Origin of the sequence: Staphylococcus sp. EG-SA-17 (genome assembly GCF_017151845.1) — a bacterium.
In the GTDB taxonomy this organism is placed as follows: Bacteria; Bacillota; Bacilli; order Staphylococcales; family Staphylococcaceae; genus Staphylococcus; species Staphylococcus aureus.
The window spans coordinates 1-50856 of sequence record NZ_JACVZO010000018.1 but is presented as its reverse complement, the minus strand read 5'-3'; the positions used below and the strand labels follow the sequence as shown (position 1 = coordinate 50856).

At 34.0% G+C, this 50856-nt stretch carries 41 protein-coding genes, 2 tRNA genes, 3 pseudogenes, 1 riboswitch and 1 other annotated feature; of the genes and pseudogenes, 13 read left to right on the top strand and 33 right to left on the bottom strand.

Translation table 11 applies throughout. From position 1 onward, the window contains the following. Window positions 1-184: pseudogene (locus IDG65_RS09330) on the top strand (IS5/IS1182 family transposase); the annotation flags it as partial. Here IDG65_RS09330 and IDG65_RS09325 read toward each other — a convergent pair. After that, window positions 175-417 (bottom strand): annotated as a pseudogene (locus tag IDG65_RS09325) (type I restriction enzyme endonuclease domain-containing protein); the annotation flags it as partial. The pseudogenes IDG65_RS09330 and IDG65_RS09325 sit on opposite strands and share 10 nt — an antisense overlap. Then, window positions 407-1393 carry a beta-lactam sensor/signal transducer MecR1 gene (locus tag IDG65_RS09320; protein ID WP_001549960.1) on the bottom strand — a complete coding sequence of 329 codons (987 nt, stop codon included), beginning with the start codon at window positions 1391-1393 and terminating at the stop codon, window positions 407-409. The pseudogene IDG65_RS09325 and the gene IDG65_RS09320, both read right to left, overlap by 11 nt. Window positions 1394-1489: 96 nt before the next feature. Here IDG65_RS09320 and mecA point away from each other — a divergent pair, with 96 nt between their 5' ends. Continuing rightward, a complete protein-coding gene (gene mecA, locus IDG65_RS09315) occupies window positions 1490-3499 on the top strand; it encodes a PBP2a family beta-lactam-resistant peptidoglycan transpeptidase MecA (RefSeq protein ID WP_063852655.1) in 2010 nt (669 codons plus the stop codon). A gap of 45 nt (window positions 3500-3544) precedes the next feature. Here mecA and IDG65_RS09310 read toward each other — a convergent pair whose 3' ends face one another. The 3 genes from IDG65_RS09310 to IDG65_RS09300 all read right to left on the bottom strand — a co-directional run bounded on the left by IDG65_RS09310 (window position 3545) and on the right by IDG65_RS09300 (window position 6079). Beyond that, window positions 3545-3973, bottom strand: coding sequence for a MaoC family dehydratase (locus IDG65_RS09310; protein WP_000872606.1), 429 nt, complete (start codon window positions 3971-3973; stop codon window positions 3545-3547). Between the two features lie 96 nt (window positions 3974-4069). After that, window positions 4070-4813 (bottom strand): glycerophosphoryl diester phosphodiesterase, encoded by a 744-nt coding sequence (locus IDG65_RS09305; RefSeq protein WP_000958858.1) that lies wholly within the window; start codon window positions 4811-4813, stop codon window positions 4070-4072. A gap of 876 nt (window positions 4814-5689) precedes the next feature. Then, the gene (locus tag IDG65_RS09300) at window positions 5690-6079 is read right to left on the bottom strand and encodes a hydroxymethylglutaryl-CoA synthase (protein WP_020444595.1); all 390 of its coding nucleotides are present in this window, start codon (window positions 6077-6079) and stop codon (window positions 5690-5692) included. 35 nt (window positions 6080-6114) lie between these two features. On the opposite strand from IDG65_RS09300, the gene IDG65_RS09295 reads away from it, so the two are divergent. Then, complete coding sequence (locus IDG65_RS09295; protein ID WP_001106057.1) at window positions 6115-6789, top strand: IS6-like element IS257 family transposase; 675 nt, start codon at window positions 6115-6117, stop codon at window positions 6787-6789. 55 nt (window positions 6790-6844) lie between these two features. Here IDG65_RS09295 and IDG65_RS09290 read toward each other — a convergent pair. From IDG65_RS09290 to IDG65_RS09280, 3 genes and pseudogenes are all read right to left on the bottom strand, one after another. After that, window positions 6845-7243, bottom strand: a pseudogene (locus IDG65_RS09290) (DegV family protein); the annotation flags it as partial. Window positions 7244-7252: 9 nt separating this feature from the next. Beyond that, the gene (locus tag IDG65_RS09285; protein ID WP_000175735.1) at window positions 7253-7738 is read right to left on the bottom strand and encodes a trimethoprim-resistant dihydrofolate reductase DfrS1; all 486 of its coding nucleotides are present in this window, start codon (window positions 7736-7738) and stop codon (window positions 7253-7255) included. Window positions 7739-7779: 41 nt separating this feature from the next. Next, window positions 7780-8736, bottom strand: coding sequence for a thymidylate synthase (locus tag IDG65_RS09280; RefSeq protein ID WP_000282655.1), 957 nt, complete (start codon window positions 8734-8736; stop codon window positions 7780-7782). Window positions 8737-8849: 113 nt separating this feature from the next. Between IDG65_RS09280 and IDG65_RS09275 the strand changes: the two genes are divergently transcribed. The 3 genes from IDG65_RS09275 to IDG65_RS15145 all read left to right on the top strand — a co-directional run bounded on the left by IDG65_RS09275 (window position 8850) and on the right by IDG65_RS15145 (window position 10259). Continuing rightward, window positions 8850-9524, top strand: coding sequence for an IS6-like element IS257 family transposase (locus tag IDG65_RS09275; RefSeq protein ID WP_001106019.1), 675 nt, complete (start codon window positions 8850-8852; stop codon window positions 9522-9524). A 131-nt stretch (window positions 9525-9655) separates the two neighbouring features. Then, the gene (locus tag IDG65_RS09270) at window positions 9656-9898 is read left to right on the top strand and encodes a LytTR family DNA-binding domain-containing protein (RefSeq protein WP_001803415.1); all 243 of its coding nucleotides are present in this window, start codon (window positions 9656-9658) and stop codon (window positions 9896-9898) included. Window positions 9899-9926: 28 nt separating this feature from the next. Further along, window positions 9927-10259, top strand: coding sequence for a DUF3021 domain-containing protein (locus IDG65_RS15145; RefSeq protein ID WP_001803416.1), 333 nt, complete (start codon window positions 9927-9929; stop codon window positions 10257-10259). Window positions 10260-10580: 321 nt separating this feature from the next. Here IDG65_RS15145 and rlmH read toward each other — a convergent pair whose 3' ends face one another. The 19 genes from rlmH to hutH form a co-directional block, all read right to left on the bottom strand. Further along, window positions 10581-11060, bottom strand: a complete 480-nt coding sequence (rlmH, locus tag IDG65_RS09260) for a 23S rRNA (pseudouridine(1915)-N(3))-methyltransferase RlmH (RefSeq protein ID WP_000704775.1) — start codon at window positions 11058-11060, stop codon at window positions 10581-10583. Between the two features lie 367 nt (window positions 11061-11427). Continuing rightward, window positions 11428-13746: an LPXTG-anchored adenosine synthase AdsA gene (gene adsA / locus IDG65_RS09255; protein ID WP_000645763.1), complete on the bottom strand. Its 2319-nt coding sequence runs from the start codon at window positions 13744-13746 to the stop codon at window positions 11428-11430. Window positions 13747-13971: 225 nt separating this feature from the next. Beyond that, window positions 13972-14772 carry an MBL fold metallo-hydrolase gene (locus IDG65_RS09250; RefSeq protein WP_000088649.1) on the bottom strand — a complete coding sequence of 267 codons (801 nt, stop codon included), beginning with the start codon at window positions 14770-14772 and terminating at the stop codon, window positions 13972-13974. Between the two features lie 395 nt (window positions 14773-15167). Continuing rightward, window positions 15168-15956: a two-component system regulatory protein YycI gene (locus tag IDG65_RS09245; RefSeq protein ID WP_001104176.1), complete on the bottom strand. Its 789-nt coding sequence runs from the start codon at window positions 15954-15956 to the stop codon at window positions 15168-15170. After that, complete coding sequence (gene yycH, locus IDG65_RS09240) at window positions 15957-17291, bottom strand: two-component system activity regulator YycH (protein ID WP_001060140.1); 1335 nt, start codon at window positions 17289-17291, stop codon at window positions 15957-15959. Then, window positions 17284-19110 carry a cell wall metabolism sensor histidine kinase WalK gene (walK, locus tag IDG65_RS09235; RefSeq protein WP_000871607.1) on the bottom strand — a complete coding sequence of 609 codons (1827 nt, stop codon included), beginning with the start codon at window positions 19108-19110 and terminating at the stop codon, window positions 17284-17286. The genes yycH and walK overlap by 8 nt, the downstream gene beginning before the upstream one ends. A gap of 12 nt (window positions 19111-19122) precedes the next feature. Continuing rightward, the gene (gene yycF / locus IDG65_RS09230; RefSeq protein WP_000101976.1) at window positions 19123-19824 is read right to left on the bottom strand and encodes a response regulator YycF; all 702 of its coding nucleotides are present in this window, start codon (window positions 19822-19824) and stop codon (window positions 19123-19125) included. Window positions 19825-20443: 619 nt separating this feature from the next. Further along, window positions 20444-20516 (bottom strand) — tRNA-Asp (locus IDG65_RS09225). A gap of 7 nt (window positions 20517-20523) precedes the next feature. Next, window positions 20524-20598 (bottom strand) — tRNA-Glu (locus IDG65_RS09220). 428 nt (window positions 20599-21026) lie between these two features. Next, on the bottom strand, window positions 21027-22310 hold the full coding sequence (locus IDG65_RS09215) for an adenylosuccinate synthase (RefSeq protein WP_000095328.1): 1284 nt from the start codon (window positions 22308-22310) through the stop codon (window positions 21027-21029). 277 nt (window positions 22311-22587) lie between these two features. After that, window positions 22588-23988 (bottom strand): replicative DNA helicase, encoded by a 1401-nt coding sequence (gene dnaB / locus IDG65_RS09210; protein ID WP_000375644.1) that lies wholly within the window; start codon window positions 23986-23988, stop codon window positions 22588-22590. Between the two features lie 31 nt (window positions 23989-24019). Next, window positions 24020-24466 carry a 50S ribosomal protein L9 gene (gene rplI / locus IDG65_RS09205; protein ID WP_000864307.1) on the bottom strand — a complete coding sequence of 149 codons (447 nt, stop codon included), beginning with the start codon at window positions 24464-24466 and terminating at the stop codon, window positions 24020-24022. Next, entirely contained in the window at window positions 24463-26430 is a 1968-nt protein-coding gene (gdpP, locus tag IDG65_RS09200; RefSeq protein ID WP_001081643.1) for a cyclic-di-AMP phosphodiesterase GdpP, read from the bottom strand. Before gdpP ends, rplI begins: the two co-directional genes overlap by 4 nt. Before the next feature lie 14 nt (window positions 26431-26444). Then, window positions 26445-27383, bottom strand: a complete 939-nt coding sequence (locus IDG65_RS09195) for a YybS family protein (RefSeq protein ID WP_206174077.1) — start codon at window positions 27381-27383, stop codon at window positions 26445-26447. Between the two features lie 294 nt (window positions 27384-27677). Next, complete coding sequence (gene metX / locus IDG65_RS09190; protein WP_000186492.1) at window positions 27678-28646, bottom strand: homoserine O-acetyltransferase MetX; 969 nt, start codon at window positions 28644-28646, stop codon at window positions 27678-27680. Window positions 28647-28707: 61 nt separating this feature from the next. Next, a riboswitch (SAM riboswitch) is annotated at window positions 28708-28806 on the bottom strand. Between the two features lie 204 nt (window positions 28807-29010). Continuing rightward, on the bottom strand, window positions 29011-29340 hold the full coding sequence (locus IDG65_RS09185; protein WP_000628050.1) for an AzlD domain-containing protein: 330 nt from the start codon (window positions 29338-29340) through the stop codon (window positions 29011-29013). After that, entirely contained in the window at window positions 29337-30032 is a 696-nt protein-coding gene (locus tag IDG65_RS09180; RefSeq protein WP_000190726.1) for an AzlC family ABC transporter permease, read from the bottom strand. Before IDG65_RS09180 ends, IDG65_RS09185 begins: the two co-directional genes overlap by 4 nt. A gap of 650 nt (window positions 30033-30682) precedes the next feature. Next, on the bottom strand, window positions 30683-31969 hold the full coding sequence (serS, locus tag IDG65_RS09175; RefSeq protein ID WP_000884334.1) for a serine--tRNA ligase: 1287 nt from the start codon (window positions 31967-31969) through the stop codon (window positions 30683-30685). Window positions 31970-32058: 89 nt separating this feature from the next. After that, window positions 32059-32268 (bottom strand) — a binding site (T-box leader). 79 nt (window positions 32269-32347) lie between these two features. After that, window positions 32348-33862, bottom strand: coding sequence for a histidine ammonia-lyase (gene hutH / locus IDG65_RS09170; RefSeq protein ID WP_206174075.1), 1515 nt, complete (start codon window positions 33860-33862; stop codon window positions 32348-32350). 325 nt (window positions 33863-34187) lie between these two features. On the opposite strand from hutH, the gene IDG65_RS09165 reads away from it, so the two are divergent. Next, window positions 34188-35000 (top strand): NAD(P)H-hydrate dehydratase, encoded by an 813-nt coding sequence (locus IDG65_RS09165; RefSeq protein WP_000449219.1) that lies wholly within the window; start codon window positions 34188-34190, stop codon window positions 34998-35000. An 87-nt stretch (window positions 35001-35087) separates the two neighbouring features. Here the strand turns inward: IDG65_RS09165 and gyrA are convergent, their stop codons facing one another. The 6 genes from gyrA to dnaA all read right to left on the bottom strand — a co-directional run bounded on the left by gyrA (window position 35088) and on the right by dnaA (window position 44245). Further along, window positions 35088-37757 (bottom strand): DNA gyrase subunit A, encoded by a 2670-nt coding sequence (gyrA, locus tag IDG65_RS09160; protein WP_000819083.1) that lies wholly within the window; start codon window positions 37755-37757, stop codon window positions 35088-35090. A gap of 36 nt (window positions 37758-37793) precedes the next feature. Beyond that, window positions 37794-39728, bottom strand: a complete 1935-nt coding sequence (gene gyrB, locus IDG65_RS09155; RefSeq protein ID WP_000255586.1) for a DNA topoisomerase (ATP-hydrolyzing) subunit B — start codon at window positions 39726-39728, stop codon at window positions 37794-37796. Window positions 39729-39737: 9 nt separating this feature from the next. Next, window positions 39738-40850, bottom strand: a complete 1113-nt coding sequence (gene recF, locus IDG65_RS09150) for a DNA replication/repair protein RecF (RefSeq protein ID WP_000775113.1) — start codon at window positions 40848-40850, stop codon at window positions 39738-39740. Beyond that, window positions 40847-41092 (bottom strand): S4 domain-containing protein YaaA, encoded by a 246-nt coding sequence (yaaA, locus tag IDG65_RS09145; RefSeq protein WP_001789359.1) that lies wholly within the window; start codon window positions 41090-41092, stop codon window positions 40847-40849. The genes recF and yaaA overlap by 4 nt, the downstream gene beginning before the upstream one ends. A gap of 380 nt (window positions 41093-41472) precedes the next feature. After that, window positions 41473-42606 carry a DNA polymerase III subunit beta gene (dnaN, locus tag IDG65_RS09140; RefSeq protein WP_000969810.1) on the bottom strand — a complete coding sequence of 378 codons (1134 nt, stop codon included), beginning with the start codon at window positions 42604-42606 and terminating at the stop codon, window positions 41473-41475. A gap of 277 nt (window positions 42607-42883) precedes the next feature. Further along, complete coding sequence (gene dnaA / locus IDG65_RS09135) at window positions 42884-44245, bottom strand: chromosomal replication initiator protein DnaA (protein ID WP_001290433.1); 1362 nt, start codon at window positions 44243-44245, stop codon at window positions 42884-42886. A gap of 730 nt (window positions 44246-44975) precedes the next feature. On the opposite strand from dnaA, the gene rpmH reads away from it, so the two are divergent. From rpmH to noc, 6 genes are all read left to right on the top strand, one after another. Continuing rightward, window positions 44976-45113, top strand: a complete 138-nt coding sequence (gene rpmH / locus IDG65_RS09130; protein ID WP_000240855.1) for a 50S ribosomal protein L34 — start codon at window positions 44976-44978, stop codon at window positions 45111-45113. A 120-nt stretch (window positions 45114-45233) separates the two neighbouring features. Then, a complete protein-coding gene (gene rnpA / locus IDG65_RS09125) occupies window positions 45234-45587 on the top strand; it encodes a ribonuclease P protein component (RefSeq protein WP_001789343.1) in 354 nt (117 codons plus the stop codon). Between the two features lie 138 nt (window positions 45588-45725). Further along, the gene (gene mnmE / locus IDG65_RS09120; RefSeq protein WP_000362500.1) at window positions 45726-47105 is read left to right on the top strand and encodes a tRNA uridine-5-carboxymethylaminomethyl(34) synthesis GTPase MnmE; all 1380 of its coding nucleotides are present in this window, start codon (window positions 45726-45728) and stop codon (window positions 47103-47105) included. A 66-nt stretch (window positions 47106-47171) separates the two neighbouring features. Next, window positions 47172-49049, top strand: a complete 1878-nt coding sequence (mnmG, locus tag IDG65_RS09115; RefSeq protein ID WP_000249657.1) for a tRNA uridine-5-carboxymethylaminomethyl(34) synthesis enzyme MnmG — start codon at window positions 47172-47174, stop codon at window positions 49047-49049. Beyond that, a complete protein-coding gene (gene rsmG / locus IDG65_RS09110; protein ID WP_000215591.1) occupies window positions 49049-49768 on the top strand; it encodes a 16S rRNA (guanine(527)-N(7))-methyltransferase RsmG in 720 nt (239 codons plus the stop codon). The genes mnmG and rsmG overlap by 1 nt, the downstream gene beginning before the upstream one ends. A 42-nt stretch (window positions 49769-49810) precedes the next feature. Then, on the top strand, window positions 49811-50650 hold the full coding sequence (noc, locus tag IDG65_RS09105) for a nucleoid occlusion protein (protein WP_000742837.1): 840 nt from the start codon (window positions 49811-49813) through the stop codon (window positions 50648-50650). Window positions 50651-50856 lie beyond the last annotated feature (206 nt).

Here is a 50856-nt window from a genome sequence, read left to right as displayed (position 1 = left end):
AAGAGAACTTGGTTTTGTATTAATGGCACTTAATATAAGAAAAGTAGTAGCTCAACGAGCTGAAAATAATCAAAAAATTTATAAAAAAGACAATTTCTATATTATTTCAATAGAAATTGTCTTTTTTCACTTATCCAAGAACTTTATGTCCCGGACTCATTATGATTTATTTTTTTATTGCTGACTTGCCATTAATTCTGCTTGCTCTACAACTTGTTCCACAGCCATTTTTTGAAGATCTGGTGGATAGCCATATTTCTTTAATAGGCGTCTAACTTGAACTCTCATTTTAGCTTTAGCACTGTCTCGTTTAGACCAATCAACACTCATGTTATCCTTAACTGTTTTAGTTAACTCATGTGCAATGGCTCTTAACTCTTTATCGCCCAAAGCTTCTTTAGCTGTTTCATGTGAAGCTCGATATACTACATACAATATACGCAACAATACGCTTGTTTCGATTAGGTTTAGGCATTGAATCATAAAGTGCAATATACTTAACACGTTCTTTAATATTTGAATTAAAACCTAGTAAATATTGTGCTGCCACATTATTTATGTGCTGAGATTTTAAAATAGAGCATTTTAATATCGATTCACCATAACGTATATGTTCATGGCGATTCAAAATTTTTAAAACGTTTCTATCACATACTTTTTCACAGTCATTGTCCATCATTGTTTTACTTATATATAGTGCAGGATTAAACCAGAATATCATTTTAAAAACAACATAAAGCTGGTTGAATATTAAGTCATGACTTTTCACATGTGATAGTTCATGTAGAATAATATATTCAATTTCTTTGTCATTCATGGTTTCGACTACGACAGTTGGTAGTACAATTTGGGATTTCACTAAACCAAATACCATCGGATTATCAATGTTTGAACTATAACTAATTGTTATATGCTTTTTGTAGAACTGCATCTTACTTTGACATACTTTAAGTCGTTCATTAAGATATGACGATTCCAATGACGAACTTTTAATAACATCAATTTGTCGGAATGCCTTAATCATATAAAATAAGCACAACAAACTACCAAATACCCATATCAAAAGAATCATATACGTTATATTTGAGGTCTCAAACTGATTAACATTAATTGCTAAGTCTTTCGTAACAGATGATTGTTGACCATCTAACATATGACTAACCGAAGAAGTCGTGTCAGATACATTTCGATTCATCATATCTTTTGAAAATGTAAAATTCGATATTTTGTAAAATGGTATTAATGGAATTAACGTGGAGACGAGCACTAATAACCAAATCTTATGTGACATAATATTTTGAGTATATTTTATATAGAGCATTCTCACTAAAAAAATTACACATATCGTGAGCAATGAACTGATTATACTTAACATTAAAAAAGATGATAACACCTTCTACACCTCCATATCACAAAAATTATAACATTATTTTGACATAAATACTACATTTGTAATATACTACAAATGTAGTCTTATATAAGGAGTATATTGATGAAAAAGATAAAAATTGTTCCACTTATTTTAATAGTTGTAGTTGTCGGGTTTGGTATATATTTTTATGCTTCAAAAGATAAAGAAATTAATAATACTATTGATGCAATTGAAGATAAAAATTTCAAACAAGTTTATAAAGATAGCAGTTATATTTCTAAAAGCGATAATGGTGAAGTAGAAATGACTGAACGTCCGATAAAAATATATAATAGTTTAGGCGTTAAAGATATAAACATTCAGGATCGTAAAATAAAAAAAGTATCTAAAAATAAAAAACGAGTAGATGCTCAATATAAAATTAAAACAAACTACGGTAACATTGATCGCAACGTTCAATTTAATTTTGTTAAAGAAGATGGTATGTGGAAGTTAGATTGGGATCATAGCGTCATTATTCCAGGAATGCAGAAAGACCAAAGCATACATATTGAAAATTTAAAATCAGAACGTGGTAAAATTTTAGACCGAAACAATGTGGAATTGGCCAATACAGGAACAGCATATGAGATAGGCATCGTTCCAAAGAATGTATCTAAAAAAGATTATAAAGCAATCGCTAAAGAACTAAGTATTTCTGAAGACTATATCAAACAACAAATGGATCAAAATTGGGTACAAGATGATACCTTCGTTCCACTTAAAACCGTTAAAAAAATGGATGAATATTTAAGTGATTTCGCAAAAAAATTTCATCTTACAACTAATGAAACAGAAAGTCGTAACTATCCTCTAGAAAAAGCGACTTCACATCTATTAGGTTATGTTGGTCCCATTAACTCTGAAGAATTAAAACAAAAAGAATATAAAGGCTATAAAGATGATGCAGTTATTGGTAAAAAGGGACTCGAAAAACTTTACGATAAAAAGCTCCAACATGAAGATGGCTATCGTGTCACAATCGTTGACGATAATAGCAATACAATCGCACATACATTAATAGAGAAAAAGAAAAAAGATGGCAAAGATATTCAACTAACTATTGATGCTAAAGTTCAAAAGAGTATTTATAACAACATGAAAAATGATTATGGCTCAGGTACTGCTATCCACCCTCAAACAGGTGAATTATTAGCACTTGTAAGCACACCTTCATATGACGTCTATCCATTTATGTATGGCATGAGTAACGAAGAATATAATAAATTAACCGAAGATAAAAAAGAACCTCTGCTCAACAAGTTCCAGATTACAACTTCACCAGGTTCAACTCAAAAAATATTAACAGCAATGATTGGGTTAAATAACAAAACATTAGACGATAAAACAAGTTATAAAATCGATGGTAAAGGTTGGCAAAAAGATAAATCTTGGGGTGGTTACAACGTTACAAGATATGAAGTGGTAAATGGTAATATCGACTTAAAACAAGCAATAGAATCATCAGATAACATTTTCTTTGCTAGAGTAGCACTCGAATTAGGCAGTAAGAAATTTGAAAAAGGCATGAAAAAACTAGGTGTTGGTGAAGATATACCAAGTGATTATCCATTTTATAATGCTCAAATTTCAAACAAAAATTTAGATAATGAAATATTATTAGCTGATTCAGGTTACGGACAAGGTGAAATACTGATTAACCCAGTACAGATCCTTTCAATCTATAGCGCATTAGAAAATAATGGCAATATTAACGCACCTCACTTATTAAAAGACACGAAAAACAAAGTTTGGAAGAAAAATATTATTTCCAAAGAAAATATCAATCTATTAACTGATGGTATGCAACAAGTCGTAAATAAAACACATAAAGAAGATATTTATAGATCTTATGCAAACTTAATTGGCAAATCCGGTACTGCAGAACTCAAAATGAAACAAGGAGAAACTGGCAGACAAATTGGGTGGTTTATATCATATGATAAAGATAATCCAAACATGATGATGGCTATTAATGTTAAAGATGTACAAGATAAAGGAATGGCTAGCTACAATGCCAAAATCTCAGGTAAAGTGTATGATGAGCTATATGAGAACGGTAATAAAAAATACGATATAGATGAATAACAAAACAGTGAAGCAATCCGTAACGATGGTTGCTTCACTGTTTTATTATGAATTATTAATAAGTGCTGTTACTTCTCCCTTAAATACAATTTCTTCATTTTCATTGTATGTTGAAAGTGACACTGTAACGAGTCCATTTTCTTTTTTTATGGATTTCTTATTTGTAATTTCAGCGATAACGTACAATGTATTACCTGGGTATACAGGTTTAATAAATTTAACGTTATTCATTTGTGTTCCTGCTACAACTTCTTCTCCGTATTTACCTTCTTCTACCCATAATTTAAATGATATTGAAAGTGTATGCATGCCAGATGCAATGATACCTTTAAATCTACTTTGTTCTGCTTTTTCTTTATCTATATGCATATATTGAGGATCAAAAGTTGTTGCAAATTGGATAATTTCTTCTTCTGTAATATGAAGGCTTTTTGTTTTGAATGTTTCTCCTACTATAAAATCATCGTATTTCATATATGTCTCTCTTTCTTATTCAAATTAATTTTTTAGTATGTAACATGTTAAAGGTAAGTCTACCGTCACTGAAACGTAAGACTCACCTCTAACTTTCTATTGAGACAAATGCACCATTTTATCTGCATTGTCTGTAAAGATACCATCAACTCCCCAATTAGCAAGTTGGTTTGCACGTGCTGGTTTGTTTACAGTCCATACGTTCAATTCATAACCCGCTTCTTTTACCATTTTTACTTTTGCTTTAGTAAGTTTGGCATCTTCAGTGTTTACTATTTTAGCATTACAGTAATCTAAAAGTGTTCTCCAGTCTTCACGAAACGAAGTTGTATGGAATATAACTGCTCTGTTATATTGTGGCATGATTTCTTCTGCAAGTTTAACAAGCACAACATTAAAGCTTGAAATGAGCACTTCTTGATTCTGATTTAAGTTTGTTAATTGTTCTTCCACTTGCTTAACCATACTTTTAGAAAGTGCTAGTCCATTCGGTCCAGTAATACCTTTTAATTCTACATTTAAATTCATATTATATTCATTTGCTATTTTTACTACATCATCGAAAGTTGGCAAATGTTCATCTTTGAATTTTTCACCAAACCAAGATCCTGCAGAAGCATCTTTAATTTCATCATAATTCAATTCAGTTATTTCCCCGGACATATTTGTAGTCCGTTCTAAATAATCATCATGAATGATAATCAGTTGTTCATCTTTTGTAATTGCAACATCTAACTCCAACCAGTTTATACCTTCTACTTCTGAAGCAGCTTTAAATGATGCAATTGTATTTTCCGGAGCTTTACTAGGTAATCCTCTATGTCCATATACAGTTAGCATATTACCTCTCCTTGCATTTTTATTTTTTTAATTAACGTAACTGTATTATCACATTAATCGCACTTTTATTTCCATTAAAAAGAGATGAATATCATAAATAAAGAAGTCGATAGATTCGTATTGATTATGGAGTTAATCTACGTCTCATCTCATTTTTAAAAAATCATTTATGTCCCAAGCTCCATTTTGTAATCAAGTCTAGTTTTTCTGTACCCCTTATCTGCAATTTTACTTAGGATTGCTTTTAACTTACCCCTTATCAGCAATTTTACTGAGAACTGCTTTTAACGCACCTCTTATCTGCAATTTTGCCTAGAACTGCTTTTAACGTACCTCTTATCTGCAATTTTACTGAGAACTGCTTTTAACTTACCCCTTATCAGCAATTTTGCATGGAATTGCTTTTAACGTACCTCTTATCTGCAATTTTACTTAGAACTGCTTTTAACAAACCTCTTATCTGCAATTTTACTTAGAACTGCTTTTAACGTACCTCTTATCTGTAATTTTACTGAGAACTGCTTTTAACAAACCTCTTATCTGCAATTTTACTTAGAACTGCTTTTAACAAACCTCTTATCTGCAATTTTACTTAGAATTGCTTTTACTATTCCTCTTATTAGTATAATCTCAGTAAGAATGCGTATAAAAATGAAAATTACAACCGATTTTGTAAGTGCTGACGCCTGAGGGAATAGTATGTGCGAGAGACTAATGGCTCGAGCCATACCCCTAGGCAAGCATGCACGTACAAAATCGTAAGATAAAAAAATAAGCATATCACTGTAAACTTTAAAAAATCAGTTTAGTGATATGCTTATTTATTTCGAGTTAGGATTTATGTCCCAAGCTCATCAAGCACAATCGGCCACTAGTTTATTTCTCTATCTTATATGTTCTGATATGGTCTTCTATACTGTATAAGTATACTTTTGAATATGGATCTTGTGTCAATTCACGTTCGAAATCAAATTCTTGATTATCAAATCTGTTAAAGAATGTTTCGTATTCTTCGACTGATAATTGCTCTCTAGATTCTAGCATATTTAAGTGTTTCTCTTTATCTAATGCTTTGTCATATCCTTTAACGATTGAACCACTAAAGATTTCTCCTACTGCTCCTGAACCATAACTAAATAGACATACTTTCTCTTCTGGTTGGAATGTGTGGTTCTGTAATAACGAAATTAAACTTAAGTATAATGATCCTGTATAAATGTTACCAACATCTCTATTCCATAATACGGTTCTGTTGCAAAGTTGAATTTATAGTATAATTTTAACAAAAAGGAGTCTTCTGTATGAACTATTTCAGATATAAACAATTTAACAAGGATGTTATCACTGTAGCCGTTGGCTACTATCTAAGATATACATTGAGTTATCGTGATATATCTGAAATATTAAGGGAACGTGGTGTAAACGTTCATCATTCAACGGTCTACCGTTGGGTTCAAGAATATGCCCCAATTTTGTATCAAATTTGGAAGAAAAAGCATAAAAAAGCTTATTACAAATGGCGTATTGATGAGACGTACATCAAAATAAAAGGAAAATGGAGCTATTTATATCGTGCCATTGATGCAGAGGGACATACATTAGATATTTGGTTGCGTAAGCAACGAGATAATCATTCAGCATATGCGTTTATCAAACGTCTCATTAAACAATTTGGTAAACCTCAAAAGGTAATTACAGATCAGGCACCTTCAACGAAGGTAGCAATGGCTAAAGTAATTAAAGCTTTTAAACTTAAACCTGACTGTCATTGTACATCGAAATATCTGAATAACCTCATTGAGCAAGATCACCGTCATATTAAAGTAAGAAAGACAAGGTATCAAAGTATCAATACAGCAAAGAATACTTTAAAAGGTATTGAATGTATTTACGCTCTATATAAAAAGAACCGCAGGTCTCTTCAGATCTACGGATTTTCGCCATGCCACGAAATTAGCATCATGCTAGCAAGTTAAGCGAACACTGACATGATAAATTAGTGGTTAGCTATATTTTTTTACTTTGCAACAGAACCAATTCAACAATTTGCTTAATTTGATAACCTAACCCAAACGAAATAGATTTAGAATCAATCACTGTAATATTACCATCTACCATATGGCTCGCTTGAACAGCAGTATTATAAGTACCACTTAAGCCTGACGAAAGATGAATACTTATAATTTCAACGTCATCTTGAGCTAATTGCTCATATGTTTCAATAAATCGACCAATAGGTGGTTGACTTGTTTTGACGTCTGCATCATTTTCAATATGATCGATATACTCACTTGAAGAGATATCAACTTGATCAGTGTAAGATTTCCCGTCGATTGTCAGGCTTAATGGTATAACATGAATGTTATGTTGTTTTAAATATTCATGTGATAAATCAGAGGTTGAATCCGTGACGATAATTTGTTTAGCCATAATTGCCTCCTATTTCCCTTTTCTACGCACTAAATGTAAGAATGTATGCGGTATAGTATTTTTTTCATCTAGTTGACCTTCTACTGAAGATTCGACTTCCCAGTTTTCGAATGTGTATGGTGGAAAGAATGTGTCTCCTTGAAACTTTCCATCTATTACTGTGATATACATATCATCTACCTGGTCAATCATTGCTTCGTATAACGTTTGTCCTCCAAATATAAAAACATGACCAGATAACTCTTTAATTTCATCAAGAGAGTTTATAACATCTACCCCTTCATGGTGAAATGAAGCTTGGTTAGTGAGTACGACGTTACGTCTATTTGGCAATGGCTTCCCTATAGAATTAAAAGTTTTCCGTGCCATTACAAGTGTATTCCCAGTGGTCAGTTGTTTAATATGCTTTAAATCATTTGGTAAGTGCCAAGGTAATTGATTTTGGTACCCAATGACTCTTTGTTTATCGTGAGCGACAATTATTGATAATGTCATGGTATACCTCCTTTCTGTATGCGAAATATTAATGCATCTTTTTATACCGCAATAGGTGCTTTAATAGCAGGGTGTGATTCATAATTTATCAATTCTAAATCTTCATAATTAATATCAAAAATTGATTTATCTGTATTAATTTTTAATTGAGGTGGTAGATAACTATCTCTTGATAATTGTGTATGTATTGCATCCATATGATTGGAATAAATATGTGCATCTCCAAATGTATGAATGAATTCACCCACCTCAAGTCCACATTCTTTTGCAACAAGATGTGTCAGTAAAGCATAACTTGCAATATTGAAAGGAACACCTAAAAATATATCAGCACTTCTTTGATATAATTGACAATTTAATTTACCCTCTTGTACGTAAAATTGAAACATTGTGTGGCAAGGTGGTAATGCCATTGAATCGATTTCAGTAGGATTCCATGCTGAAACAATGTGACGTCGAGAGTTTGGATTGGTTTTAATTTGTTGTATAACTGATTTTAATTGATCGTAATGATTTCCATTTTTATCTTCCCAATCTCTCCATTGTTTACCATAAACATTCCCTAAGTTGCCATATTTTTTAGCAAATGCATCATCGTTTAGAATACGTTCTTTAAATTTTTTCATTTCTTCTTTATACTGCTCGTTAAATTCAGGGTCTTGCTGGGAACGATGTCCAAAATCTGTCATGTCTGGTCCATGATAATCATCAGACTGAACATAATTTTCAAATGCCCATTCATTCCATATATTGTTATTATATTTAAGTAGGTATTGAATGTTTGTATCTCCTTTAATAAACCATAATAATTCAGTTGCTACTAATTTAAAAGAAACCTTTTTGGTTGTAAGTAAAGGAAACCCTTTGGTTAAATCGAAACGCAATTGATGCCCAAATTTGGAAATTGTCCCGGTATGTGTGCGATCATCGCGTCTATTCCCTATTTCTAATATCTCTTCGCATAAGCCATGATAAGCTTCGTCGAATGGATTATACATGCGTACAACTCCTTATAAAAATATGTACTATATTAATAAACATTATACTAGAAAAGAGGTTCTGTTGCAAAGTTGAATTTATAGTATAATTTTAACAAAAAGGAGTCTTCTGTATGAACTATTTCAGATATAAACAATTTAACAAGGATGTTATCACTGTAGCCGTTGGCTACTATCTAAGATATGCATTGAGTTATCGTGATATATCTGAAATATTAAGGGGACGTGGTGTAAACGTTCATCATTCAACGGTCTACCGTTGGGTTCAAGAATATGCCCCAATTTTATATCAAATTTGGAAGAAAAAGCATAAAAAAGCTTATTACAAATGGCGTATTGATGAGACGTACATCAAAATAAAAGGAAAATGGAGCTATTTATATCGTGCCATTGATGCAGAGGGACATACATTAGATATTTGGTTGCGTAAGCAACGAGATAATCATTCAGCATATGCGTTTATCAAACGTCTCATTAAACAATTTGGTAAACCTCAAAAGGTAATTACAGATCAGGCACCTTCAACGAAGGTAGCAATGGCTAAAGTAATTAAAGCTTTTAAACTTAAACCTGACTGTCATTGTACATCGAAATATCTGAATAACCTCATTGAGCAAGATCACCGTCATATTAAAGTAAGAAAGACAAGGTATCAAAGTATCAATACAGCAAAGAATACTTTAAAAGGTATTGAATGTATTTACGCTCTATATAAAAAGAACCGCAGGTCTCTTCAGATCTACGGATTTTCGCCATGCCACGAAATTAGCATCATGCTAGCAAGTTAAGCGAACACTGACATGATAAATTAGTGGTTAGCTATATTTTTTTACTTTGCAACAGAACCATCATGTTTACCCAATTGATCTAGAACAAATTGCACAGTTCATAGTAGAAGATAAACAGGTATGCGATAACAATGAATAATAAAGCTTTAAAACTTTATCAGCGACTTTACCAAATTGAAGAGCTTGTCGGTTCAATATTCGTGCGTATTTCAAAATCAGAAATTATCAATCTAAATTACATTGATCACTTGAAGTTAGAAACAAATGGAATGGTCCATCTCACTATGAAAAAATTATTCCACGCTGTTCAAAAAGGTGCGTTCACTGGTCTTATGATTTCTGTCATTACTTCACTTATTTTTTTCAAGGGATAAATATGTACCACTATATCCAGATTCTTTTATGGGTAAAATTTATTATGAAAACTTTAATGAAGCGGTTATTATGCTAATATGTGTAGCACTATGGGCATTGATTGGAATTTTGTTTACTTATGGTAATTTGATATTTACAGATACCGATTGGAGTATAACAAAACAGACTGTAGTTCACTTTATATTGATGATAATCCTATTCTTCCCACTCGCTATTCTAGCAGGTTGGTTCCATCTGAACTTTGAGAATATTATTAGTTTCATCATAATATTTATTGTAGTGTATATCACGATGTGGTTTGGGACATATCAAAGAAATAAAAAGATAATTCATGAGGCAAATAATAAATTAGGTCATTAATATAAGGAAGTCTTAACTTTTAAGACTACTAATAATCTTAATATTCGATTGAAAACTAATTATTGTAAGGTGGAAGGTATGAATAATTATTTCATATCTTCTTTTTAATATTAAAATATAATACTAAATTAATAATCATATTCTTTCATTAATAAGCTATATATAACTATCCCGCCTATTTATTTAATTATTAATAAACCTTACAGATAAAAACCGCTACTAAAGAGGATATGGAAATCCATCTCTACTTTATTGTTTTCTTCAAATATTATCTCGTAATTTACCTTGTTCATTAAACAAAAAACTGGATAAAAAACCGCATCATTTGTGGTACGCTTCTCCACGCATAATCTTAAATGCTCTATACACTTGCTCAATTAACACAACCCGCATCATTTGATGTGGGAATGTCATTTTGCTGAATGATAGTGCGTAGTTACTACGTTGTAAGACGTCCTTGTGCAGGCCGTTTGATCCGCCAATGACGAATACAAAGTCGCTTTGCCCTTGGGTCATGCGTTGGTTCAATTCTTGGGCCAATCCTTCGGAAGATAGCATCTTTCCTTGTATTTCTAATGTAATGACTGTTGATTGTGGTTTGATTTTGGCTAGTATTCGTTGGCCTTCTTTTTCTTTTACTTGCTCAATTTCTTTGTCGCTCATATTTTCTGGTGCTTTTTCGTCTGGAACTTCTATGATGTCTATCTTGGTGTATGGGCCTAAACGTTTTTCATATTCTGCTATGGCTTGCTTCCAATATTTCTCTTTTAGTTTCCCTACAGCTAAAATGGTGATTTTCATGTCGTTTGGTCCTCCAAATTGTTATCAACTTTCCAGTTATCCACAAGTTATTAACTTGTTCACACTGTTCCCTCTTATTATACCAAGTTTTTTTACAGTTTTTGATATTTTCCTGACATTTATGCCCGGTTTTTAGTGTATAACCTGTGTATTTGTGGATAACTCTGTGGGCATTGTGGGTATTTCTCTTTAAATTGTACACAATTCTGGATAACTATCCCCATTTCTGTGGATAAATACCTTGATGTCTTATTACTTATCCCCGTTTTTATTTCCCATATTTATCAACGGTTATAGCTTTTTTCCATAAAAAAACACTACCGTACCTCTTATTTAAGAAATACAGTAGTATTGTTTTCAATATATTTTAGCTAGCTTTTCTACGTCGTACAGTTGCGATTAAACCTATACCTGCTACTAATACAAATATCGCTGCTGGGCTTGAACTTTGATTAGTTCCAGTTTTTGGTAACTGTTTCTCATGCCCGCTACCTTTAGACGCTGACATTTTAGTCAATTGTTTCCCACTCTTACTTGATACAGCAGTTCCTTCTAATGCGCAATCAGAACCTTCTGCACCGCTACTAACAGTTCCTCTATGCGTTGGTAACAACACAACTTTACCTGTCGCTGGTTGTTTCGCTGGATTCATCACTTTGTCTTTACCAATTGGTTGTGTATCTTTACCAGACTCACTACCTTTGCTACCTTGTTGTCCTTTAGCTGGTTGTTCACTTACTGCTGGTTTACCTAATAACATACGTTGTGGTTCTGTCGTATCATACTTAGCTAAGTTAGCTGTTTTTAAATAACTTGCTAGTACTTGATCTAATGAAATACCTTCTTCTCTAGGGCCACCGAACATACTATATCCGTCGCCACCTGATGCTGTGAAGTCATTCATCGTTACGTGATATACACGTTTTAAATCAATATTTTCAAACTTACCTGTCTCTTTATTTAAAATTTGAATAGCGTTAATTCGTTTGCCAGATGGTTTATTCATATCATAGTAAACACGGATTGAATCAGAGATATGTAGTAAACCACCATTCGCTGTTAACACTGTCTTACCATCTTTTTGTGTTGTTGGTGCGCCTAAACTATGTTCGAAAGCAGTCCAGACGTCTGAACCTTTTACATCAATTTGCGCAATCGTATTTCCAAATGGTAATACTGAGATTAAATCATAGCGTGTCACCTTACCTTTGGCGATAGAGGCGCGAATACCTCCACCATTTGTCACGGCAAAGTCAGTCTTTTTAGAGAAATTCTTAACGCCATATGCTTCCATAGCATCTGTAATCGCGTTTCCTAAATTTGTTTCACGCGTTCTAACGTCATCTCTTTCTCCTTTGAAATCAATGGTATTGTTTGGAATAATTACCTCTGCAGTTTGTGCTCTAAATGTTTGATCAGCTTGATTAATTTGTTCAGCTAATGCTTTGTTCGGTGTTACATTTTCAACGTCTTTAACATTAATCAATGACGGTTTAATATTTGATACCTCTCCATTGCGGTAATTAAATGTAACCTTACCGATATTCGCAAGTGCTGTACCTGTTTGTGCTAATGCATCATTGTTATAAATTTGACCATTTTGAAGTACGGTATGTGAATGACCATCAATGACTGTAATACGTTTCTTCAATTGTGGATTTTGACTTAATTGTTTCACTAAGTAATCGCCACGCCATGTTTCTTGTGTTGAAGGATCAATACCTAAATGTGATATAACAACAAATGTATCTACGTCTTTATAAATACGCATCATTTCCGCTGTCACACTTTGTAATGGATCTCTAAATTCAACACCTTTAATGCCTTCAGGTCTTGTTTTCGTCTTTGTTTCTGGTGTCGTTACGCCAATAATTCCATAACGAATACCATTTTTCGTTACAATCGTTGAAGGCTTAAATGCGCGTTTTCCATCTTTATAAACGTTAGTACTTAACATCGGGAAGTCTAACATACCCTCTAACTTTTTCAACTGGTCGTATCCAAAGTCAAATTCGTGGTTACCCACTGCCATAGCATCATAACCTACTGCATTCATCGCTTTAGCCATTTCTTCACCTTTAGACTGGTTTGAAAGTGGTAAACCTTGGAAAGCGTCTCCTGCGTCTAAAATTAAATCAGGCTTTTCTTGTTCTTTTACTGTTTTTAATTTAGCCATACCTATGACACGCCCTTTTTCTTCGGCTAGTCGGCCATGGATATCATTTGTATGTAATATTTTATGTGTTGTTGTTTGTGGTGCATTAGCAGCAAACATTCGTGGTGAAAGTGATGCTGTTTTAGCATTTGATAATTTGAATGTTGCTGATTGAGTTGGTTTTTGTGTTGAGGCTTGTTGTGCATCTACATCGTGCGTTTCGTTTACTGTTGTTGAAACTGCTGTAGATGGTTTGTTAGATGGTGCGTTGGATGTTACTTTGTTGTTTGTATCATCAGCTGTTCCCTGTGCTGATGCTGATACGTTGGTTGCCGCTTCTTCACCAGATTGATGAGCCGCTTCCTTTGTTGGCAGTACTAGTTGCCTATCTGTTGTTGCTTTGTCTATCGTTGTTACTGCATGTGCTTTCATTGGTGTATGTTGCTCAGCCGCGCTCGAGACTTGCCATAATCCCATTGCACTAAAAAGCAAAACGAGCCATACGCTTGTTTTAAGTAATAAAGCTTTCATTTCGTTCCCTCCATTAACTGTCATACACCAATATATTATCATAATCCTTATATTAAAATGATTGATTTTATGTAAATTATTTATAAATTACATTTAATATCGAATTATTTTTCACATTTCAACTAGAACCTTAATTTCAACAACAGCCATTTCCCACCAACAACATAAAAAAGCACCCGATAAAGTCGTCTCACAGCAGTGCCGAACTTTATAGGGTACTCTCATTTATATTGTATATATTGGCGTTGGAATAGCTTTATCCGTATCACATAGCAATACTTCTTTTTCCGTATCAATATCGTGTTCGTTCAATACTTGACCAACACTCATACGCGCCAAATCTTTCATATTATTATCTTGTGATAAATGCGATAAGTAAATACGTTTCGTGTTACCTGTAATCACGTCTGTCATCGCATGACCCGCATCCTCATTAGATACATGACCCATATCGCCTAAAATACGTTGTTTCGTCTTCCATGGATAACGACACATTCTCAACATATCGACGTCATGATTACTCTCAAAAATAAACGCATCGCTGCCACGTATCATACCTTTCATACGATCAGACACGTATCCCGTATCCGTTAAAATCGTAAACTTCTTATAGTTATTATGGAAAATATAAAATTGTGGATCTATCGCATCATGTGACACGTTAAACGATTCAACATCGAAACCTGCAATAGATTTTGTTTCATAAGGATTAAAAATGAATTTCTGATCCATAGGGATGCGACTATCTTTCTTTTCAATTGCCTGCCAAGTCTTTTCATTCGCATAAATTGGCAATTGATATTTACGCGCCAAAACACCTAATCCTTTAATATGATCAATATGTTCATGGGTTACTAAAATACCATTTAAATCTTGAATATTACGGTCAATTTGACTAAACAATTCTTCCATTTTCTTGCCAGTCAAACCAACATCAACTAATAGACTACCTTTTTCATTTTCTACAAAAGTGGCGTTACCTGTACTACCACTTGCTAATACACTCATGCGTATCAAGCGGCTCATCCTTTCTATTTAAGCAGTCAATCTCTCTATATGACTACAATATACATCAGTACAAATATACGATTTTCCCTACAGAAACTATCAGTATATTAGCTGTTTTGTATACCTTTCCTATTATGTAACTTTAGTTCATCGACCGGTTTCTTATATTTAAATTTTGATAATCACGTGCAATGAATTTCTTAATTATTATAACAATGATTAGACAAATACTAAAGTTTTTAAAATAGCAGTTACACTAATTTTACAATGCGGTACTACTTAAAATATGAATAAATGCGCACGTTGGAGACACAGAAATGTCGCCTGTCAGCCATAATAAACCGTACCAGCAAAAAGCTAGCACTGCTTCTCACATATGATGAGCTTGCAATGCTAGCTTATTACGATTCATATTAATGATTAATAATTTTAGGGTTATTATTTGTCGCTTCGACATAGTAAGTATTCGTTTTGTCCTTACCGTCATGCTTCACTTTAATTTCCCAGTTTGGTTGTAACAATTGAACATTCGTTTCATTCACGACTGAATAGTAACCAAGTCTAGCATTAATGACTTCATCACCTTTTTTCAAGTAACGATTATAATATAATGCCTCGATTGCTTTTCTCACACTAATCACTTGATGCTTCTTATCTGCACCATCTGTGGGCTTAATGTCATCCATCATTGATTGTTTATAACTAGTCGCTTTGTTATCTTCTATTTTAAAGTTCAACATCGCTTTGCTGTTATTTAAAATCGGAAAATCATCATACGTTTGTTCATATTTTACAGAATCTGAACTAATCTCGCTTAATTGATATTCAGCACCTTTAAATACGCGCTTGTTAACGTAATCTTTTAAATCTTTTAAGTTATTATCACTAACTTTTACCGATTGGCTGATGTTCGCATTTAATAATTTTCCACTATCTGATGTGGATAAATCAGAATCACCTTTAGCTTTTGAACTAAAGTCTTTTGATCGTCCCGTAATTTGTTCTAATTGTATGCCTTTAACAGATTTATTTAAAATACTGGCTGGCACCCTAATTTCTTCTTGCTGAAAATTAACTTCATTGTTACTCTCGACTTCATTAATGTGTGAGCGATTGACTTTATTAACATAAATCGATACTAACACGATGTTGACAAGAATAAACACGAAAATGAAAAGTGTCTTTGTCAGTTTCCAGTTCATTTATTCAAGCCTCCCATCGTTATAAACATACCATTCGCCATCATATTCTACATACCAACGCGGTACGAGTTCACTGTTAATCTGCACTTCAATGTGATTATGATCTGAGTTATCCTGCATTTCGTAACCGATAGCGATGTTTGTTACTTTTTCAAAATTAATATCACTATTGTTCGCTAAGCTTGAACGTACAGACTCTAATTTCGGCAACGTTTTATTATCTTCACTGTTTAAAACAACGTCGGTGCGTAATAACGAACGACGATAATCAAAGACGCCTTTTTCACCCCAAGTGACTTGAATTTGATTAGAGCCTTCTTTATTAAACGTTGGATAACCGTTAAGGAAACGTTGATATGTTAACTCGCCTGACTGATTATTCGTACTAAACAATCTGAAGTCTTCGTTTAAGAAACCACCATGACCATTAATAAAATCAAAGGTTCCTGGAATCGTTTCTTCCATTTTGCTGGAACTTGCTTCATCTTCGGACAAGTTTTTATAATGATATTTTTCATTTTTATCGTTATAGTTTGCGACACCTGTATTATTGTTGTAGGTTGTAACACCACTCTTTGAACTACGAACGATGGTTGAATCGTCAAATAGTATAGCATTCATTTTCTCAACACTAATCGTGTTAAATACCATGCGATATGTTTTTAACTTTTCAGGTTTACTTGGTGCAAAAACATGCGTCGTACGATCAATTGTATCTTTGTTTGTGATGATATCTGTGTATGGTTGCATGTCTTTTTTCACTGCTGCTAATGCATCTAAAAAATGATCATTTTTCGTTGTAGTTGTTAATTTTACGTAATCGTGGCGATCTTTGCTTATAGCATAAAGCACGATATTATCATCAGCATCATGATCTATGACCAAACGATTGAAATTGAAATGATTTGGTACTTTCGCATTCATGTTCAGTACTTGGCCAAGATATGTTGATAACGGTAAATCATACGTAAAATCGAATAATGTAAAATCACTGCTCAAATCAGGAATCATCAAGTTATGATCACGACGAACATGTTCCACGGACTTCACTTCTTTATTTTTTAAAGGTTTCGTCAGCTTATTCACATTAGAAACCGTCGCAATCGTACCTTCTGGATGATCATTTTTCGAATGAATAATCTGAAATGGCGTAATAGTTGTATCCATTTTGGCTGTCATAGGTGTCGTTAAAGGTTTCGTTTCACTCTTCTTACTATCTGTATTGTCGACATTTGCAATATCAGGAGAAAAGTTCCATACCATATATGTCAATACGACACTCATCAAGACAAGTAGCGCTAAAATGACAGATTTAATATGCTCCTTATTATTCATCCCAATCACCGTCTTCAATGACTTCACATGGAAGTGTGATAAAGATAGATGTACCTTGACCTTCTACACTGTTTGCCCAAATACGACCATTGTGCGCTTCCACAATCTCTTTCGAAATGGCTAGTCCTAATCCAGTACCACCCATTTTACGCGTACGTGCCTTATCTACACGATAGAATCGGTCGAATATCTTATCGACTTTATTGATAGGAATACCGATGCCATTATCTTTAATACGAATCGTCATTCGATTATAAAGTGGATTTTGTTTCACGTGGAACTCGACACGTTTATCGCCTCTAGAATATTTCATCGCATTTGTAATGACATTATCAAATACTTGCGTCATTTTATCAGGATCAAATTCTGTGAAAATCGTCTTTTTCGGAATATCTCGAATAAATGTTGTATCTTTCGCAGACATTTCATGTCGATTAATAATTTTATTAATGAACATGTTAAAGTCGATAATTTCTTTGTTGATTTGATCAGACTCATTATCCATTTTAGATAACTGTAGCAAGTCATTGACCAGTCGAATCATTCGTTCTGTTTCTTCACGGGTAACAGATAAAAATTGTGGCGCAAGTTCCTCATCTTTCCATGCACCTTCTTCAAGTGCTTCAATGTAACTATTCATAGAAGTTAAAGGTGTACGTAACTCATGTGATACATTAGCAACAAATTCACGACGCTCACGTTCAACTTGTTGTTGTTCAGTAACGTCATGTAACACAGCGATATAACCAGTTACAAATCCTGTTTCCTGCACAATCGTACTAAAGTTAACACGTGCGATTAGACCTTCTTCTTCATTTAAATCTAATAAGAAACTATCATTATTCTCTTGAATTTCTTCCAGTTTAAATTCATCTTCAAGACTTAATACACTTAACATGTAATATCCGATGATGTCTTCTTTTGCCATACCAAGCATCTTAAGTGCCATATCATTGACGATACGAATACGTCCACGACGGTCTGTTGCAATAATACCATCACTCATATGGGTGATAACTGAGTCCAGTCTACGTTTCTCACTTTCAGTATTAGCCTGCGCTTCTTGTACACGTTTAGACAAGTTATTAAATGCTAAAGCTAATTCGCCAATTTCATCATTACCATAAATCTTCACACGTTGCGTATAGTTACCTCTGGACATTTCGACCGTCTGGTTACGCATATCGGTGATTGGTTTGGTAATCGTTCGCGCTATAAAGAATCCTAGGATGACTGTGATTAATAATGAAATAGCTGTACCAACAATGAATATTTGATTTATATTATTTAATTGGTTATAAACGTCATTAATTTTTGATTCGATATAAATATTACCAATTACCTTTTTATCGACTTTAACGGGGATATTATATACCCAGACACGGTCCTTACCACCGCCATAATCTTTTAAAATTAAATGATCGTTTGATTGTCCTAGTGATAGTGCTTTTTGGACAGAACTATCATTCGCTTTTTGATTGATTAGACTACGGTTAGACTGCTTCGTCGTCGCAATAATAATTTGGTCTTTATCTATAAAACGAATTTCTCCAATTTCTTGACGGTTGGCATACTCACTTAATAAATTTTGAATATCTTTTTGTGCATTTACGGAGCCCTTTTCGTCATATACTTTTTCAATACTAATTTCTAATTGTTTAGCGTACTGCGTAATATTCTTCTTAAAATTATCAAGCAGCTCTTTTTCAAGATTATTTGTAAAATACAGCCCGATAATTTGCATACCAATGATAATCAGTAATACATAAACAATTACAAGTTTAGTATGAAGGGATTGTAGTTGTTTTAGCCACTTCATTCGTTTCGACCTCTACTCATGTTGTTGGAGGAAATATCCAACGCCTCTACGCGTCACAATGTATTCAGGATGTGACGGATCATCTTCAATCTTTTCACGTAAACGACGAATCGTTACATCGACCGTACGTACATCGCCAAAGTAATCATAGCCCCATACTGTTTGTAATAAATGTTCACGTGTCATTACTTGTCCCATATGTTTTGATAAATAATGGAACAATTCAAATTCACGATGTGTTAATTCAATATCTTCGCCACGTTTTTTAATAGAATATGCGTCTGGATAAATCACAATATCTTTAATTGTGATTTCATTCGTCACGTTCCCAGTGTCTTGCGCTGGTTGTGAGTAATGACGGCGTAAATTCGCTTTCACACGTGCAATTAATTCACGTGTACTAAACGGTTTTGTTACATAGTCATCTGCACCTAGTTCTAAACCAAGCACTTTATCAATTTCTGAGTCTTTAGCAGTTAGCATAATAATTGGCATTTCGTATTTTTTGCGCACTTCGCGACATACTTCCATACCATCACGACCAGGTAACATGATATCTAATAATACGATGTCTGGTTCTTCTTCATAAATTAAGTCGACTGCATCATTACCATCGTATGCACAGTAAACATCGTATCCTTCTTTTTTTAAGTTAAATTCTAAAATATCAGCAATCGGTTTTTCATCATCAACTACAACAACTTTTCTAGCCATTTGCATAAACCTCTTTTCTTAAATCATTAATATTATTTTATCATTTTTTGTTCTTTATCGTTTATGTTTGTGTAAAAAATCACAGGATGTCGCTTACTATTTTTGTTATTGTGCGCATTTTCCATCTTATAACGTATAGTAACCTATTATATAATTTACCATTTATAAGCTATTAATTCTATTTTCCAATATAAACTTATATATTAATATTTTTTATTAGTTTCTCACGGCGGATTGTGACAATGATATTTAACACAATGATGAGGTCTCTATTCCAATAATAAAATTAGGGTAATGGCAACTTCTAGTTGCACGTCATTGCTCAGAAAATAAATATCATTATTCATTATTCGTTACTTTAACAATTGATGTTATGGAGGATTGGTGGCATATCACAACGAAGAAATATGTTGACAGTAGCATATGTTTGTACGTCTAATTAAGATTTTATTGGCTACGTTTATCTTTCATATCCAACCACTAAGTTACTTGAGGTTCATACATTATAAAGAAAATGGACGAACAGATAAATCAATATGATTATCATTCGTCCATATATCTTTTATTAATATAATATTAAACGCAAAAAAATGCCTATCCTCTTGGATAGGCATTTGTACGGTCTCGACGGGAATCGAACCCGCGATCTCCTGCGTGACAGGCAGGCGTGTTAACCGCTACACTACGAGACCTAAAAAATGGTGACTCCTACGGGACTCGAACCCGTGTTACCGCCGTGAAAGGGCGGTGTCTTAACCGCTTGACCAAGGAGCCGTTCTTAAGCACAAGATAGATTATAGCACAGCCAATCTTGCCATGACAAGATATTTTTTACATAATTTTGCTATTATTTTTTGAAGAATGTTATAAGTGAAAAATTGCATTTTATTGGCTGTCTATTTATTATAATAATTACGCTATTTTTGAAATTTTTCTATTTTAGGTGCTTTCATTTACACTTACGTCTACTCTATTTTAATAGCTATTTTCGACATCAGACTTATTACATTCAAGTATTTCTTCTTAATTTCGTTAAATATCATCTAATCTTTTAAATTATGACTAGCAAATATCACCTTTACGTTAGTAATTTTTATCTAAATAATCGAATCGATACAGAAGCAAACATAACAAAAGCCTCCTACCATTAAAGATAGAAGGCTCATGTATTTATAATCATTGTGTATGACTTATATAAAGTTCTACCACAATTCTTTTAATAGGTTTGTTTGTTCTCTATCTGGACCAACTGAGAAGATAGAAATTTGTACATTACATAATTCTGAAATACGCTCTAAATATTTACGTGCATTTTCAGGTAATTCTTCTAAAGTACGCACACTTGTTACGTCTTCTGTCCAACCTGGTAACTCTTCAAAGATTGGTTTACAACGTTTTAATTGATCTAAGTTTGCTGGGTACTCAGTAATTTCTTTACCGTCTAATTCATAAGCTGTACAGATTTTCACTGTGTCTAGGCCTGTTAAAACATCGATTGAGTTAATAGATAAATCTGTAATACCACTTACACGACGAGAGTGACGTAATACAACTGAATCAAACCAACCTACACGACGTGGACGTCCTGTTGTTGTACCGTATTCACGACCAACCTCTCTAATATGATGTCCATCTTCATCGAATAATTCAGTAGGGAATGGACCATCACCAACACGTGATGTATAAGCTTTACATACACCAATTACCTTCGAAACGAATGTAGGACCTACACCTGTACCAACAGTAACGTTACCTGCAATTGGATTACTTGATGTAACGAATGGATATGTACCATGGTCGATATCTAACATTACACCTTGCGCACCTTCGAAAAGTACCTTTTCATCTGCTACAAATGCATCGTCTAAGATTTTTGATGTGTCTGTTACAAATTCTTTTAAACGTTGACCTGCAGCATAATATTCTTCAAAGATATCATCAAATGATGGACATGTTTCGTTAAACATACCTTTGAAATATGCTTGTTTATATTCAATGTTTGATTTTAATAATCTTTCGAATGTTTCTTTTTCAAGTAAATCTGCCATACGAATACCGATACGTTGAACTTTATCTACATATGCTGGACCGATACCTTTTTTAGTTGTACCAATCTTATTATCACCACGTAAACGTTCTTCATATTCATCTTGTGCTAAGTGATATGGTAGAATCACTTGCGCACGATTAGATATACGTAAATTACTTGTAGGAATGCCACGTTCATTTAATCCGTCTAATTCTTTCAATAGTGCAACTGGATCAACAACGACTCCGTTACCGATTACCGCTAATTTGTCTTTGTAAAAGATACCAGATGGTACTAAATGTAATTTATATGTTTCTCCGCCAAATTGAATGGTATGGCCTGCATTATTACCACCTGAAAAACGCGCGATAACATCTGACTGTTCTGCCAAGAAATCCGTTATTTTTCCTTTTCCTTCGTCTCCCCATTGTGTCCCAACTACTACGATTGATGACATGTGAGCACCTCCAAGTTTTTCTCATTTAACCATTTGATATTCTACCAATATCGAGACCATAATGCAAATAAAAATCGAACATTGATTTTCGGCCTTTTTTAAAAGAAAACCATTTTAACAAATCGTCTTCAACGTCCTAAAAACCCTTTAACAGAGGCGTTGCCAGTACTAATTCATCACTTTCAATACACAAACTTAACATATATCAACCCGTTCAGAACAAAATAAAAACCGTACAATTTTATCATTAAAATGATTATTGTACGGAAAAACTTTTTTACATCATATCAGCATGTGCATAATCGATATCTGTAAATTTATTATATTGTTTCATAAAGTGTAACTTAACTGTGCCTGTTGGACCATTACGTTGCTTAGCAATGATGATTTCAATTTCACCGTTTTCATCATTCGTTTGTGGCTCAAAACCACCATCATCGTCATCATCTTCATCGCCGCCACGGTTATAGTAATCATCACGGTATAAGAATGCAACGATATCGGCATCTTGCTCAATCGAACCAGATTCACGAATATCACTCATCATTGGACGTTTATCTTGTCGTTGTTCAACACCACGAGATAACTGACTCAACGCGATAACTGGACATTCTAATTCACGGGCTAATGCTTTTAATGTACGAGAGATTTCAGAAACTTCCTGTTGTCTGTTATCAGACGCACGTGAACCACTACCTTGAATCAACTGTAAGTAGTCAATCACAATCATGTCTAAGCCATGTTCTTGCTTTAATCGACGACATTTAGAACGTAGATCATTAATTCGAATACCCGGTGTATCATCAATAAAAATCTTCGTACGTGATAATTTACCTACCGCTATAGTAAAACGACTCCAATCTTCCTCAGTCATAGTACCCGTTCTTAAGCGGTTTGAGTCAACATTACCAGAACTACAAATCATACGTGTGGCTAACTGATCAGCACCCATCTCTAGTGAGAAAATACCAACTGTATACATATCTTCATGCGTTGCAACTTTTTGTGCAATATTAAGTGCGAACGCAGTCTTACCTACAGATGGACGCGCTGCAAGGATAATTAAATCATTTCGGTTGAACCCTGCTGTCATTTGGTCTAAATCTCGATATCCTGTAGGAATACCTGGTGTTTGACCACTATTTTGATCAAGCTCTTCAGCTGTTTCATATACTTGTCCTAAGACGTCTCGAATGTCTTTAAAGCCATCGCTTTCACGAGAAGATGATAGCTCTAAAATTCGACGTTCTGCATCACTTAAAATCGCATCTAGTTCAAGTTCATCATTATATCCATCATTGGCAATACTATCTGCAGTTTGAATCAATCTACGTTTTAATGCATGCTTAGAAACAATGTCCGTATAATACTGAACATTTCGTGTCGTTGGTACATTTGTAGATAACTCTGCAAGATATTGCGGACCACCCGCTTCATTCAACGTACCTTCACTTGATAACTGATCCATCAATGTTACTACATCAATTTCTTTGTTATCTTCATTTAAGTGCATCATTGCACGGAAAATATGTTGATGGGCACCCCTATAAAACGACTCAGGAAGCAAAACTTCCTGAGTAGTATTAATCAATTCTGGATCTATAATAATTGAACCTAAGACAGACTGTTCAGCTTCATTGTTATGCGGCATTTGATTTTGCTCATACATTCTATCCATGAATGGTTACACCTCTTATTTCAATCCAACTTTATTGTTCAACTGTGTGTACGCGAATCGTACCTTCAACTTCTTTATCTAATTTAACAGGTACATTCGTATATCCTAGGGAATGAATTCCATTTGGTAAATCCATTTTACGTTTATCAATTTTAATATCATGTTGTGCTTTTAGTGCTTCGGCAATTTGTTTTGTACTTACTGACCCAAACAATTTACCACCTTCACCAGTTTTTGCTGATACTTGAACTTCAATGTTTGATAACGTTTCTTTTAATGCTTTAGCATCTTCAATTTCTTGTTGGCGTTCTTGTTTTGCACGTTTTTTCTGTAACTCTAATTGTTTAAGGTTACCTGGTGTTGCTTCTACAGCATAATTCTTTTTCAATAAGAAGTTATTTGCATAACCTACTGGTACTTCTTTAACTTCACCTTTTTTACCTTTACCTTTAACATCTTGTGTAAAAATTACTTTCATGCATCTTCACTCCTACTTAATTGTTCTGTAATTGCTTGTTGTAATTGTGCTATCGCCTCTTCGACTGTCACACCTTTAAGTTGTGTTGCCGCATTGGTTAAATGTCCACCGCCACCAAGTGCTTCCATTGTTAACTGGACATTTACTGAACCGAGTGAACGTGCAGATATACCAATTAGATTATCTTCACGTCTCGCAACAACATATGATGCTTCAATACCTTCTAAACTTAACAGTTCATCTGCTGCTTGTGCAACTGTTACTGGATGATAAATTTTATCGTCTGAACCATGCGCAATGGCTATGCCATTATCTTCGACTTTTACAGTTCGAATTAATTCAGATCGATTAATATAAGTATCCACATCATCTTTTAAGAAATGTTGCGTTAGAATCGTATCTGCACCATGTGCACGTAAATAACTCGCTGCATCGAATGTTCTTGATCCTGTTCGTAATGTAAAGTTTCTTGTATCTACAATAATACCTGCATACATCACTGTTGATTCAAGACGTGTTAAACGTTGTTCTGTTGGTTGATATTCCAGTAATTCTGTTACAAGTTCTGCTGTTGAACTTGCGTATGGTTCCATATATATCAACAATGGATTAGAGATGAAGCTTTCACCACGTCTATGATGATCGATAACAACTTTACGGTTTGCTTTATTTAAAACATTTTCATCTAAAACCAGTTCCGGTTTATGCGTATCAACAATCACTACGGTTGTCTTAGATGTCATCATATCCCAAGCATCATCTGATGTTATAAATCGTTCTCTTAACTCTGGCTTTTTATCAATTTCGTTCATCACGCGTCGTAATGTTGGATCAATGTCAGTCTCATTTAATACGATGTATGCTTCTAAATTATTCATCATTGCAAATCTAGACACACCGATTGCTGCACCAATTGCATCTAAGTCAGGACGTTTATGTCCCATGATAATGACTTTGTCACCCTCTGCAAGGATATCTTTTAACGCATGTGAGATCACACGTGCTCTTACACGAGTACGTTTCTCCATCGGGTCAGTCTTACCGCCATAGAAACGCACATTACCATTAATACTTTTAATTGCAACTTGGTCGCCACCGCGTCCTAATGCTAAGTCTAGGCCTGATTGTGATAATTCACCTAAGTCGATTAAATTTTCAGTACCTTCACCAACACCAATACTTAATGTTAATTGGGCACGATAACCAACACTTTTTTCACGTAATTGACTCAAGATATCAAATTTAGATTCTTCTAAGTCAGCTAATATTTTTTGATTTAAATAGGCTACGAATTGATCAGAACTATACCTTTTAAAGAATATATTATACTCAGTTGCCCATCGACTAATAACACGCGTTACCATTGAATTGATTTCCGAACGCTGCGTATCATTCATATTTTGAGTAATCTCATCGTAGTTATCTAAAAATAATGTCGCAATGATTGGTTTAGAATTTTCATATAGTTCATTTGTTTGTACTTGTTCAGTTATATCAAAGAAATAGAGGCAGTGATCATTCTCAGAATAACGTACTTGGAAATGATACTGATTATATTCTATTTCAACGGATTTCACTCTATCTAATTGCTTTAAAATGTTTGGAAATACTTCATTTACAGATTCAGAAATGACATTTGCTTCCATATGATCTGTCATAAATTGGTTAACCCATTCGATGTGATCATTTTCATCTAAAACAATGATACCAATTGGTAAATGTTTGATTGCTTTATTATTTGTTGTTGAAATTTGAGCACTCAAACCATCTACATAACTATCCATTTTCATTAAAGCTTGTCTGAATAAAACGATGCTAACAATAATCATCACGACAAGAACGATAGATGCAATTAGTGCTATAAGACTATTAAAGATAAACCATACACCCATTAAAACAATTGCTGTGATGATCATGATGACAAATGGTATTAGTAAAGCTTTCTTAGTGGACTGCCGATTCATTATTCCACCTCTATTCACTTTTTAGAATTATTTTTCATGATTCGCTTCAAATTCAAACTTAAATCGATAACACCAAGTAGTCCTACAATATGTGTCGTAGGTGTCAGTATTGTACCGATAATCAATAGTAAAATCGTTATTGCATTCGGCAAACCTTTCGCTTTACCAAAGAAATGAATAACACTTAAACCTTGAATATACATTACTAATGATAACACAAGTTGGAAGTTTAAAAGAATGCTCTGGAACACACTCGGTTGACCTGTAAATAATAAACATATGATAACAATAATGTATATCCATAATAAAATACCGCTCATTTGCCACGCGAAAAGTGGCTTAAATACAGGTGTAGCGATTTTAAATTTTCGTAAAATCGGAAATGTAACGATTAAGTTAATTAAGACGATTAAAAATGTAATGATAATGATGAAACCTGGTAATTGAACGGTCGCTTGTCTAAACCCTTCTTCTAATATTTGGGTCATATTCGCATCGGCACCGCTCATCGTAATCGCTTCATGTAATGTTTGCTTGAAAGGTTTTACTATGCTCGCTGATGATGGAATTCTTCCGAATGTTTGTAGTAACATAAAAGCGATTAATGAAATTAAGCTCATCGCTACTGTTGTTACGTATAATATTCTTTCTTTAGACGTTCTTTCTTTGAGCAATTGACCAATAATTAAACTTGCAATTAAGACTAATATGATGGCACTTAAAACGAAAGTATTACCTAAAACAGTTGTTATAATTACTGTAATAAGTGCACTAATCCCGAAAGATTGTATTGATTTATTCCATAAAACGATACCTGGTATGGTTGCAAATAATGCAAATATTAGTCCTAAACCAGGCACTAGATATAAAGCTAAAGCGACAAATACCAACGCAATCGTTGCAATTATTGTTGCTTTAGGTTGTATTTTTGAAAACACATAAGCCACTCCCATATTTTTAACTATAGCTATTATTTTAACCTCTTTAATGGAATTTAACAATTTATAGATTGTATGCTTCTATTTCATTTAATTGAATAATAACTTTCATGTTTTATAAGTAATTAACATACTCATTTGAATCGCTTTTGTGTGCTTTCATTTTCAACATGATTATTTAATCCCACTACATAGCAATCAAGCTTGATTTAGATTTACAATTCATTTCCACTCTCATGTACTCTAGATGTCTTTGAATATGATAACTGTGATTTAGTGGCTTCATTTTTTGAAAATATATACATATTATTACTTACGCTTAAAATGCTTTAAATTTAAGAAATGATATAAGTTAGGTGCCCAGGTACTAAAATTTAGTAGGAATCCATCATGCCCAACATTATCAGGCACGAAGAAATGACGATGATATTTAAAACGTTCACCTAATGCACGAACTTGATCATCCGGATATAGCAAATCATCTATGAACCCCATCGTTAACACTTTTGTTTCTAAATTTTTAAAAACATGCGTTACGTCTGTGCGACCTCGGTCAATGTTGTGACTATCCAATACATCTAGCAGTGTCAGATAACAATTCAAATCAAAATGTTCTTTAAATTTATTACCTTGATGTTGTTGGTATGCGACTACTTCATCCGGCGTGAAACGTTCATCATAACTTTTTGATGATCGATATGTCAAAAAACCTAATTGGCGTGCAATACTTAGACCTTCCTTACCACCAAGATGAATGGCTTGCCTTGCAATTTCATTGAAAGCTCTACTATAAGATGATGTTCGACTTGTTGCAGCAAGGATAATGGCTTTATCTACTTCAAACTGTTGATTGTAAAGTAGTTCCATTGCTTGCATACCTCCAAGACTTCCCCCTATTAAAATATTAATCTTATCATAACCAAGGGCTTGTATACCTCGTTCATTCGCTCTGACTATATCTCTTAATGTTAATTTTTTAGGAAAATGAGGGTCGTTTAAAGGTGAACTTGAACCGAAAGGACTACCAATAACATCAAATGTTAAAAATTGATAATCGTGAATGGGTATATATCCCCCATCAATAATTTCTCGCCACCAACCCGGATAATCATCTGTTCCATATGTTAAATGATTGCCAGTTAATGCATGACAAACTACAACTAATGGTTGTCCATGATAACCGACATGCTCATATCTCAAACGCAAGTTATCTATGACTTCCCCAGATTCTGTAATAAATTTCCCTAAATTTAAAGTATCTACTGTGTAATTTGTCATTGTTCTTTCCTCCTTAAACAAAAAAAAACTTCTCACCCTATTGAAAAGTAAGAAGTCTTTATACTTATCATTCGAGTAACTCGTTGGTTTTAGCACCGTGCTATAAAGTCGGTTGCTGAAGTATCACAGGGCCAAGTCCCTCAACTTCTCACAATAAGAAATATGAAATTGTTATGTGTTAGTTGAGATTCAGTGATGAATTACTTTTATCATTTAAAATGTTGTTATCATTGTCATGCGTTAGCCAAATCGCTTACGTATACACGATTCCCAATCTTAACATAGACGATTTGTATATCAGAATTTTCTGATTACTAACAGTTTACCTAAGTTTAAATATCTGTTCAATGATTTTCAGTTATTTTTAAAAGAAAAATCGTAATGCTGCCATGATAACAATCCCACTAATAATTGTAATAGTTAAACTACGCGTGATTATAGATAAAATAACCGTCGGAATGAGCGCGATAATGTAAGGGATGTTTAATGTATACCCCTCACCATGAGGCGTCTGTTGAATAATGCTGTCTATGACAAGTGCCGTAAATAGTGTGATTGGGATAAATGATAGCCATCGAACCACGACATCAGGCAATTGCACTTTTGAAATCATGATAAAAGGTATAATTCGAATTAATAGCGTTACGATACCACACAATAAAATAAGTATTAACATGTTCATATGAGTTATCATCGTTCCATCATCACTCCTAACGCTGCTGAAATTGTGGCTGCAATTAATATTGCTAGATATGAAGGCATAAACATACTTAGCGATAACATCATTACTATGACGGCAATAATGAGTACTATGTAAATTCTTAATCGCGATTTAGTAATTGATTCAAATTGCGCAATGGCCAAAAAGATAAACATAGCCGTGATAGCAAAATCTAACCCTAGCGTTTGCGGATTTGAGATATATTCGCCAAATAAAGCCCCAGCTACACATGAAATTGCCCAAAATAAATATGCTGTGATATTAAGACCATGCATCCAACGATCATTGATAGCTTCTCCTTTTAAATAAGGTGTAATGGCGACGCCAAACGTTTCGTCAGTTACTAATGAACCTAATCCAACACGGTTCCAAAACCCATATGTCTTGAAGTTTGGTGCAAGCGACATACTTAAAAGGAACATTCTTGAATTTACGATAAATACAGTTAGTACAATCGCTGATATCGGTGTACCTGCTATAAACAACGCGCACATAATAAATTGCGCAGCACCGGCATATATAACAAGACATAACAAGATAATTTCTAAAATACTAAAGTTTTGAGACGAAGCCACAATACCAAATGAAATACCAACACCGGCATAACCCAATAATGTTGGGATACACTCTTGTACGCCTTGTCTAAAACTTAAATGTGTTGCCATCTCAATTACCTCCTTTGCCACTTTATATTTATATAATTACGAAAAAATAATATACCTAGTCTAATACAGTTCTATACCCTAAGCAATAACATTAGACTCCAGTTTGTCTGAGGTTAGACATACTAGAGTCTTCAATCAGCTTTATATCAACTTTTTATTTTTGAGAATTTTCATTTTTTTATTTAAGACTACCTCCATATTTTCTACGGATTTGTAGTTGTTTTTAAGTACTAATTTTATAATTTTTTATATCTAATGATGAGTCTGGGATATTGATTCATGTAACACTCCCTTATAATCATCATCCTCTCCCCCTACCCTACTCCATCGATATTACTCATACTACATCAACGAAATCAGTTTTTTATCACTTAATTTCCTATAATAGTGATGCTCAAAATTGTTACGTTTTAGATTGTTTTAGTTCATCATAATTATCCCGTATTGTTGCTATAATGAAATGCGTTCACCCCATTAAACCACAAACTTAATTTATTGTTGTTATGTGCATTGGCTCACTATTATACTTTTACAGCACAAAAAAAGTGGCGACAGCTTCGTCACCACTTTTTAAAATATTATTTAAAGTATCTTGCCCTTGCTTTAAGTATACGTAGATATATACTTTTTAAAGCTTGTAGCTAAAGCCTTTATTTAACTGGTTTTGAAATTTGTGTTTTACCACCCATAAATGGTACTAATGCTTCTGGAATTGTTACTGTTCCATCTTCATTTTGGTAATTTTCAACAATAGCAGCAAATGTACGTCCAACTGCTAAACCACTACCATTTAATGTATGTGCTAATTCTGGTTTAGCTGCTTTGTCACGCTTGAAGCGGATGTTAGCACGACGCGCTTGGAAATCCGTACAGTTTGAGCATGAACTAATTTCTTTATAATCATTGTAGCTTGGTAACCAAACTTCTAAATCATATGTTTTGCTTGCACTAAATCCAATATCACCTGTACATAAAATAACACGACGGTATGGTAAACCTAACTCTTCTAGAATTGCTTCTGCGTTTGTTGTCATTTCTTCTAAAGCATTCCATGAATCTTCAGGTTGTTCAAAACGTACCATTTCCACTTTATCGAATTGATGTAAACGAATTAATCCTCTTGTATCTCTACCTGCTGATCCTGCTTCACTACGGAAACATGCAGATTGACCAGTGAATTTTTCAGGAAGTACACCTGGTTGAATAATTTCATTACGGTAGAAATTCGTTAATGGTACTTCAGCAGTTGGAATTGTATATAATCCTTCTTTTTCTACTTTAAATAAATCTTCTTCAAATTTAGGTAATTGACCTGTACCATACATTGTATCTGCGTTCACAAGCTGTGGTACCATCATTTCTGTATAACCATGTTGTGTTGTATGTTTTGTAATCATATAGTTCATTAAAGCACGCTCTAATTGCGCACCTTCATTTGTTAAATATACAAAACGCGCACCTGAAACTTTTGCTGCACGATCAAAATCAGCCATTTTCAATTCTTCTACAATATCCCAATGTGCTTTGGGTTCAAATGAAAACTCACGTGGTGTACCCCACTTTTTAACTTCAACGTTATCTTCATCAGATTCACCTTGAGGTACATCATCACTTATTAAATTTGGAATACGACAAAGGATACCTGTCATTTTATTATCAATTTCATTTAATTGACTATCTTTTTCTTTAATATCGTCACCTAATGTGCGCATTTCAGCAATCACATCATCAGCATTTTCTTTATTACGTTTTTTTAATGCGATTTCTTCGCTTACTTTATTACGACGTGCTTTCATTTCTTCTGTTGCACTAATTAATTTACGTCGTTGCTCATCCAATTCTAAAATTTCATCTACAACTTTTGGATCATCTCCACGTAATTCAATTTTGCTCTTAACTGTGTCAGGCTCATTTCTGAATAATCTAATGTCTAACATTAACCTTCATCCTTTCCCAAATAATTATCATTTATTATGGAATGACGTACGTCTTTATTTTTTAGAAAATAAAAAAAGACCACATCCCTACAAGGGACGTGGTCTACGCGTTGCCACCCTATTTAACAATTTAAGTTATAAAGATACACTAAACCTAAATTGCACTTCACTAAAATAACGGTTATCACCGATTGTTCTTTTAAATTAAGTAGGTAGATTCATATATATGTTGATTCTTGTTCACACTAACCACAAGCTCTCTGATATCGAACACTATATATTACTTGTCCTACGAACAATGTCTTATTAAGTTATTTTTAATATAGCAAACTATATTTGCTTTTTCAAGTAACGATTTCAAACATCACTCATGTCGATTTAGTGACATGCAGTCGTTTGATAAATTGATTGCTTTAAATACTGTGCAACCGCTTCAATATCTTTATGAAATTGACGGTCATGTGTAATGGATGGCACGATACTTCGAAACTCCTCATATTTACGACGTGTTTTTGGTGATAAACCTTCAACACCTTTTAACTCTGCTGCTTGTAATGCAATAACACATTCGATTGCCAGCACACGTCTTGCATTTTCAATAATTTGATAACCATGTCTAGCAGCTGTAGTTCCCATAGATACGTGATCTTCTTGGTTCGCAGATGAAGTGATAGAATCAACACTCGCTGGATGCGCTAAAGTTTTATTTTCAGAAACGAGACTTGCAGCAGCATATTGCATAATCATCGCGCCACTTTGCAATCCTGGCTCTGGACTAAGAAATGCTGGTAAATCACCATTTAATTGAGGATTTACTAGTCGCTCTAGACGACGTTCCGATACGTTTGCTAATTCACTTACACCTAATTTAAGATGATCTAATGCAAAAGCAATAGGTTGTCCATGGAAGTTACCACCTGAAATAACAAACGTTTCATTTGCTTCCTCAAATATAAGTGGATTATCATTAGCCGCATTCATTTCAAATTCTAATTGCTGTTTAACATAATTGAATACTTGAAAACTCGCGCCATGGATTTGTGGTATACAACGCAACGTATATGCATCTTGTACACGTATTTCTGCTTGTCGCGTTGTTAATGCTGATCCTTCTAACCAATCACGCATACGCGCTGCCACATTAATCTGTTCTTGAAAATTACGAACAGCGTGCACATCATGTCGATATGCATCTATAATGCCATTAAGAGACTGATGCGTTAATGCAGCAATCCATTCAGATTGGTAACCTAAATCTTCTGCTTCTATATAACTAATGACACCTTGAGCTGTCATAGCTTGCGTACCATTAATCAATGCTAAACCTTCTTTAGCCTGAAGGTTCAAAGGTTGTCTATTTAATTCTCTTAATACATCGTCACTATCCTTTTCTTCCCCTCTGTACAATACTTTCCCTTCACCAATTAATGCTAATGCTAAGTGTGATAATGGCGCTAAATCTCCTGATGCACCGAGAGAGACTTGCTGTGGGATTATCGGTATAATACGTTCATTTATAAAAAATTGTAATTGTCTCACTAATTCTAAAGTGGCACCTGAATGACCTTTTAATAATGTATTCAATCGTAAAATCATCATGACTAATGCTACTTCTTTTGAAAATGGCTCACCTAGTCCACAGGCATGTGAGCGTATCAGATTCACTTGTAATTCATTATATTGCGTCGGGTCTATACGTACATCACTAAATAACCCAAAACCTGTAGTAATACCATAAACCGTTTCCTCATTTTCAATAATACGTTCAACTACCGCTCTACTTTTTTTGACACGTTCTAACGCATCATCAATAATTTCAATCTTTGATTGTTGTTGTAAAAATGATTTAATATCCTCAATTGTTAGTGTCTCACCATCTAAATATAAAGTCATATATGTTACCCCCTTGTTTATATTAAGTAACCCATCCTTCTTGAAGTATACGTTTTCATTTTTATTGAAACAATGGTTTTACGTACATTTATAACCTATTATCAGAGCACTATTGTAGTGCGTTAAAGGATATTAAGATTGTTGTAAGCATATTTAATAATTTATCTATTGACGAATTGCATATACAGGTATAGTATTTTCTATTGTATTTAACGACAAATAATAATGAATTCAGAAATTTATAATACATTTTGTTAAAAGTTACTATATATTTTTAAAATTGAATAAATTCGGAAAAGGCTTTTACATGGGAGGTTATATCACTATGGAAACGTTAAATTCTATTAACATTCCTAAGCGTAAAGAAAATTCACATAAAGGTGATTATGGCAAAATTTTATTAATTGGTGGATCTGCTAACTTAGGTGGTGCCATTATGTTAGCGGCTCGTGCATGTGTATTTAGCGGTAGTGGTTTAATCACTGTAGCTACACATCCAACAAATCATTCAGCATTACATTCTCGTTGCCCAGAAGCGATGGTTATTGATATTAATGATACGAAAATGTTGACGAAAATGATTGAAATGACTGACAGTATACTAATTGGTCCAGGTCTTGGCGTTGATTTCAAAGGAAATAATGCCATTACATTCCTACTACAAAATATACAACCGCATCAAAATTTAATCGTAGACGGCGATGCGATTACAATCTTTAGTAAACTGAAACCGCAATTACCTACATGTCGCGTGATTTTTACTCCGCATCTCAAAGAATGGGAGCGATTAAGTGGTATTCCTATTGAGGAACAGACATATGAGCGTAATCGTGAAGCAGTTGATCGTTTAGGCGCAACTGTTGTACTTAAAAAACATGGTACTGAAATTTTCTTTAAAGATGAAGACTTTAAATTGACAATCGGTAGTCCAGCAATGGCGACTGGTGGTATGGGCGATACACTTGCTGGTATGATTACAAGTTTTGTCGGTCAATTTGATAACTTAAAAGAAGCGGTTATGAGTGCCACATATACACATAGTTTTATTGGCGAAAACCTTGCAAAAGATATGTATGTGGTACCACCATCAAGACTTATCAATGAAATACCTTACGCAATGAAACAATTAGAAAGTTAGTCATTACTAATCATTGAATATAGTAAAGCATTACTTTCTAGCACAAAAATAAGACTTCCCTACATATAGGGAAGTCTTATTTTTTTATTATTCTTCATCTTCATCTGATGATTGTTGTATATCTTCTTCAACACGATCCATGAAATCTTGTCTTACTTCAATACGTCCATCTTCATCATTTTCTTCTGAATCAATCACTTCAGTATGAATTGCATTTCCTGGTGTTTCATCATTTACAACCGCTTCACGTTGTTGTTCAGTACCATCTTCAGATACAGTTGAAGTAGATTGCTCATCTTCATTCGTTTCATCTTCTGCATCTTCTTTTACTTTAGCAACCGTTGAAACAAATTGATCATCACCTAAGCGAATTAAGCGAACACCTTGTGCTGCACGACCATTTTGAGAAATATCTGCAACATCTAGTCGAATAATGACACCTGCATTAGTAACAATCATTAAATCTTCTTCACCAGTTACTGTAGTGATACATACAACATTACCATTACGCTCAGTAATCGTAGCTGTTTTAATACCTTTACCACCACGATTTGATAAACGATAGTCATTAACTGGCGTACGTTTACCATAACCATTTTCAGTAACTACTAATACTTCATCAACACTGTTTGCATGAGCTACATCAAGCCCTACAACTTCGTCACCTTCACGAAGTGTAATACCTTTCACACCCGTTGCTGTACGGCCTAAAGGACGTAATGTTGATTCAGGGAATCGAATTAATGATGCATGTGATGTACCAATCAAGATATCTTCTTGACCACTTGTTAAGCGAACTGCAATTAACTCATCATCTTCTCTGAACGAAATCGCAATCTTACCATTTCTATTTATTCTTGAGAAGTTACTTAATGCTGAACGTTTAACGACACCACGTTTAGTTGCAAACACTAAGAAGTTGTCTTCACTTTCAAGGTCTTTAACAGCAATCATTGTACTAATGACTTCATCATTTTCAAGTTCAATAGCATTCACTACAGGAATACCTTTAGACTGTCTTGATAACTCAGGCACTTCATAACCTTTAAGTTTGTATACACGACCTTTGTTAGTAAAGAACAATACATGGTCATGTGTACTTAAAGTTACCAATTGACTGACAAAATCTTCTTCCAATGTGTTCATACCTTGAACACCACGACCACCACGGTTTTGAGCACGATATGTAGATACCGGCAAACGTTTAATGTAGTTATTATGGCTCAAAGTAATTACTATTTGTTCTTCTGGAATTAAGTCTTCATCTTCTAAGTCTTCAAATCCACCTAATTGAATTTCTGTACGACGATCATCACCGAAACGATCTCTAATTTCAGTCAATTCATCTCTAACTAACTGTAATAACACTTCTTCATCAGCTAAGATTGCTTCTAATTCACTAATATAATTTAATAACTCATTATATTCAGCTTCAATTTTGTCTCTCTCTAAACCTGTTAGACGTCTTAAACGCATGTCTAAAATAGCTTGAGCTTGTTTTTCAGAAAGTTTGAAGCGTTGTTGCAAGCTTTCCATTGCAACTTTATCTGTATCTGACTCACGAATCGTTGAAATAATTTCATCGATATGGTCAAGTGCGATACGTAATCCTTCTAAAATGTGGGCACGATCTTTAGCTTTACGTAAGTTGTATTGCGTACGTCTTCTAACAACTGTCTTTTGATGCTCTAAATAATGTACCAACGCTTCTTTTAAATTAATAAGCTTCGGTCTACCATTTACAAGTGCAATCATATTCACACCAAATGATGTTTGAAGAGGTGTTTGTTTGTATAAGTTATTTAAAATGACACTAGCATTTGCATCCTTACGCACATCAATAACGACACGCACACCAGTACGTAAACTTGTTTCATCACGTAAATCAGTGATACCGTCAATTTTCTTGTCACGAACGAGCTCTGCAATTTTTTCAATCATACGAGCCTTATTCACTTGGAAAGGAATTTCAGTGACAACAATACGTTGACGTCCGCCTCCACGTTCTTCAATAACTGCACGAGAACGCATTTGAATTGAACCACGACCTGTTTCATATGCACGTCTAATACCACTCTTACCTAAAATAAGTCCAGCAGTTGGGAAATCAGGACCTTCAATATCCTCCATTAACTCAGCAATTGAAATATCAGGGTTTTTACTTAAGCTAAGTACACCATTGATTAATTCTGTTAAGTTATGTGGTGGAATATTCGTTGCCATACCTACCGCGATACCTGATGCACCATTGGCTAACAAGTTAGGGAATCGAGCAGGTAAGACTGACGGCTCTCTTTCATTACCATCATAGTTATCGATAAAATCTATTGTATCTTTATTAATATCTCGTAACAGTTCAAGTGTGATTTTAGTCATACGTGCTTCAGTATAACGCATTGCTGCTGCGCCATCTCCATCCATTGAACCAAAGTTACCTTGGCCATCAACAAGCGGATAACGATAACTGAAATCTTGAGCCATACGTACCATTGCTTCATAAATAGATGAGTCACCATGAGGGTGATATTTACCCATTACGTCACCAACGATACGTGCTGATTTTTTATATGATTTATCCGGTGTCATACCTTGTTCATTTAATCCATATAGTATACGACGATGTACTGGTTTTAAACCGTCACGAACATCTGGCAATGCACGAGCAACGATAACACTCATCGCATAATCTAAAAATGATTCACGCATTTCACTGGTAATATTTCGTTCATTTATTCTTGATTGAGGTAATTCAGCCATCAAGAGTTCCTCCTTCAAAAGTTCAGTTCACAGCGCTTAGAAGTCTAAGTTTGCATAAACTGCATTATCTTCTATAAATTGTCTACGGTTTTCTACAACATCACCCATTAACATTTCAAATGTTTGGTCCGCTTCAATCGCATCTTCAAGTTTTACTTGTAAAAGAGCGCGGTGCTCAGGGTTCATTGTTGTTTCCCATAATTGATCTGCATTCATTTCTCCAAGACCTTTGTATCGTGCAATAGACCATTTTGGTGTTGGATTCAATTCAGATTTAAGTTTATCAAGTTCCCTATCATTGTATACATAATACTTTTGTTTACCTTGTGTCAGTTTATACAACGGTGGCTGTGCAATATACACATAGCCTGCTTCAATTAACGGTCTCATAAATCGATAGAAGAATGTTAATAACAATGTTCTAATATGCGCTCCATCCACATCGGCATCAGTCATAATGACGATTTTGTGATATCTTGCTTTCGCTAGATCAAAGTCGCCACCGATTCCTGTACCAAATGCTGTAATCATTTGACGAATTTCATTGTTATTCAAAATTCTATCTAATCGTGCTTTTTCAACATTTAATATCTTACCTCGTAATGGTAAAATCGCCTGTGTTCTAGAGTCACGACCAGATTTTGTAGACCCCCCGGCAGAGTCCCCTTCGACTAAGAAAATCTCACATTCTTCAGGACTTTTACTAGAGCAATCGGCTAATTTACCTGGAAGACTTGCTACATCTAACGCTGATTTACGACGTGTAACTTCACGCGCTTTTTTCGCAGCAACACGTGCACGTGCCGCCATAATACCTTTTTCAACCACTGTACGTGCGACTTGTGGATTTTCATATAAAAATCGTTCAAAGTGCTCTGAGAATAATTTATCTACAACTTGACGCACTTCAGAATTACCTAATTTTGTCTTCGTTTGACCTTCGAATTGAGGATCACCATGTTTGATAGATATAATTGCTGTCATGCCTTCACGTGTATCTTCACCAGAAAGTCTATCTTTTTCTTCTTTCATAATCTTGCTACTTAAACCATAACTATTTAAGACACGCGTTAATGCACGTTTGAATCCGTCTTCATGCGTACCACCTTCGTACGTATGAATGTTATTTGCGTAAGTTAAAAGATTTGTGGCATATCCTGAGTTATATTGAATCGCAATTTCTACTTCAATATCATCTTTAGATTGATGAATATAAATTGGCTCATCATGAATAGGTTCTTTATTTTCGTTCAATAACTCAACATAAGATTTAATACCGCCCTCATAATGATAGGAGTCTTCTCTAACGTTTTCTTCATCACGTTCATCTCTTAATGTGATTTGAATTCCTTTGTTTAAGAAAGCAAGCTCTCTAATACGTTGCTGTAATGTTTCATAGTTGTAGACAGTTGTCTCTGTGAAGATTTCTCCATCTGCTTTAAAACGAATGACAGTACCTGTCTTATCAGTTGTGCCAACTTCTTTTAAGTCAAATTGAGGTACACCTTTTTTATATGCTTGATGATATATAGTCTCATTTCTGTGTACATATACTTCTAAGTCTTGTGACAATGCGTTTACAACTGATGAACCAACACCATGTAAACCACCAGATACTTTGTATCCGCCACCGCCGAATTTACCACCAGCATGTAAAACAGTTAAAATAACTTCGACAGCTGGACGTCCCATTTTTTCTTGAATATCAACTGGGATACCACGTCCGTTATCCGTTACTTTAATCCAGTTATCTTTTTCAATAACAACTTCAATTTGATTTGCATAACCAGCTAATGCTTCATCGATACTATTATCGACAATTTCCCACACTAAATGGTGCAAACCTCTCTCTGAAGTCGATCCTATATACATACCTGGTCTTTTACGTACTGCTTCTAAACCTTCTAATACTTGTATTTGCCCAGCACCATAATTATCCGTGTTGTTTACATCTGACAATGCAGTCACCATCGCTTTCTGTTACTTTATAATTTCACCTTGATTAATACGATACAATTTAGCGTTATTCATGATTTCATGATCAATACCATCTACAGATGTCGTAGTGACAAATGTTTGTACTTTATGCTGAATCGTACTTAATAAATGCGTTTGACGCGAATCATCTAATTCACTGAGTACATCGTCTAATAATAAGATGGGATATTCCCCAACTTCGATATTCATTAACTCAATTTCAGCTAATTTAATGGACAAAGCCGTTGTACGTTGCTGTCCTTGAGAACCATATGTTTGAGCATCCATGCCATTCACATCAAAACTTATATCATCTCGATGTGGTCCGAATAAGCTAATGCCTCGTTCTTTTTCTCTTTGCATATTATCGCTAAGAATAGACATAATTTCTTCAAGTCGTGCCGCTTCATTTTGAGCATAATCAAATTTAAGACTAGGTAAATAATTTAGCGACAACGCTTCTTTATCATTTGTGATACCAGCATGAATCGGTTTAGCTAACGACTCTAGCTCTTGAATAAAATGTGCACGTTTATCAGTTACTTTCATTGCATATTCAGCAAACTGCTGATTTAATACTTCCAACATTGTTAAGTCCTTTTTTTGGCCTAATTGTAACTGCTTTAAGTAATTATTCTTTTGCTTTAAAATACGTTGGTATTGAGCTAAATCATTTAAGTAAACAGCAGAAATTTGGCCCAACTCCATATCTATAAAGCGTCGTCTTATTTGAGGAGAGCCTTTTACAATATTCAAATCTTCTGGCGCAAATAGAACCACATTGAGGTGTCCAATATATTGAGTTAGTCGACTTTGCTCTAAGTGATTCACTTTGACTTGTTTACCTTTTTTAGTTATAAACATTGTTAATGGCATCGTGCCGTGTCTATAACTAAGCTCACCTTCTATTTTAGCATAATCAGCATTAAAACGTATGAGTTCCTTATCATTACTCGTTCTATGACTTTTTGCTAAAGCTAAGGTATAAATTGATTCAAGTAAATTTGTCTTTCCTTGTGCATTTTCTCCAATGAGGATATTCACGTCAGGATGACATTTCAACGTAACCTCATCATAGTTACGATAATTTTCTAATTGGAGTGTATTTAACTTCATTGTTCACCTTGATGAATGATTAAGAAAGAACCAGCATCTTCAGGTAATTCTGGGATATCTATACGATCTTGATGTTCTAACTTTTTACCGCGACGTGTTTCACGCACTCCATTAATTAATACTTCAACGTCTTGCAAGAACCATTTTGCTTGACCACCAGATTCAATAATCCCTTCTGTTTTTAGAAATTGACCTAAATTAATGTCTCCTTCTACTACAACTTCTTGAACCAAAATAATCACTCCATTTCTTTGTATGTCATTAATATATTATACCTTTTTTTGTCACAAATTTCATTTAAAATAGAGGTAGAAACCGTTTACATATAAATAATTAATTCTTATTTTTGGGCAATACTGTCATTTTCAATTTTTTAACGCTATTTAACGGCGTTTAACTTTTATATTCAACTTGTTATTGACTATTAAAATTTTAAATTTAAAGGGCATATAAGCACACTTATTAAATTTTGGATACATTTGTCATAAATTTAATTGGCGTCTTTTATTTGCTGTTTAAAATGCTGTCAAATTTATTTTACATACGCATCTAGAATTATTTTTGCCAAAAAATAAAGGATGACGTTTTAATTAATCACGTCATCCTTTATTTATATTTATTTTTAGTAAGTTCTGATTGGTAAAATTAATTGCGTTACTGAGTCGTCACCTTTTGGTTTTAGAATAAATGGTTTCATTGTACCGAAGAATTCAACTTCAACCTCATCATTATCGATTGCTTTTAAAGCATCCATCATATATTTAGAGTTGAATGAAATTTTCAGGTTACCACCTTCAACATCGTTTGCATCGACTTCTTCTTTTACAGTACCAATTTCTGGTGATGTAGAAGACAATTCAACAACGTCATCACCTGTACTTAATTTAATAACGTTATTACCACCTTCACGTGCTAATAAAGATGCACGATCAATCGCATGATAAAACTCCCCATTGTCTATACTTAATTTAATTTCATAGTTTTCAGGGAATAAACGTGTTGTATCAGGATAATGTCCTTCTAATAATCGAGAAATAAAGTTCACATTTCCAACTTTAAATAAAACTTGGTTTGAAGCAAAGAAGATATCAATGTCTTCTTCATTGTCAGACATAATTTTATTTAATTCAGCTAAAGCCTTACCTGGAATGATGACATTTTTGTTTTCAGAAACATCTTCTAACTGCAACTTTCTTACAGCCAAGCGGTGCGAGTCAGTCGCTGTGCATATTAATTCATTTTCTTGTATAAGCCAGTTCACACCAGTTAGTACTGGGCGTGTTTCTGAGGTGGACACTGCAAAATTCGTTTGTGCAATTACGTTTTTAAGCACTTTTACCGACAATTGAATTGCGTCATCTCTAGAAACTTGAGGTAATAAAGGATATTGATCTGGATCTAAGCCACTCAAATTAAATTCAGAATGACCTGATGTAATTAATGTCTGGAATTGTTCATTTGTAGATAATTTAACATCTTTACCAGGTAATTTTTTTATAATATCAACAAAGAATCGTCCAGGAAGTACTACTGAGCCTGTTTCTGAAATATTGACAATATCTTCGCCATCTACAGTTTTAGGAATAGTGATTTCTATTGAAATTTCAGAGTCTGAACCAGTTAGTATAACTTCATGTTCTTTCGCATCGATTTTGATACCAGTTAATATAGGTAATGTTGTTCTTGGTGAAATAGCTTTTAATGTGTCATTTAATTGTGTAATAAAATAATCTCTTTTAATAGTGAATTCCATCATTAATTAAAACTCCTTCCAGTCGTTTATATATAATTATATAGGTTTTAAGTTCTTAGTAATAGTAGTAGGTGCTGTGGATTGGTGGATAAGTCTTAAAAACATAGATTTGGCGAAGTTATACACATGTTGATAACTTGTGTATGATGTGTATGACTTTTAAACATTATCCACAAAATGAGTTTTGCTCATCTTGCCACATTAGTATATAGAAATGTAAAAAATGACAGTTATTATTAGTGCTGTTATATAACAGATTACATTTCCCAAAGTTTCCTACTTATACATTTCTTATTTCTTTTTCAAGATTCTCTACTTCTTGTTTAAAAATAGGATCTTCTTTTAAATCTTTAGATATTTTTTCATGAGCATGAATGACGGTCGTATGATCACGCCCACCAAATTCTTCACCAATTTTAGGTAATGAGAAATCTGTAAGCTCTCTAGACAAGTACATAGCTATTTGACGCGGATATGCAATTGACTTTGTACGTTTTTTTGCACTGAAATCTTCAATTCTAACATTATAGTACTGGCCTACAATTTTTTGAATATCTTGGATGGTAATCTTTTTAGATTTTGGTGCTTGAATGATATCTTTTAAAGCTTCAGCAGTTAATTCAGTTGTAATTGGTTTTCCTAATAATTGTGAATATGCAAGTAAACGTGTTAATGCACCTTCTAATTCACGAATATTAGATTGAATTTGATTTGCTATATAATTTAAAGCTTCTGGTGGAATATCTAATTTTTCTTCTTCAATTTTCTTCTGCAAAATTGCCATTCGAGTTTCATAATCTGGTGGCGTAATATCAACAATTAGCCCCCATTCAAAGCGTGAACGTAATCGATCTTCTAATTGTGCAATTTCCTTTGGTGGTCGATCACTCGAAATAACTATTTGCTTGTTATTCTGATGCAATTCATTAAAAGTATAGAAAAATTCTTCTTGTGTTTGTACTTTATTTTGTATGAACTGAATATCATCGATTAATAAGACGTCGATATTACGATATCTTTCTCTGAAAGCTTCACCTTCGTTATCACGTATTGATTTAATAAATTCATTTGTGAATTTTTCACTTGATGTGTAAATCACTTTGGCATCTGGATTATTATCTAAAACATGATGACCAATGGCATGCATTAAATGGGTTTTTCCTAAACCAACACCTCCATAGATAAATAATGGATTGTACGCTTTGGCTGGTGCTTCGGCCACAGCTAAACTCGCTGCATGTGGAAAGCGGTTACCAGGTCCTATTACAAAAGTGTCAAATGTGTTATGGGCATTGAATTGCTCTCTACCAAGCACATGATTATCCTCAGTTGTTTCAGTAGAAGGTTTTGTTGTTTCTTTTGGAGTAGCAGTTTCATTATTACTATAATTTGCTAATTCTTCAGTAGTAATAAAGTGAGGTTTTACTTCATAGCCTACAACATCAAATAAGATTGCTTGGATAATTTCAGCATATTGTTGATTTAACCAATTTGCATTAAAAGGAATACTCGATAATACGATAGCTTCACCATCTTTGATCGTGTAAAGTTCAGTATCTTTTAGGAAAGTTGAGTAACTTACAGCTGATAATTTTTCTTGAGCAATTTCAAGCACTTTTTCCCAAATTTCTTTTTCCGACATAAATTTACTCCATCTTTCTTAAATTTTTAAGTTATACACAAAAATAACAGCCGTGGATAACTTCTAAACACACCATGTTAATAATTATCCACAAGTTAATAACAATCAGTGGATAACTTTATCCTGCTTATTAGTTATGCACAGTATTTTTATGTAAATATCAATAAATAAATCCTTATAAAATCATGAGTTGGACGACTTATCCACACAATTATACTTTTTCAGTTCTCTATATGTCAAATACCTGTGAATATGTTGCTAAAAATAGTATAACTTTGTGTGTAATTTCTAATTATCCACAATTCTGAAAACTGTAAATGTGCATAAGTGGATAACTTTTCCTTCTATAGAGTATCTGTTAGTGAGTGTATCAAAACAGCTTGGGAAATAATTTATAAAGTATGTATAAGAACTGTATAAGGTATTCAAACATTGTAAACACTCATGCTTCGGACCAAACTCATGGTGATGTTATGAAATTTGATTGCTCGCATCGTGTATTTCTATCTTTAATCGATAAAAGTAAAAAAATTGAGCAGTAGCATAAAATGAACTTGCGTTATAAAAAGGATTTTGTTATATTGTAGTAGTTGCTTGAATTATGACTAGATAATCAATGAGCTAATACGAGAATTTTAATCTAAGAAACGCAAAATCTTATCTATTAAAGTGATCAGAGTCTGCATAATCTGGTATATTAGATAACTGTATAAAGATGGAGGTGTTTTGCATGGTAAAACGTACTTATCAACCAAATAAACGTAAACATAGTAAAGTTCATGGTTTCAGAAAACGCATGAGCACAAAAAATGGCCGTAAAGTTTTAGCGCGCCGTCGTCGTAAAGGCCGTAAAGTTTTATCTGCATAAGATCACTGACTCATCAGTGATCTTTTTTTTCGTTTAAATTAAGAATAAATAGAAATTTATGTTATAAGCTCAATAGAAGTTTAAATATAGCTTCAAATAAAAACGATAAATAAGCGAGTGATGTTATTGGAAAAAGCTTACCGAATTAAAAAGAATGCAGATTTTCAGAGAATATATAAAAAAGGTCATTCTGTAGCCAACAGACAATTTGTTGTATACACTTGTAATAATAAAGAAATAGACCATTTTCGCTTAGGTATTAGTGTTTCTAAAAAACTAGGTAATGCAGTGTTAAGAAACAAGATTAAAAGAGCAATACGTGAAAATTTCAAAGTACATAAGTCGCATATATTGGCCAAAGATATTATTGTAATAGCAAGACAGCCAGCTAAAGATATGACGACTTTACAAATACAGAATAGTCTTGAGCACGTACTTAAAATTGCCAAAGTTTTTAATAAAAAAATTAAGTAATGATAGGGTAGGGGAAGGTAAACATTAACCACTCAACACCTCCCGAAGTCTTACCTCAGACAAACGTAAGACTTACCTTAGGGTTATAATAACTTACTTTAAAATGTATTCACATCGTTGAAGGAGGCGAGTAGCAATATGGATTTAGATACAATTACGAGTATTTCAACACCAATGGGTGAAGGGGCAATTGGAATTGTTCGATTGTCTGGACCGCAAGCCGTTGAAATTGCAGACATATTATATAAAGGAAAACATCTTTTAAATGATGTTCCATCACATACGATTAATTACGGTCATATTATTGATCCAGAGTCTAAAGAAGTGGTTGAAGAAGTTATGGTGTCTGTGTTAAGAGCGCCAAAAACATTTACACGCGAAGATATTATAGAAATTAATTGTCATGGTGGTATATTAACGATTAATAGAGTGCTGGAACTTACTATGACATATGGCGCTCGAATGGCTGAGCCAGGTGAATTTACAAAACGAGCCTTTTTAAATGGTCGTATTGATTTATCTCAAGCTGAAGCAGTTATGGACTTTATTCGCTCGAAGACAGATAGAGCTTCTAAGGTTGCGATGAATCAAATTGAAGGTCGTCTAAGTGACTTAATCAAAAAACAACGTCAATCTATATTAGAGATACTCGCTCAAGTAGAAGTGAATATTGATTATCCTGAATACGATGATGTTGAAGATGCGACTACTGAATTTCTTTTAGAGCAGTCTAAAGAAATCAAACAGGAAATTAATCGTTTATTAGATACCGGTGCGCAGGGTAAAATTATGCGTGAAGGTTTATCTACAGTTATTGTTGGTAAACCAAACGTAGGTAAATCATCGATGTTAAATAATTTAATACAAGATAATAAAGCGATTGTAACTGAGGTAGCAGGTACTACAAGAGATGTCTTAGAAGAGTACGTCAATGTTCGTGGCGTGCCATTAAGATTAGTTGATACTGCTGGTATACGCGAGACAGAAGATATAGTAGAGAAGATTGGTGTTGAACGCTCTAGAAAGGCTCTTAGCCAAGCAGACTTAATTTTATTTGTATTAAACAATAACGAAGCATTGACTCAAGAAGATTACACATTATATGAAGTGGTTAAAAATGAAGATGTAATCGTAATTGTTAATAAAATGGATTTAGAGCAAAACATAGATATTAATGAAGTTAAAGATATGATAGGTGATACGCCATTAATTCAAACTTCAATGTTAAAACAAGAAGGTATTGATGAATTAGAAATACAAATTCGAGATTTGTTCTTTGGTGGAGAAGTACAAAATCAGGATATGACTTATGTTTCTAATTCAAGACATATTTCATTATTAAAACAAGCAAGACAAACGATACAAGATGCGATTGATGCAGCAGAATCTGGTGTGCCTATGGATATGGTACAAATTGATTTAACTAGAACTTGGGAAATATTAGGAGAAATTATTGGTGAGACTGCAAGTGATGAACTCATCGATCAGTTATTCAGTCAATTCTGCTTAGGTAAATAGTAATTGAAATAGACGGAATACCGTCTTAAGAAGGCTAGTAAGATATCAAATAAGGAGGTTTATATTGTGGTTCAAGAATATGATGTAATCGTTATAGGTGCGGGACATGCAGGTGTAGAAGCAGGTTTAGCATCTGCAAGACGTGGTGCTAAAACATTAATGCTAACAATAAATTTAGATAATATTGCATTTATGCCATGTAACCCATCTGTAGGTGGACCAGCTAAAGGTATCGTTGTTCGTGAAATTGATGCTTTAGGTGGACAAATGGCAAAAACAATCGATAAAACACACATTCAAATGAGAATGTTAAATACAGGTAAAGGACCTGCTGTAAGAGCACTAAGAGCGCAAGCAGATAAAGTACTTTATCAACAAGAAATGAAACGCGTGATTGAAGATGAAGAAAATTTGCATATAATGCAAGGTATGGTAGACGAACTTATTATAGAAGATAATGAAGTTAAAGGTGTACGTACAAATATTGGTACAGAGTATTTATCTAAAGCAGTAATTATTACAACGGGAACATTTTTACGTGGTGAAATCATTTTAGGTAATATGAAGTATTCAAGTGGACCAAATCACCAATTACCATCAATCACATTATCAGACAATTTAAGAGAACTTGGTTTTGATATTGTTCGTTTTAAAACAGGTACACCACCGCGTGTAAATTCAAAAACAATTGACTATTCGAAGACTGAAATACAACCAGGTGACGATGTAGGTCGTGCATTCAGCTTTGAAACAACAGAATATATATTAGATCAATTGCCATGTTGGCTAACGTATACTAATGCTGAAACACACAAAGTTATCGATGATAATTTACATCTATCTGCAATGTATTCAGGGATGATTAAAGGAACCGGGCCACGTTATTGCCCTTCAATTGAAGATAAATTTGTTCGATTTAATGATAAGCCGCGACATCAACTTTTCTTAGAGCCTGAAGGTCGTAATACAAATGAAGTATATGTGCAAGGATTATCTACAAGTCTTCCTGAACATGTGCAACGTCAAATGTTAGAGACGATACCAGGTCTTGAAAAAGCAGATATGATGCGTGCCGGCTACGCAATTGAATATGATGCGATTGTGCCAACGCAGTTATGGCCTACACTTGAAACGAAAATGATTAAAAACTTATACACTGCAGGTCAAATTAATGGTACATCTGGTTATGAAGAAGCAGCAGGACAAGGATTGATGGCAGGTATTAACGCTGCAGGTAAAGTGTTAAACACAGGCGAAAAGATATTAAGTCGTTCAGATGCATATATTGGTGTCTTAATCGATGATCTTGTAACTAAAGGTACTAATGAACCTTATCGTTTACTAACATCACGTGCAGAATATCGTTTGTTACTACGTCATGATAATGCTGATTTGAGATTGACGGATATGGGATATGAACTTGGTATGATTTCTGAAGAACGATATGCACGTTTTAATGAAAAACGTCAGCAAATTGATGCGGAAATTAAGCGTTTATCAGATATTCGTATTAAACCAAACGAACATACGCAAGCGATTATTGAACAACATGGTGGTTCTCGCTTAAAAGATGGTATTTTAGCTATCGATTTATTACGCAGACCTGAAATGACTTACGATATAATTTTAGAAATTTTAGAAGAAGAACATCAATTGAATGCAGATGTTGAAGAACAAGTAGAAATACAAACAAAATATGAAGGTTATATCAATAAATCACTACAACAAGTTGAGAAAGTTAAGCGTATGGAAGAGAAGAAAATTCCAGAAGACTTAGATTATAGTAAGATTGATAGTTTGGCGACTGAAGCGCGAGAAAAATTATCAGAAGTAAAACCTTTAAATATTGCACAAGCTTCTAGAATATCAGGGGTAAATCCAGCAGACATATCTATATTATTGATTTACTTAGAACAAGGTAAACTCCAAAGGGTGAGTGACTAATGACTGTAGAATGGTTAGCAGAACAATTAAAAGAACATAATATTGAATTAACTGAGACTCAAAAACAACAGTTTCAAACATATTATCGTTTACTTGTTGAATGGAATGAAAAGATGAATTTGACAAGTATTACAGATGAACACGATGTATATTTGAAACATTTTTATGATTCCGTTGCACCTAGTTTTTATTTTGATTTTAATCAGCCTATAAGTATATGTGATGTAGGCGCTGGAGCTGGTTTTCCAAGTATTCCGTTAAAAATAATGTTTCCGCAGTTAAAAGTGACGATTGTTGATTCATTAAATAAGCGTATTCAATTTTTAAACCATTTAGCGTCAGAATTACAATTACAGGATGTCAGCTTTATACACGATAGAGCAGAAACATTTGGTAAGGGTGTCTACAGGGAGTCTTATGATGTTGTTACTGCAAGAGCAGTAGCTAGATTATCCGTGTTAAGTGAATTGTGCTTACCGCTAGTTAAAAAAGGTGGACAGTTTGTTGCATTAAAATCTTCAAAAGGTGAAGAAGAATTAGAAGAAGCAAAATTTGCAATTAGTGTGTTAGGTGGTAATGTTACAGAAACACATACCTTTGAATTGCCAGAAGATGCTGGAGAGCGCCAGATGTTCATTATTGATAAAAAAAGACAGACGCCGAAAAAGTATCCAAGAAAACCAGGGACGCCTAATAAGACTCCTTTACTTGAAAAATAATGCATAATCCTTTACAACTAACATAAAAGGAGCGAATGGATAATGAAAAAACCTTTTTCAAAATTATTTGGTTTGAAAAACAAAGATGACATCATTGGACATATTGAAGAAGATCGCAATAGTAATGTTGAATCCATTCAAATTGAACGTATCGTTCCCAACCGTTATCAACCAAGACAGGTGTTTGAACCAAATAAAATTAAAGAACTTGCTGAATCAATACATGAACATGGTTTACTACAACCTATTGTTGTAAGACCGATTGAAGAAGATATGTTTGAAATTATTGCTGGAGAGCGCCGATTTAGAGCAATACAATCACTAAATTTACCTCAAGCAGACGTTATTATTCGTGATATGGATGATGAAGAGACGGCTGTTGTTGCATTAATTGAGAATATTCAAAGAGAAAATTTGTCTGTTGTTGAAGAAGCGGAAGCCTATAAGAAATTATTGGAAATTGGTGATACAACGCAAAGTGAATTGGCAAAAAGTTTAGGTAAAAGTCAAAGCTTTATTGCAAATAAGTTGCGTTTATTGAAGTTGGCGCCGAAAGTACTACTTCGCTTAAGAGAAGGTAAAATTACTGAACGCCATGCGAGAGCGGTATTATCATTGTCTGATAGCGAACAAGAAGCGTTGATTGAGCAAGTCATTGCACAAAAGCTAAATGTGAAACAGACTGAAGATAGAGTACGCCAAAAAACGGGGCCCGAAAAAGTCAAAGCACAAAACCTTCGCTTTGCACAAGATGTCACTCAAGCACGAGATGAGGTAGGCAAAAGTATCCAAGCGATTCAACAAACAGGACTACATGTTGAGCATAAAGACAAAGATCATGAAGATTATTATGAAATAAAAATTCGAATATATAAACGTTAGTAGTAGGATGTCGTATACATGATGACTAACACATAAAAGACAAAGCTAAGATCATAACAGCTTTGTCTTTTTTTTCTTGAAAAGAAAACCATACGCTATGCGTATGGTTCAGAAAAGGTTCTACCATTGTCACAAAAAATGCATCTCTACGTGCTAGAATAAATATTGGTCAGCCAACCAAAATAATCAACACGAGGAGATGCTAT

Excerpts from the sequence above, each read along its gene's own strand:
- IDG65_RS09310 (WP_000872606.1), bottom strand. The coding sequence starts at position 3,973 with ATGAAATACGATGATTTTATAGTAGGAGAAACATTCAAAACAAAAAGC.
- IDG65_RS09305 (WP_000958858.1), bottom strand. The coding sequence starts at position 4,813 with ATGCTAACTGTATATGGACATAGAGGATTACCTAGTAAAGCTCCGGAA.
- IDG65_RS09295 (WP_001106057.1), top strand. The coding sequence starts at position 6,115 with ATGAACTATTTCAGATATAAACAATTTAACAAGGATGTTATCACTGTA.
- IDG65_RS09285 (WP_000175735.1), bottom strand. The coding sequence starts at position 7,738 with ATGACATTATCAATAATTGTCGCTCACGATAAACAAAGAGTCATTGGG.
- IDG65_RS09280 (WP_000282655.1), bottom strand. The coding sequence starts at position 8,736 with ATGTATAATCCATTCGACGAAGCTTATCATGGCTTATGCGAAGAGATA.
- IDG65_RS09275 (WP_001106019.1), top strand. The coding sequence starts at position 8,850 with ATGAACTATTTCAGATATAAACAATTTAACAAGGATGTTATCACTGTA.
- IDG65_RS09270 (WP_001803415.1), top strand. The coding sequence starts at position 9,656 with ATGAATAATAAAGCTTTAAAACTTTATCAGCGACTTTACCAAATTGAA.
- IDG65_RS15145 (WP_001803416.1), top strand. The coding sequence starts at position 9,927 with ATGGGTAAAATTTATTATGAAAACTTTAATGAAGCGGTTATTATGCTA.
- rlmH (WP_000704775.1), bottom strand. The coding sequence starts at position 11,060 with ATGAAAATCACCATTTTAGCTGTAGGGAAACTAAAAGAGAAATATTGG.
- adsA (WP_000645763.1), bottom strand. The coding sequence starts at position 13,746 with ATGAAAGCTTTATTACTTAAAACAAGCGTATGGCTCGTTTTGCTTTTT.
- IDG65_RS09250 (WP_000088649.1), bottom strand. The coding sequence starts at position 14,772 with ATGAGCCGCTTGATACGCATGAGTGTATTAGCAAGTGGTAGTACAGGT.
- IDG65_RS09245 (WP_001104176.1), bottom strand. The coding sequence starts at position 15,956 with ATGAACTGGAAACTGACAAAGACACTTTTCATTTTCGTGTTTATTCTT.
- yycH (WP_001060140.1), bottom strand. The coding sequence starts at position 17,291 with ATGAATAATAAGGAGCATATTAAATCTGTCATTTTAGCGCTACTTGTC.
- walK (WP_000871607.1), bottom strand. The coding sequence starts at position 19,110 with ATGAAGTGGCTAAAACAACTACAATCCCTTCATACTAAACTTGTAATT.
- yycF (WP_000101976.1), bottom strand. The coding sequence starts at position 19,824 with ATGGCTAGAAAAGTTGTTGTAGTTGATGATGAAAAACCGATTGCTGAT.
- IDG65_RS09215 (WP_000095328.1), bottom strand. The coding sequence starts at position 22,310 with ATGTCATCAATCGTAGTAGTTGGGACACAATGGGGAGACGAAGGAAAA.
- dnaB (WP_000375644.1), bottom strand. The coding sequence starts at position 23,988 with ATGGATAGAATGTATGAGCAAAATCAAATGCCGCATAACAATGAAGCT.
- rplI (WP_000864307.1), bottom strand. The coding sequence starts at position 24,466 with ATGAAAGTAATTTTTACACAAGATGTTAAAGGTAAAGGTAAAAAAGGT.
- gdpP (WP_001081643.1), bottom strand. The coding sequence starts at position 26,430 with ATGAATCGGCAGTCCACTAAGAAAGCTTTACTAATACCATTTGTCATC.
- IDG65_RS09195 (WP_206174077.1), bottom strand. The coding sequence starts at position 27,383 with ATGGGAGTGGCTTATGTGTTTTCAAAAATACAACCTAAAGCAACAATA.
- metX (WP_000186492.1), bottom strand. The coding sequence starts at position 28,646 with ATGACAAATTACACAGTAGATACTTTAAATTTAGGGAAATTTATTACA.
- IDG65_RS09185 (WP_000628050.1), bottom strand. The coding sequence starts at position 29,340 with ATGATAACTCATATGAACATGTTAATACTTATTTTATTGTGTGGTATC.
- IDG65_RS09180 (WP_000190726.1), bottom strand. The coding sequence starts at position 30,032 with ATGGCAACACATTTAAGTTTTAGACAAGGCGTACAAGAGTGTATCCCA.
- serS (WP_000884334.1), bottom strand. The coding sequence starts at position 31,969 with ATGTTAGACATTAGATTATTCAGAAATGAGCCTGACACAGTTAAGAGC.
- hutH (WP_206174075.1), bottom strand. The coding sequence starts at position 33,862 with ATGACTTTATATTTAGATGGTGAGACACTAACAATTGAGGATATTAAA.
- IDG65_RS09165 (WP_000449219.1), top strand. The coding sequence starts at position 34,188 with ATGGAAACGTTAAATTCTATTAACATTCCTAAGCGTAAAGAAAATTCA.
- gyrA (WP_000819083.1), bottom strand. The coding sequence starts at position 37,757 with ATGGCTGAATTACCTCAATCAAGAATAAATGAACGAAATATTACCAGT.
- gyrB (WP_000255586.1), bottom strand. The coding sequence starts at position 39,728 with ATGGTGACTGCATTGTCAGATGTAAACAACACGGATAATTATGGTGCT.
- recF (WP_000775113.1), bottom strand. The coding sequence starts at position 40,850 with ATGAAGTTAAATACACTCCAATTAGAAAATTATCGTAACTATGATGAG.
- dnaN (WP_000969810.1), bottom strand. The coding sequence starts at position 42,606 with ATGATGGAATTCACTATTAAAAGAGATTATTTTATTACACAATTAAAT.
- dnaA (WP_001290433.1), bottom strand. The coding sequence starts at position 44,245 with ATGTCGGAAAAAGAAATTTGGGAAAAAGTGCTTGAAATTGCTCAAGAA.
- rpmH (WP_000240855.1), top strand. The coding sequence starts at position 44,976 with ATGGTAAAACGTACTTATCAACCAAATAAACGTAAACATAGTAAAGTT.
- rnpA (WP_001789343.1), top strand. The coding sequence starts at position 45,234 with ATGTTATTGGAAAAAGCTTACCGAATTAAAAAGAATGCAGATTTTCAG.
- mnmE (WP_000362500.1), top strand. The coding sequence starts at position 45,726 with ATGGATTTAGATACAATTACGAGTATTTCAACACCAATGGGTGAAGGG.
- rsmG (WP_000215591.1), top strand. The coding sequence starts at position 49,049 with ATGACTGTAGAATGGTTAGCAGAACAATTAAAAGAACATAATATTGAA.
- noc (WP_000742837.1), top strand. The coding sequence starts at position 49,811 with ATGAAAAAACCTTTTTCAAAATTATTTGGTTTGAAAAACAAAGATGAC.